At 62.5% G+C, this 57,671-nt stretch carries 49 protein-coding genes; 21 read left to right on the plus strand and 28 right to left on the minus strand.

Going from position 1 to position 57,671, the window contains the following annotated elements; translation table 11 throughout:
* Positions 1-110: 110 nt before the first annotated feature.
* The 3 genes from EN885_RS27090 to EN885_RS27100 are packed head-to-tail and all read right to left on the minus strand — an operon-like array spanning position 111 to position 3,509.
* Positions 111-1,484: an MlaD family protein gene (locus EN885_RS27090; protein WP_128242530.1), complete on the minus strand. Its 1,374-nt coding sequence runs from the start codon at positions 1,482-1,484 to the stop codon at positions 111-113.
* Positions 1,485-1,498: 14 nt separating this feature from the next.
* Positions 1,499-2,320 carry an ABC transporter ATP-binding protein gene (locus EN885_RS27095; protein ID WP_128242529.1) on the minus strand — a complete coding sequence of 274 codons (822 nt, stop codon included), beginning with the start codon at positions 2,318-2,320 and terminating at the stop codon, positions 1,499-1,501.
* Position 2,321: 1 nt separating this feature from the next.
* On the minus strand, positions 2,322-3,509 hold the full coding sequence (locus tag EN885_RS27100) for an ABC transporter permease (protein WP_128242528.1): 1,188 nt from the start codon (positions 3,507-3,509) through the stop codon (positions 2,322-2,324).
* 78 nt (positions 3,510-3,587) lie between these two features.
* On the opposite strand from EN885_RS27100, the gene dgcA reads away from it, so the two are divergent.
* The gene (gene dgcA, locus EN885_RS27105) at positions 3,588-4,571 is read left to right on the plus strand and encodes an N-acetyl-D-Glu racemase DgcA (RefSeq protein WP_128242527.1); all 984 of its coding nucleotides are present in this window, start codon (positions 3,588-3,590) and stop codon (positions 4,569-4,571) included.
* Here dgcA and EN885_RS27110 read toward each other — a convergent pair.
* Together EN885_RS27110 and EN885_RS27115 are read right to left on the minus strand one after the other, a co-directional pair.
* Entirely contained in the window at positions 4,542-5,759 is a 1,218-nt protein-coding gene (locus EN885_RS27110) for an MFS transporter (protein ID WP_128242526.1), read from the minus strand. The two genes, dgcA and EN885_RS27110, sit on opposite strands and share 30 nt — an antisense overlap.
* Before the next feature lie 128 nt (positions 5,760-5,887).
* The gene (locus EN885_RS27115) at positions 5,888-6,676 is read right to left on the minus strand and encodes a UDP-2,3-diacylglucosamine diphosphatase (protein WP_164897929.1); all 789 of its coding nucleotides are present in this window, start codon (positions 6,674-6,676) and stop codon (positions 5,888-5,890) included.
* Positions 6,677-6,828: 152 nt separating this feature from the next.
* On the opposite strand from EN885_RS27115, the gene EN885_RS27120 reads away from it, so the two are divergent.
* The 3 genes from EN885_RS27120 to EN885_RS27130 all read left to right on the plus strand — a co-directional run bounded on the left by EN885_RS27120 (position 6,829) and on the right by EN885_RS27130 (position 10,626).
* The gene (locus EN885_RS27120; RefSeq protein WP_128242524.1) at positions 6,829-7,608 is read left to right on the plus strand and encodes an SDR family oxidoreductase; all 780 of its coding nucleotides are present in this window, start codon (positions 6,829-6,831) and stop codon (positions 7,606-7,608) included.
* 395 nt (positions 7,609-8,003) lie between these two features.
* Positions 8,004-8,876 (plus strand): hypothetical protein, encoded by an 873-nt coding sequence (locus EN885_RS27125; RefSeq protein WP_128242523.1) that lies wholly within the window; start codon positions 8,004-8,006, stop codon positions 8,874-8,876.
* Positions 8,877-9,336: 460 nt separating this feature from the next.
* Positions 9,337-10,626, plus strand: coding sequence for a hypothetical protein (locus EN885_RS27130; RefSeq protein WP_206616853.1), 1,290 nt, complete (start codon positions 9,337-9,339; stop codon positions 10,624-10,626).
* Positions 10,627-10,743: 117 nt separating this feature from the next.
* Here the strand turns inward: EN885_RS27130 and EN885_RS27135 are convergent, their stop codons facing one another.
* Together EN885_RS27135 and EN885_RS27140 are read right to left on the minus strand one after the other, a co-directional pair.
* Entirely contained in the window at positions 10,744-11,097 is a 354-nt protein-coding gene (locus EN885_RS27135; RefSeq protein WP_281035163.1) for an LA2681 family HEPN domain-containing protein, read from the minus strand.
* A gap of 239 nt (positions 11,098-11,336) precedes the next feature.
* Positions 11,337-12,368: an alpha/beta fold hydrolase gene (locus EN885_RS27140; protein ID WP_245493155.1), complete on the minus strand. Its 1,032-nt coding sequence runs from the start codon at positions 12,366-12,368 to the stop codon at positions 11,337-11,339.
* 189 nt (positions 12,369-12,557) lie between these two features.
* Here EN885_RS27140 and EN885_RS27145 point away from each other — a divergent pair, with 189 nt between their 5' ends.
* From EN885_RS27145 to EN885_RS27155, 3 genes are all read left to right on the plus strand, one after another.
* Positions 12,558-13,391, plus strand: coding sequence for a LysR family transcriptional regulator (locus EN885_RS27145; protein ID WP_245493156.1), 834 nt, complete (start codon positions 12,558-12,560; stop codon positions 13,389-13,391).
* A 212-nt stretch (positions 13,392-13,603) separates the two neighbouring features.
* Positions 13,604-15,928 (plus strand): NADP-dependent malic enzyme, encoded by a 2,325-nt coding sequence (locus EN885_RS27150; protein ID WP_128242521.1) that lies wholly within the window; start codon positions 13,604-13,606, stop codon positions 15,926-15,928.
* A gap of 81 nt (positions 15,929-16,009) precedes the next feature.
* Positions 16,010-17,206, plus strand: a complete 1,197-nt coding sequence (locus EN885_RS27155; protein ID WP_128242520.1) for a DUF2865 domain-containing protein — start codon at positions 16,010-16,012, stop codon at positions 17,204-17,206.
* On the opposite strand, the gene gltX is transcribed toward EN885_RS27155, so the two are convergent.
* From gltX to EN885_RS27180, 5 genes are all read right to left on the minus strand, one after another.
* Positions 17,124-18,497: a glutamate--tRNA ligase gene (gene gltX / locus EN885_RS27160; protein ID WP_127291566.1), complete on the minus strand. Its 1,374-nt coding sequence runs from the start codon at positions 18,495-18,497 to the stop codon at positions 17,124-17,126. The genes EN885_RS27155 and gltX overlap by 83 nt on opposite strands.
* 136 nt (positions 18,498-18,633) lie before the next feature.
* A complete protein-coding gene (locus tag EN885_RS27165) occupies positions 18,634-20,439 on the minus strand; it encodes an ABC transporter ATP-binding protein (RefSeq protein ID WP_126106407.1) in 1,806 nt (601 codons plus the stop codon).
* Between the two features lie 489 nt (positions 20,440-20,928).
* Complete coding sequence (locus tag EN885_RS27170; protein ID WP_127204152.1) at positions 20,929-21,342, minus strand: GNAT family N-acetyltransferase; 414 nt, start codon at positions 21,340-21,342, stop codon at positions 20,929-20,931.
* A gap of 55 nt (positions 21,343-21,397) precedes the next feature.
* Positions 21,398-23,113: an NAD+ synthase gene (locus EN885_RS27175; RefSeq protein WP_128242519.1), complete on the minus strand. Its 1,716-nt coding sequence runs from the start codon at positions 23,111-23,113 to the stop codon at positions 21,398-21,400.
* Between the two features lie 109 nt (positions 23,114-23,222).
* Positions 23,223-23,936: a DNA-3-methyladenine glycosylase I gene (locus EN885_RS27180; RefSeq protein ID WP_128242518.1), complete on the minus strand. Its 714-nt coding sequence runs from the start codon at positions 23,934-23,936 to the stop codon at positions 23,223-23,225.
* Positions 23,937-24,020: 84 nt separating this feature from the next.
* On the opposite strand from EN885_RS27180, the gene EN885_RS27185 reads away from it, so the two are divergent.
* The gene (locus EN885_RS27185; protein WP_127291556.1) at positions 24,021-24,584 is read left to right on the plus strand and encodes a DUF1003 domain-containing protein; all 564 of its coding nucleotides are present in this window, start codon (positions 24,021-24,023) and stop codon (positions 24,582-24,584) included.
* A complete protein-coding gene (locus EN885_RS27190) occupies positions 24,581-25,168 on the plus strand; it encodes a DedA family protein (RefSeq protein WP_127291554.1) in 588 nt (195 codons plus the stop codon). The genes EN885_RS27185 and EN885_RS27190 overlap by 4 nt, the downstream gene beginning before the upstream one ends.
* 3 nt (positions 25,169-25,171) lie before the next feature.
* On the opposite strand, the gene EN885_RS27195 is transcribed toward EN885_RS27190, so the two are convergent.
* The 6 genes from EN885_RS27195 to EN885_RS27220 form a co-directional block, all read right to left on the minus strand.
* Complete coding sequence (locus EN885_RS27195) at positions 25,172-25,756, minus strand: hemerythrin domain-containing protein (RefSeq protein ID WP_128242517.1); 585 nt, start codon at positions 25,754-25,756, stop codon at positions 25,172-25,174.
* Between the two features lie 40 nt (positions 25,757-25,796).
* On the minus strand, positions 25,797-26,156 hold the full coding sequence (locus EN885_RS27200; RefSeq protein WP_029352991.1) for a diacylglycerol kinase: 360 nt from the start codon (positions 26,154-26,156) through the stop codon (positions 25,797-25,799).
* Positions 26,157-26,232: 76 nt separating this feature from the next.
* Complete coding sequence (locus tag EN885_RS27205) at positions 26,233-26,652, minus strand: GFA family protein (protein WP_128242516.1); 420 nt, start codon at positions 26,650-26,652, stop codon at positions 26,233-26,235.
* A 351-nt stretch (positions 26,653-27,003) separates the two neighbouring features.
* The gene (locus tag EN885_RS27210) at positions 27,004-28,377 is read right to left on the minus strand and encodes a 3-deoxy-7-phosphoheptulonate synthase class II (RefSeq protein WP_127291546.1); all 1,374 of its coding nucleotides are present in this window, start codon (positions 28,375-28,377) and stop codon (positions 27,004-27,006) included.
* 181 nt (positions 28,378-28,558) lie between these two features.
* Positions 28,559-32,056 (minus strand): transcription-repair coupling factor, encoded by a 3,498-nt coding sequence (gene mfd, locus EN885_RS27215; protein WP_128242515.1) that lies wholly within the window; start codon positions 32,054-32,056, stop codon positions 28,559-28,561.
* Positions 32,057-32,068: 12 nt separating this feature from the next.
* Positions 32,069-32,356, minus strand: coding sequence for a succinate dehydrogenase assembly factor 2 (locus tag EN885_RS27220; RefSeq protein WP_126106397.1), 288 nt, complete (start codon positions 32,354-32,356; stop codon positions 32,069-32,071).
* Between the two features lie 92 nt (positions 32,357-32,448).
* Between EN885_RS27220 and recG the strand changes: the two genes are divergently transcribed.
* The gene (gene recG, locus EN885_RS27225; protein WP_128242514.1) at positions 32,449-34,557 is read left to right on the plus strand and encodes an ATP-dependent DNA helicase RecG; all 2,109 of its coding nucleotides are present in this window, start codon (positions 32,449-32,451) and stop codon (positions 34,555-34,557) included.
* Here recG and EN885_RS27230 read toward each other — a convergent pair.
* The 4 genes from EN885_RS27230 to EN885_RS27245 all read right to left on the minus strand — a co-directional run bounded on the left by EN885_RS27230 (position 34,509) and on the right by EN885_RS27245 (position 39,682).
* Positions 34,509-35,267, minus strand: a complete 759-nt coding sequence (locus EN885_RS27230) for a DUF502 domain-containing protein (RefSeq protein ID WP_126106395.1) — start codon at positions 35,265-35,267, stop codon at positions 34,509-34,511. The two genes, recG and EN885_RS27230, sit on opposite strands and share 49 nt — an antisense overlap.
* Positions 35,268-35,347: 80 nt before the next feature.
* Positions 35,348-37,171 (minus strand): glutamine--fructose-6-phosphate transaminase (isomerizing), encoded by a 1,824-nt coding sequence (gene glmS, locus EN885_RS27235; protein ID WP_126106394.1) that lies wholly within the window; start codon positions 37,169-37,171, stop codon positions 35,348-35,350.
* A 234-nt stretch (positions 37,172-37,405) separates the two neighbouring features.
* The gene (gene glmU / locus EN885_RS27240) at positions 37,406-38,767 is read right to left on the minus strand and encodes a bifunctional UDP-N-acetylglucosamine diphosphorylase/glucosamine-1-phosphate N-acetyltransferase GlmU (protein WP_128242513.1); all 1,362 of its coding nucleotides are present in this window, start codon (positions 38,765-38,767) and stop codon (positions 37,406-37,408) included.
* Between the two features lie 168 nt (positions 38,768-38,935).
* Complete coding sequence (locus EN885_RS27245; RefSeq protein ID WP_127291531.1) at positions 38,936-39,682, minus strand: cytochrome c biogenesis CcdA family protein; 747 nt, start codon at positions 39,680-39,682, stop codon at positions 38,936-38,938.
* 174 nt (positions 39,683-39,856) lie between these two features.
* On the opposite strand from EN885_RS27245, the gene EN885_RS27250 reads away from it, so the two are divergent.
* The 8 genes from EN885_RS27250 (at position 39,857) to rpmG (ending at position 49,100) form a co-directional block, all read left to right on the plus strand.
* A complete protein-coding gene (locus tag EN885_RS27250; protein WP_128242512.1) occupies positions 39,857-40,234 on the plus strand; it encodes a hypothetical protein in 378 nt (125 codons plus the stop codon).
* A gap of 450 nt (positions 40,235-40,684) precedes the next feature.
* On the plus strand, positions 40,685-43,312 hold the full coding sequence (topA, locus tag EN885_RS27255; protein WP_128242511.1) for a type I DNA topoisomerase: 2,628 nt from the start codon (positions 40,685-40,687) through the stop codon (positions 43,310-43,312).
* A gap of 42 nt (positions 43,313-43,354) precedes the next feature.
* On the plus strand, positions 43,355-45,625 hold the full coding sequence (rnr, locus tag EN885_RS27260) for a ribonuclease R (RefSeq protein ID WP_245493157.1): 2,271 nt from the start codon (positions 43,355-43,357) through the stop codon (positions 45,623-45,625).
* Complete coding sequence (locus EN885_RS27265; protein ID WP_126106388.1) at positions 45,625-46,077, plus strand: DUF983 domain-containing protein; 453 nt, start codon at positions 45,625-45,627, stop codon at positions 46,075-46,077. The genes rnr and EN885_RS27265 overlap by 1 nt, the downstream gene beginning before the upstream one ends.
* A 72-nt stretch (positions 46,078-46,149) precedes the next feature.
* Entirely contained in the window at positions 46,150-46,884 is a 735-nt protein-coding gene (locus EN885_RS27270) for an NUDIX domain-containing protein (RefSeq protein ID WP_128242509.1), read from the plus strand.
* Between the two features lie 20 nt (positions 46,885-46,904).
* Positions 46,905-48,080: an MFS transporter gene (locus EN885_RS27275; RefSeq protein ID WP_128242508.1), complete on the plus strand. Its 1,176-nt coding sequence runs from the start codon at positions 46,905-46,907 to the stop codon at positions 48,078-48,080.
* A 104-nt stretch (positions 48,081-48,184) separates the two neighbouring features.
* Positions 48,185-48,643 carry a hypothetical protein gene (locus EN885_RS27280; protein WP_128242507.1) on the plus strand — a complete coding sequence of 153 codons (459 nt, stop codon included), beginning with the start codon at positions 48,185-48,187 and terminating at the stop codon, positions 48,641-48,643.
* 289 nt (positions 48,644-48,932) lie between these two features.
* On the plus strand, positions 48,933-49,100 hold the full coding sequence (rpmG, locus tag EN885_RS27290) for a 50S ribosomal protein L33 (RefSeq protein ID WP_006201775.1): 168 nt from the start codon (positions 48,933-48,935) through the stop codon (positions 49,098-49,100).
* A gap of 390 nt (positions 49,101-49,490) precedes the next feature.
* Here the strand turns inward: rpmG and EN885_RS27300 are convergent, their stop codons facing one another.
* Entirely contained in the window at positions 49,491-50,864 is a 1,374-nt protein-coding gene (locus tag EN885_RS27300) for a PleD family two-component system response regulator (RefSeq protein ID WP_128242744.1), read from the minus strand.
* Positions 50,865-50,897: 33 nt separating this feature from the next.
* On the minus strand, positions 50,898-51,254 hold the full coding sequence (locus EN885_RS27305) for a response regulator (protein WP_287247952.1): 357 nt from the start codon (positions 51,252-51,254) through the stop codon (positions 50,898-50,900).
* Between the two features lie 250 nt (positions 51,255-51,504).
* Between EN885_RS27305 and EN885_RS27310 the strand changes: the two genes are divergently transcribed.
* Positions 51,505-51,804: a DUF3572 domain-containing protein gene (locus EN885_RS27310; protein WP_128242743.1), complete on the plus strand. Its 300-nt coding sequence runs from the start codon at positions 51,505-51,507 to the stop codon at positions 51,802-51,804.
* Between the two features lie 102 nt (positions 51,805-51,906).
* Here the strand turns inward: EN885_RS27310 and EN885_RS27315 are convergent, their stop codons facing one another.
* Positions 51,907-53,400 carry a hypothetical protein gene (locus EN885_RS27315; RefSeq protein WP_128242742.1) on the minus strand — a complete coding sequence of 498 codons (1,494 nt, stop codon included), beginning with the start codon at positions 53,398-53,400 and terminating at the stop codon, positions 51,907-51,909.
* 101 nt (positions 53,401-53,501) lie between these two features.
* Entirely contained in the window at positions 53,502-54,947 is a 1,446-nt protein-coding gene (locus tag EN885_RS27320) for a S8 family serine peptidase (protein ID WP_245329857.1), read from the minus strand.
* 119 nt (positions 54,948-55,066) lie between these two features.
* Here EN885_RS27320 and EN885_RS27325 point away from each other — a divergent pair, with 119 nt between their 5' ends.
* Both EN885_RS27325 and EN885_RS27330 read left to right on the plus strand, forming a co-directional pair.
* Complete coding sequence (locus EN885_RS27325) at positions 55,067-55,609, plus strand: RNA polymerase sigma factor (RefSeq protein WP_095485373.1); 543 nt, start codon at positions 55,067-55,069, stop codon at positions 55,607-55,609.
* Entirely contained in the window at positions 55,606-56,388 is a 783-nt protein-coding gene (locus EN885_RS27330; RefSeq protein ID WP_095485374.1) for an anti-sigma factor, read from the plus strand. Before EN885_RS27325 ends, EN885_RS27330 begins: the two co-directional genes overlap by 4 nt.
* Before the next feature lie 50 nt (positions 56,389-56,438).
* Here the strand turns inward: EN885_RS27330 and EN885_RS27335 are convergent, their stop codons facing one another.
* Together EN885_RS27335 and EN885_RS27340 are read right to left on the minus strand one after the other, a co-directional pair.
* A complete protein-coding gene (locus tag EN885_RS27335; RefSeq protein WP_164759138.1) occupies positions 56,439-56,786 on the minus strand; it encodes a hypothetical protein in 348 nt (115 codons plus the stop codon).
* A 171-nt stretch (positions 56,787-56,957) separates the two neighbouring features.
* A complete protein-coding gene (locus EN885_RS27340) occupies positions 56,958-57,668 on the minus strand; it encodes a DUF6065 family protein (RefSeq protein ID WP_095485376.1) in 711 nt (236 codons plus the stop codon).
* Between the last annotated feature and the right edge of the window lie 3 nt (positions 57,669-57,671).

Below are 57,671 nucleotides of genomic sequence, written 5' to 3' on the forward strand. Positions count from 1 at the left end.
ATTTAAGCACGACCGACTTCACACGCGATCCCCGTTGTCCCCGAATCGTATGAGCAATCCGCATCCGTAGCGCACTCGCCTGCTGTTCTTGGGGCGGGCGAAAGCCGAAGTCAACGCCGCACCCTGCCGTCGAATTGCCGGACCTCGCCTTCGCCGCCTGACAGGATCCGCTGCGGATTGCGGCTGAGATCCGTCACCGCCTCTTCGATGCGGGTGATCGAACGGCGGCTGTCCTGGACCAGCGCTTCGACATTCTGCAGGCCTTGACCTGAGAATCGCGCCAGATTGTCGGTGATGGTGCCGAGGCGGGCGTTCAGCGTGTCGGCGACCTGCTTGAACGATCTCAGCGTATTCCTGGCATCGGCTATCATCCCGTCGGCCTGGCCCGAGCCGAGCAATGTATCGACCCTGGCGAGGATGCCGTCGACGCGCACCGAAGCGTCGTTGAGGCGCTCCGCGAGCTGCTGCGCGTCCTTGATCGTCTGGTCGATATCGTCGGCCCGGTTGGCGAATTTGTTGGTCACCTTGGCGATGTCGGCGGCAGCCTCGTTGGCGTTTTCGCTGGCCTTCTGGATGTTGGCCAGCGCGGTGCGAACCTGTGCCGGATCGATGCCGTCGAGAACGCCGTCGACCTTGGCCAGCGTGCCTTGCGTCCTTTGGGCGAAATCGTTGATCGACCCCACCGCGGTGTCGACATTCCTGACGACCCTGTCGAACTGCTTCGAGGTTTCCTTCAGGTTCGTGGTCACCGTATCGACGTTGGCGACGATGCTCTTGATCTGGTCCTTGTCGACGGCGTTGAGCAGCCCTTCCGCCGCCTTCAGCGTGCCGTCGAGCTTGCCTGAGACGCCCCTCAACTCGTCCGACAGCGAACTGACGCTGGCGAGGAATTTGTCGATGCCGTCGGAATTCTTGGCCAACGCATCGGAGAAGGTCTGCACGTTGTTGACCGTCTGCGTCAGCGGCCCGCGAACGTCCTTGGTGAAGCCTTCGAGCTGGGTGAGAACCGTATCGGCGCGGGTGAAGATGTTCTGCGCCGTCTGCAACAGGTTGGTGACCGCCGACGGATTGGCGACGATCTCGGCGACCTTGCCCTCCGCTTCCGCCTGGTCGAGAAGCTTCGCTTCCTTGGGGTCGGCGCCCTTGAGTTCGATATTGGCCTGGCCAGTGAGGCCGGCAAGGCCGATATCGGCCTGCGTCGATTTGGTGATCGGCGTCATCCGGTCTATCTCGGTATCGGCGATGGCGGCGGTCGGATTGTCGACGTCGATATAGACGCGCCTGACATCTCCAACCCTGACGCCGTTGAACAGCACGAAACTGCCGCGGCCGAGGCCGGAAGCCGATCCCGGAATGCGCACCCGCAGCATCGCCGTCTCACCCCTGTCGCCGATCGCGGCCGTCCAATAGACGAACGCGAATGCCGCCAGGATCGCGGCTAGCGTGAAAATGCCGACAATGACGTAGTTGGCTCTGGTTTCCATTTACCCACTTATGGCTATGCGCGCGCCGCAAGATCAAGTTGCCGCGCACGTTTTCCGCGAAAATAGGATTTCACCCAGGGTTCTTCGCTTCTGAGCATGTCGTCGATCGTGCCTTCGACCAGCACTTTCTTGTTGCCGAGCACGGCCACCCGGTCGCAAGCGGTGAACAGCGTGTCGAGATCGTGCGTGACCATGTACACGGTCAGATCCATGGTATCGCGCAGCTTGACGACCAGTTCGTCGAACTCAGCCGCGCTGATCGGGTCGAGGCCGGATGTCGGTTCGTCCAGGAACACGATGTCGGGGTCGAGCGCCAGCGCGCGCGCCAGCGCCGCACGCTTGATCATGCCGCCGGAAAGCTCGGACGGGAATTTCTGTGCCGCATCCGGCGGCAACCCGACCAGTTCGACCTTGAGCATCGCCAGCTCGTCCATCAGCTTTCTGGGCAGATCGAGATATTCGCGCATCGGCACCTGCACGTTTTCGAGAACCGTGAGCGCCGAAAACAGCGCGCCGTGCTGAAAGAGGACGCCAAGGCGCATGTCGATGCGAAGACGCTCCCTCTCGCTCGCCTTTTCGACATCGACGCCGAACAGCTTGATCGTTCCCGACTGCTTGTGCACCAGGCCGAGGATGGTGCGCAGGAGAACCGATTTGCCGGCACCGGAGGCGCCGACAAAGCCAAGGATCTCGCCGCGCCTGATATCGAGCGACAATCTGTCGAGAATGACCTTGTCGCCGAACGACACGGTGATGTCGTGCGCGGAAAGCACGATCTCGTCTTCGTCGGCCCCTTCCGCAACCCCAGTCGCCTTTGTGCTGCCTTGCGCCGCCATGTCAGAACTCGATCGCCGCGTAGAACATGGCGAAAAGCCCATCGAGGATGATGACCACGAAGATCGACTTCACCACCGAAGCGGTCACATGTTGCCCCAGCGATTCGGCGCTGCCGCCAACCTTCATGCCTTCGACTGAGGCGATCGTGCCGATGATCATGGCCATGAACGGCGCCTTGATCAGCCCGGCAAAGATGGTGCTGAGGTCGATGGCGACACGCAGCCGGTCGATGAACGCGGCCGGTGCGATGTCGGAATAGAGCCACGCCGCCGCGATGCCGCCGCCAAGTGCGGCGAAATTGGCGATGATCGTCAGGCAAGGCAGCGCGATCACCAGCGCGACCAGCCGCGGAAATACCAGCACGCCGATCGGATTGAGCCCGATGACCTTCAGCGCGTCGACCTCCTCGCGCATTTTCATCGAGCCGATTTCAGCCGTGATGGCGCTGCCCGAACGGCCGGCGATCATGATCGCGGTCATCAGCACGCCGAGTTCGCGCAGGATCAGCACGCCGACCAGATCGACGACGAAGATATCGGCGCCGAAATAGCTGAGCTGGTAGGCGCCTTGCTGGGCGACGATCGCGCCGACGATGGCCGACATCAGCACGACCACCGGGATGGCGCCGACGCCCATGCGATCGATCTGGTTGAAGATCGCCGCCGGATTGACCGCATGGCCGCGGCCGAGCTTCATCTGCGAGCCGCGTATCGTGGCGCCCAATATATTCATCGAGGCCAGGAAATCGTCGCGCATTTCATAGACGCGCCGGCCAACCGCCTCGAGCGCGCGAATGATGATGTTGGGCGGCTTTGCGCCGCCGGAATCGGGTTCGCGCCGAACAGCATCGCCAACGGCGCCGAGCAGGATCGAGGCAATCTCGCTTTGCCCTTGCAGCCTGATCTCGACGCCTTTCTTTTCGAAGGCGCTGACCAGGCGGTCGATCAGCCAGGCCCCGGCGGTATCCATCTTCTCGATATGTGAGAGGTCGAGCGCCAGCGTCTGGAAACCGCTGCGCTTCTCGATCTTGCGCATCTCGGCGTCGACCAGCGTCACGGTGCGCGTCGTCCAGTTTCCGGAGAAGGCGCAGCCCAGAACGCCGCCCTCCTCACCCACCGCGACGCGCGGCTGATGGTCGGCCTCCCTGGCGGTCTTGCCGCTTGCGAAGCGTTTGCGGATGGTCAACATGGCGTCCTGTTTAGCCTGACGGAACCCACCTGTCGATTTGCCGACAAGCTCGTTGTCGCACAGCCGGAGCAGAAAAATATGGCGCGTGTCATTTCGGTCGAGTCCGAGCGCTTTCCCATCGCCGGAACCTTCACCATTTCGCGCGGCTCGAAGACCGAAGCCAAGGTGATCGCATGCACGATCAGCCAAGCCAACCATAGCGGGCGCGGCGAATGCGTCCCCTACAAGCGCTATGGCGAGACCATGGACGGTGTTCGCGATGTGATAGAGGCGATGCGGGAGCAGATTGAAGGCGGCATCAGTCGGGCCGCGCTGCTCGACGCCATGCCGGCAGGTGCGGCGCGCAACGCCATCGACTGCGCGCTGTGGGACCTGGAGGCGAAGATCACAGGCAAGCCGGTCGCCTCCAGCATCTGCGCGGCTCCGCCGAGGGCGATCGAGACGGCCTACACGCTGTCGCTCGGCGAGCCCGAAGCGATGGCCGCACAGGCCCGCGCCAATGCCGCGCGGCCGCTGCTCAAGGTCAAGATCGGCGGCGACAACGATATGGCCCGCATCCGCGCGGTAAGAGAGGCAGCACCGGCGAGCCGCATCATCCTGGACGCCAACGAGGGCTGGACGGACGACAATGTCATTGCAAACCTGGCCTTTGCCGCCGAGCACGGCATCGCGCTGATCGAACAGCCGCTGCCGGCGGGCCGTGACGGCATCCTTCGCCACATCGCGCATCCGGTGCCGATCTGCGCCGATGAAAGCGTGCATGAGGCAGAGGGCCTTGCCTCGCTTGTCGGCCTCTACGACGCCGTCAACATCAAGCTCGACAAGTCTGGCGGCTTGACCGCAGCCCTCGTTCTTCGCGATCGCGCCCGCGAATTGGGTTTTGGCGTCATGGTCGGCTGCATGGTCGGCACGTCGCTTGCCATGGCGCCGGCCGTGCTGTTGGCGCAGGATGCCGATTTCGTCGATCTCGACGGTCCGCTGCTGCTTGCCCGCGACCGTGTTCCCGGTCTCGTCTACCAAGGTTCGCTGGTGTCACCGCCCGATACGGCGCTGTGGGGCTGAACGCGCCGCAAGTCCGATCAGCGCCAAGCCGATCAGAGCGATCGGGATCATGGCAAAAAACCCATCCACGCCGAGGCGGTCATAAAGAGGGCCGGACATGAGCGTCACCACGGCCGTGAAAAAGCCGTTGGAGAAATAGGCGATGCCTTGAGCGGCCCCGGTGCGTTCCTCCGCGACCGTCTCGCCGATCATTTTTTGCAAGCCGATCAGCACCAGCGCCACGGAAACCGCGTGCAGCGTCTGGACTGCGAAAAATCCGGCAACCCCAAGGCCGAGCGGCCAGACCAAGGGGAAGGCAATCCAGCGCACGATCGCGCCTATTCCGGCCATTACCATGATCGACACGACCGAGAAGGAGCCGAAAACCCGGGTAAAGATCATGAACATGCCGATCTCGGCCACCACACCCCAACCCCAAAGCAGCCCGACAACCTGATCGCCGATGCCGATCGATTTCCAATAGATCGACACGAAGCCGTAGAGGAATGCATGGCTGGCGGTGATGACGCCAACGCCGATGGAGAAATACAGGAAATAGGCATTGAGGAGTTTTGGTGCCGACTGCTGGATGTCGGTCGCCGAAAGCGGCGAGGCACGGCGGGGACGGCCGAGCCGCGGCGCGATCAGTCCGACGACAAGTGCGGCGCCAAACGCCACGAAGATGATCATCGGAACAGCCTGGGCGCCGGTCGCCGACAGGATGAAACCGCCCGCAAGGTTTGCGCACAGATAGGAGATCGATCCCCATTTGCGCATGCTTGCATAGTTGGAGCCGAAGCGGCGCACCCCCGATAGCGCCAGCGAATCGGCGATCGGCGAATGCGGCGTCCAGACGACAGCGAGCGCTAGCGAGACGGCCAGCACGATGGCGTAGGTCGGCGTCAGGAAATAACCCGCGGACAGCGCCAGCGATGCGGCCATCAGCGCGATGTAGACATGGGCGCGGTCGCTCGCCCTATCGGCCAGTGCCGTAAGCAGTGGCGTCGTCACCACGCGCAGGAACATTGGTGCTGCGAGAATGACCGCTATCTGCTCGGCATCAAAACCCTTCGCCTGCAGCCACAGCGGAAAATATGGCAAATGCGTCCCCAGCGGCACGAAAAGCGTGAAGAAAATCAGGCCCATGCGCAGTTCGAAATGACGCGGCTTGACGAGCTGTTCGGGCGAAAGCGGTGGCAGGGAGGACATCAGCAGGCAATCCGGCGGCGCGGCGTTCGGCTGAGTCGGCTTGCAGCGCACGCAATCTCATAACATGCTGAAAAAGTCGGCGGAACCGCGTGGACTAATCGATTAGAGCGAGTTGAGGTCGGGTTTGGTCACGCCGCCTGGACTGCCCTGCCCTTGATGTCGATCGGCACCAGCACCTCGCCGCCGACCGGCGCCTCCGGCAGGACATGCGCCCAGTGCAGGATCTCCATCTGGCCGTCGAAATGCTCGACCACCGCGGTGCAGCTCTCCACCCAGTCGCCGGTGTTGATGTATTGCACATCCTCATAGTTTTCGATCGCGGCATGGTGGATGTGACCGCAGATCACGCCGTCGACGTGCGAGCGGCGCGCCTCCTCGGTCAGCATGGTCTGGAACGATCCGATGAAATTCACCGCCTTTTTGACGTTGACCTTAGCCCAGGACGAAAACGACCAATAAGGCAGGCCAAGCAGTTGGCGAAGCCGCGTCACCACGCGGTTGACGAGCATGGCCGCGTCATAGGCGTAGTCGCCAAGATAGGCGAGCCAGCGCGCATTGTGGACGACGGTATCGAACTGGTCGCCATGAATGACCAGCAAGCGCCTGCCGTCTGCGGTCTCGTGGATGGCGCGGTCGGCGACGACGATGCCGCCGAAATGCACGCCCTGGAACTGGCGCGCGAATTCGTCGTGATTGCCGGCGATGTAGGTGATGCTGGCGCCCTTGCGCGCCTTGCGCAGCAACTTCTGGACAACGTCATTGTGGCTCTGCGGCCAGTGCCAGTTCCGTCTCAGCCGCCAGCCGTCGACGATGTCGCCGACGAGATAGATGATATCGGCGTCGTGATGGCGCAGGAAATCGATCAGGAACTCGGCCTTCGCCGCCTTCGATCCGAGATGGACGTCGGAGATGAACATGCTGCGGAAAGTGCGGGGCTCTGCGCCAGGCATTGGATTCTCACCGTTGCTCTCGCGCTGGCTATGCCCCGATTCATGCAACAACCGTATGACGGTTGCGATTGGTCCAGCCAAAGGGCTAGTTTGCCGCGCCAATCAGAGGAGAAATCGCCATGGATCTCGGTATACGCGGAAAAAAGGCCATCGTCTGTGCTTCGAGCAAGGGCCTTGGGCGCGGCTGCGCCATGGCGCTGGCCGAGGCCGGCTGTGATCTGGTCGTCAACGGGCGCAACGCCGACCAACTGGCGAAGACCGCCGCCGAACTGCGCGAAAGATTTGGCGTCAAGGTGACCGAGATCGTCGGCGACGTGTCGAAGCGCGAAGTGCAGAAGGCGCTGCTTGCCGCCTGTCCAGATCCCGATATCCTCGTCAACAACAATGGCGGACCGCCATTTCGCGATTTCCGCGAGCTCGACCGCGAAAAGATCCTCGAAGGCGTCACCCAGAACATGGTGACCCCGGTCGAACTGGTTCAGGCCGTGATCGACGGCATGGCCGAGCGCGGCTTCGGCCGCATCGTCAACATCACCTCGCTGTCGGTCTATGTTCCCATTCCCGGCCTCGATCTGTCGTCCGGCGCGCGCGCCGGCCTGACTTCATTTCTTGCCGGCGTCGCGCGGACGGTGATCGACCGCAATGTGACGATCAACAACATGCTGCCGGGCAAGCTCGACACCGACCGGCTGCGCCCCCCGCACGAAGCCGGCACTCCCGAAGATCCGGCTGCCGCCGCCGCGCGCAAGACCCAGGCCGCAGCCAACGTTCCGGCCAAGCGGCTCGGCACGCCGGAGGAATTCGGCCAGATCTGCGCCTTCCTGTGCTCGGTTCATGCCGGCTACCTGACTGGGCAGAACATACCGGTCGACGGCGGCGCCTATGTCAGCGCGTTCTAGGGTAAAATCCAACGCTTGGTACCGGCCGGGAACGGTGGGAAAACGACCGTTTGCGGTCGTTTAGTTGCGAGCGTCGCGCGACGCAAGTTGACCCGAAGGCGACGCCCACACGTCAGATTCTGAATGGCAGCTCTGCGCCTAAATCTCGGTCATTCAGCTGACCCCTGCCGTGCCCCTGAATGCAGACATAGCTTGCGGCAACGTCCGTCAGAAACCGGCGGGCTAAGCCTGGCGTAACCCTTCTGTCCATTAAGGGCGGACGAGCACGAACGTGACCTCGTCGAGACCTCGAAGTGGGACAGCTCTGCGCTAAAATCCGCTGGTGTACTGACCAGAAACAGTAGCTTTTCGATCATATGTTGTGCTTGATCACTCAGGTGACATGGGGGATCGCAATGGCTTTCGACAGGTATGTTCCGCTTCGATCGAGAAGCATCGCGATCAACGAATTCAATGACCGCCAGACCGAGCTAAACGAGCATTTCTGGTCGTTTGTTGTGATGACGGATAATGCACGGTATCTCGCCCGGGAGGCGGAGAAGGCTGACGCAAAGACTTCGACTGCGACCCTTTTCCACGCCCGTGGCCCGAACGTCTCTCGAATCCCTCAGACTGTTGGCCTGTGGTTAATGGCCAACGACGCCTTAGGAAACTGGCTTCGTCTATCGGCGCTGATCTCGGCAGTGGCCTTCCACGAAGCCTACATTAGTCGGATCGTTCGAACCGCGCTGATGTCCGATCCTCTATGTCGATTTGGGGCGTCACGAGATCTCGATGGGACAGTCCTTCTTAAGCGCGGGATCGAGATCGACTACGAAGCCGACCAGAAATTGCTCACTCGAAATGTATGGAGCACACGAGCCGCTAACTTTAGGCGCATCTTTGGTGCGACAGACACCTCCGTCATGTTTCCGATCGCGAAGCTCGAGAAGATGAGGGAGCTTCGAAACGAGTTCGCCCACGGTTTCGGTCGATCCCTCGACGTACCCGAGCCTTCCGATTTAGTAGATCGTCTTTCTGGCAAGATCTCTCAGCCCACACTTCTCAGCTACTTGGCGGTCCTTTCGAAGTCAGCGAGCGCCATCGATCGTTACCTGATGGCGAAATGCATAGGGTCGTTCGAGATTCTTCATCTGTACCATGTCTGGAAGGCCGCTAACCCGGCTAAGACGGCCCAGGATTTTAAGAAGCACCTGATCGGTAACGGCTTCCCAAACGCGAACGTGCCATACTGTAAAGGACTGATATCTTACTACGAAAATGTATGAAGAGCCGCCATCTGCAATGCGCCTAATGTCGGACGCTGAGATCAGCTTTGCCGCGTCCTAGAAGCCGACATCAGGGCGCACTTATGGGTCGAGGGTAATCCGCCCGGAAACGTCGATCAGCGTATCAGTGCACCTTTCCTTGATTCGCGACGTAGTCCTAGCCATTAAGGATTTCATTGCAGTGTGGGTGACCCTGCGCTCTTGACGCGCGGCATCAGGATTCTCGCCGATGCCACTGGCGTGAGGCCAGGGCGTTGCGGCTCAGGCACCTATGACAGGATGAGGCTCGACTTCGCCCACCAAAAAAGACAAGTCTATCACTCCAACGCCAGCCTGCCTTTTTGAGATGAAGCCGCTAACACTCCTTCGATTCGATGCTCTGGCCTCTTACGCCCGCGCGCCCAGGGCTCGCCTCATCGGCGATGAAATTGCTTGGTATGAGCATAGTGACGAGCGTGTCTTGGGGACGATCGTTCGCGACAAAGCGGATGGCGATTTCGGTGGCATGGTGTTTGGCCGAGATCGGCGTGGTCGGTTTCGTTGGATATCGGCCACTCCGGGCTGGCATGACAGCATTCATCGGTGCCGCGTCGACTTGAGGCGCGAAATGGAGCGCCAAGCCCATTTGCCCGACGAAGAGTATTTCCAGGCTGACGAGACGGGCGCTCCCGTGGATTTCTTCACGCCCGTCGTGCACGTCAATTCCCTCAACCCCGCCTTCGTTTCCTTGAGTGATGCGCTGGGTTACTCCTCTGCCCGAGGCATCATCGAACCAATGATGCGCTGGTACGACGACGCGGATGGCAACTTCATCGAGCAATTCCAGACGACCGGATTCGACGCACGCGTCTGGGAATTGTACCTGTTCGCCGCGTTCACAGAGCTCGGCTACGAGATCGGCCGCATCCATGCCGTTCCCGACTTCTGCTGCGCGAGTCCGTTTGGCGAATTCAACGTGGAGGCAGTCACCGCCAATCCGACTCGCGACAAGCAAGGTAATGTCCTTCCCGAGCCGCCGCTGGAAACAGCTGAGCAACAGATCGCCCATCTGAAGGATTACATGCCGATCAAGTTCGCTGGCCCGCTGACCGGCAAGCTCAAGAAGAAGTACTGGGAGAAGGAGCACGTAGCAGACCGGCCGTTGCTCTTCGCGATTCAGGACTTTTCGTCTCCGGCTTCTATGACCAGGACCAGCAGTGCGCTCCAGCGCTACCTCTACGGTTACGACTACGAATGGACCCACGACGCCGACGGAAAACTTGTAGTGACCCCGCAACTCCTGGACTGGCATGTGTGGGGCGAGAAGAAGGTGGAGTCAGGTTTCTTCAGGTTGCCGGATGCCGAACAGGTCTCAGCCGTGCTCTTCTCCAACAGCGGCACCATTTCCAAGTTCGCTCGAATGGGCGCGCTGGCTGGATTCGGTTCCGACCTGGTGCAAATCGTGCGTATGGGGATGTGGATGGAGCCAGCCCCCAATGCAACAGAGCCTCAACGGCTGCGCCAAAACGTACGTGATCCTAAGTACCGGGAAAGTTGGGCGGAGGGCATCTCGATCTTCCACAACCCGAGTGCGCTGAAACCTCTTGACCTACGGCTGCTACCGGGTGTCGCGCATCATTGGCTTGCGGAGGATGGGACGCTTCACTCCCAGATACCCCCCAATTTCCCATTGGGGTCGTTTACCCAACTTCTTGTGCCGGAGGGGGCAGACACCTCAGTACCGGGCGCCGAACCGTTCCACGCCACTTAGTTCTTGCATGGGACGCCGAAGGCTGACTGCCTGGTACCGGCGACCGAAAGCTGCCGTTCGTTCATCTTTACTAAGCGACTTATGCAAGTCGCGCTACGGCACGGGGAATGAGCCGACTTAGAATGGATCGCGCCGCTTCCGCCCGTCGTCGAGGCCATAGAGCGGCATCGGGCCTATGAGCTGGCCGGGATTCGCAAGTTGCTTCTTCCGCTCTTCGACGCCGATCGCGAAGGATACGTAGAATAGTGCGGATCGCGCCATCTGCATGACGCGGATCGCTTTGGCTTCGAGTTCGTCACTGCCGATGGCGATACCGAAGCCATTGTTGCTCGTCCCGTTGATCATGAATGGCTTGGCCCAGCCTTCGCTCACACGCAGATAGGTGTGCTCCAGCGCATTGCGGATACCCCACGCCCAATGGCGGCTATTAGCTGAATGCGCGCTATAGCTGACAGGCAGGTTACGGCCCAATCAAGACGTTTGGCACATTGGCGCCAAGCGTCCGCTCCTGGCGAACCAAGTCGTGCCGACGGCCACGCGCCATAGGGCAACATTCCGCGCTTAGCAGACATTCGAACTGGGCGGCGTAGCTCCGCCGCAGACGGCGGCGCCTATGTCAGCGCGTTCTGATCGCGCGGCGCAGGGAGCGGCCAGCATGACACTGTTGGTGCGGCTGCTGCTCCCGCAGCACATGAACTTCCCTTCATGGTTCATCCCTCCGGGCGACCGAGAAACCGCTTCACAGCGTCGAGGAACACACCGCGCCCTGCGGCCTCGCGATCGAGATGGACGAAGTGCGTGGCGTCCGGAATGTCCAGACGTTCTGCTTTTGGTGCTTCGTCGACGATTGTCTTCGCATCCTCCGGCCGGCTCCAGAAATCTCGTCCGGAGCGGATGACGAGCACTGGCATGGTGAGTGCCGCGGCCGACCATTGCCGGCGATCGAACGCCAGTTCGAAGCTGTCGGCCATGGCGCCGCTCGGTGACCGGAAACTCGGCGGCTGGCGCGTCGACGCCGTCTCGTCAGAGGCGAGTGCTGCATCACCATAGGCCGCAGTGACCGCGGGATCGCGCCACTCAGCCTTGTCCGCGACCGGGATGCTGTCGTCCCAGGCGGTGAACAGGCTCGCACGTGTATTCAGCCGATAACCGCCGAACGCACGGACATTGAACGTCCCGGGCCGGTCGGGATTTTCAAGCGGCGAGCCGGTGCCAAGGGTGGGATGCCGGTCTGAGCCGCCATACAGGGTGTTGTAGAGGATGAGCCGATCAACCGTCTGCGGAAACCGGCTGGCATAGGCGCCGGCCCAATGCCCGCCGGTGGCCCAGCCGACGAGGCTGACCCTCGAAACGTCGCTCCATTTGGCGATGGCGTCGACCGTTGCGGAAATATCCGCCACGACGTCTTCGGTGCGGATCAGGGGAGCGGACTGGTCCGGCGGCCTGTTCATGGCCGCAGGACGGCTCGATGCGCCGTAGCCGCGAATATCCAGGACATAGACAAGGTGCCCGTCCGCCGCGAGGTCGGCGGCAAGCGACCCGCCCGCAACGGGCAGATCGAAGGACGCAACGCCGGGCACGCGTGCGCCATGGATGAGGAGGACGGCGGAGTTGGCTTCGGACGCTGCGCCAGAACGGCGCACCTCCCGGACGAAGAGGCGCTCGCCCGTCTGAAGTTCGACGAACCTGTCGACCCGGACGAGATCCGGCTCTCCTGCCGATGCTGGAGCGGCGGCCATCATCGCTGCTGTGAGCACGAGGGGGAAGACGGTGAAGTGGGACATCATGATATCTCCGGTCGCAATTGCGTTCCGGAAAGACTGTCAGCTATTCGATATCCTATCGATGACGTGTTTCATGATTTTTGATATCGTCAAGATATGGAACTTCGGCATTTGCGACATTTCCTCGCTGTTGCGGAGGAATTGCATATGGGGCGTGCCGCACTGCGGCTGGCCATGGCGCAGCCTCCGCTTAGCCAATCGATCGGACGTCTGGAGAAGGAACTCGGCGTCAAGTTGTTCGAGCGGGCCAACCGCCGCCTAACCCTGACGCGCGCGGGCTCGGCCTTCGTAGACGAGGCTCGGGCATCAGTACGGTACGCCGATTCGGCGCTTCACATCGCCCGCGCAGCGCATGGCGGCGAAGCTGGCGAGATCAGGATCGGCTTCGTTTCGGCGGCTCTCTACGAGCATCTGCCGCATCTCCTGTCTCGGCTTCGCGAGAAATATCCGGACATCCGTCCAAAGCTCATCGAGGTGTCCACCAATGAGCAGATTGCGGCGTTGTCGCGCAGCGAGATCGACGTCGGTTTCGTGCATCCACCGCTCGGGACTGACGAACGTCTCGACGTCCATGATTATCCTGCTGAAGATCTCGTCGCCGTTCTGCCAGATGACCGGCAGACACACGGGGTGACGCTGGCGGACATCGCCCACCAAGGGCTCATCATGTTTCCGGCTGCCCAAGGCCCGGCGCTCCATGCCCGCATCATGGACACGTTTACCAAGGCCGGCCTCGACGTGCGGATCGTCCAGGAGGCAACGCGGGCACTAACCATGCTCTCGCTCGTGTCCGCCGGCTTGGGCGCGGCCCTGCTTCCACGATCGACACAGCGCCTTTTGTTTCGGGGCGTCCGCTATGCACCGATCACCGGCGTCTCGCTGCCCGCGTGGCCACTTGCCGTGATCGCGAAACGGCGACCACGGCCGAGCATTGTCGATAGCGTCTGGAAACTGCTTGAGGGCCATCGAGACGTGAGTTGACCGCCCGCGATCGGAACCGCGCGGTCGCGCGATGCATTCGATGACAGCCGCACCGACCGCGACAAAGCAGGTGAGAATTTCATTGCAACAATCTGACATAGATGAGTTTTTGATGATTCTTCCGCCTATTTTTCGGTTGCGTCATTTGGCATCGTGAAAAACCAACGCTGCATGCTAAAAGGGCGTCAAGGCAGGATCGCAGGGAGGCCCGTATGGAAGGCGAAAGCAAAAAAGCAGCCCGGTCGGACCTCGACGAAGCCGCACTTTACTTCCACAAGCATCCAAGGCCTGGAAAGCTTGAAATCCAGGCGACCAAGCCGCTCGGCAACCAGCGCGACCTGGCGCTTGCCTATTCGCCGGGCGTCGCTGCGCCCTGTCTGGAAATCCGCGACAATCCGGCAACCGCCGCCGACTACACGGCGCGGGCCAATCTGGTTGGCGTCGTCTCCAACGGTTCGGCGGTGCTCGGTCTCGGCAATATCGGTCCGCTCGCCTCCAAGCCGGTGATGGAAGGCAAGGCGGTGCTGTTCAAGAAGTTCGCCGGCATCGACGTCTTCGACATCGAGATCGACGCGCCTGATATCGAGCGCATGGTCGAGACGATCTCGGCGCTGGAGCCGACCTTCGGCGGTATCAACCTCGAAGACATCAAGGCGCCCGAATGCTTCGAGGTCGAGGAACGGCTGAAGGCCCGCATGGCCATACCGGTCTTCCACGACGACCAGCACGGCACCGCGATCATCGTCGCCGCCGCCGTGCTCAACGGGCTGGAATTTGCCGGCAAGACGATCTCCGACATCAAGATCGTCACCTCCGGCGCCGGGGCAGCTGCCCTCGCCTGCCTCAACTTGCTGGTTTTGCTCGGCGCGCGCGTCGAGAACATCTGGGTCACCGACCGTTTCGGCGTCGCTTACAAGGGTCGCGTCGACGAGATGGACCGTTGGAAGGACCCTTATGTGAAAGATACCGAGGCGCGCACGCTGGCCGATGTGCTGCCGGGCGCCGACGTGTTTCTGGGGCTTTCGGCCGCCGGCGTGCTGAAACCGGAATTGCTCCAGCATATGGCGCCAAAACCGCTGATCCTGGCGCTGGCCAACCCCAACCCCGAGATCATGCCGGAAGCGGCACGGGCGGCGCGACCCGACGCGATGATCTGCACCGGCCGCTCCGATTTCCCCAATCAAGTCAACAACGTACTCTGTTTTCCTTACATTTTCCGTGGTGCGCTGGACTGCGGTGCCAGCGCCATCAACGAAGAGATGAAAATGGCCGCGGTGCGGGCGATCGCAGCCCTTGCCCGCGAAGAGCCGTCCGATGTCGCCGCCCGCGCCTATTCCGGCGAAACGCCGATCTTTGGGCCTGATTTCCTGATCCCCTCGCCCTTTGATCCCAGGCTGATCCTGCGCATCGCTCCGGCGGTGGCCAAGGCCGCTTGCGACACCGGCGTCGCGACACGGCCGATCACCGACATGACGGTCTATATCGACACGCTGAACCGCTTCGTCTTCCGCTCCGGCCTGGTCATGAAGCCGGTGTTCACGATGGCCAAGACCTCGAGCGCCAAGCGCGTCATCTATGCCGACGGTGAGGACGAGCGTGTGCTGCGAGCCGCCCAGGTGGTGCTGGAGGAAGGCATCGCCGAGCCGATCCTGATCGGCCGCCCGCATGTCATCGAGGTGCGGTTGAAACGCTACGGATTGCGCATCAAGCCGGGCGTCGATTTCGGCCTGATCAATCCCGAGGACGATCCGCGTTATCGCCACTATGTCGACCTTTTGATCGAGCTCGCCGGCCGGCGCGGCGTGACGACGGAAGCCGCGCGCACCATGGTGCGCACCGACAACACGGTGATCGCAGCACTTGCCCTCAAGCGTGGCGACGCCGACGCCATGGTCTGCGGCCTGGAAGGACGTTTCGAGCGGCATCTGCGCAATGTCACCCTGATCATTGGCCCGCGCGCCGGTATCAGGGATCACGACCTGTCGACGCTTTCCATGCTGATCTCGCAGCGCGGCATCATTTTCCTCACCGACACCCATGTCACCGTCGATCCGACGGCCGAGGAAATCGCCGAGATGACGGTGTTGGCGGCGGAAGAAATCCAGCGCTTCGGCATCGAGCCCAAGGCCGCCCTGCTGTCGCATTCGGATTTCGGCTCGCGCGATTCGCCGAGCGCGCTCAAGATGCGGCAGGCAGCGGCGATCCTGGCGCGCATCGCGCCCGACCTGCAATGCGACGGCGAGATGCATGCCGATTCGGCTCTGTCGGAGGAGCTGCGCCAGCGCGTCTATCCGCATTCGCGGCTGAAGGGCGAAGCCAATCTGCTGGTGTTCCCCAATCTCGATTCGGCGAACATCACGCTTACCGCGCTGCGCACGATGATGGACGCGCTGCATGTCGGGCCGATCCTGCTCGGTACCGACAGACCGGCGCATATATTGACACCGTCGGTGACGTCGCGCGGCGTCGTCAATATGACGGCACTCGCCGTGGTCGAAGCCGCCCACAAGGCGCAGGCGGTCGTAAATCTGGGCTAAAGCGGGCTTTCGCGGTAAGCTAAATATACAACCGCAAAGCGGTAGCTTTCGCGACGGCCTGTTAAACGGAGTTCACGGCGAATGACGGGCGGAGGGTGGAATCTGACGCGTGCCGCCGTACTGCTCGGTGCCTTGACGTTAACAAGCTTTGCCGTCACCGAGCCGCATGCCGCCTCCCGTGTTTGCCGCCAGTTGGAGACCGATCTCGCGGCCGCTGCGCGTGGCGGCGGTGGCAAGCCGGCCCTGCTCAGGAAGTACGACGACGCGATCGTGCGGCAGCGCGAGCAGATTTCAAAGGCAAGCCGCCAGTTCGACAGCGCCGGCTGCGGCTTTTCGCTGGTCGGCCGCAATCGCAACGCATGCGCTGCACTCGAGGCCACGCTCGACCGCATGAACGCCAATCTCGATGCCCTGCAGGTCAAGCGCGCGCAGCTCGCCGGCGGCGGCTCGCGACGTGATCGAGCACGCATACTGGCCTCGCTCGACGCCAATGGCTGTCATGATAGCGCCGTGCCTTCGAAGCGTGTGCCTGTCCCCGAAGCGAACCGTGAAAACGGCAAAGGAAATCTGCTCGATCGGCTTTTGGGCGACGCCAGAAGTCAGCCCGATGCGCTGGATGAGCCGAGCGATCCCGATGAACAACGCGGTATCCGCGCCATGATCAATCGGCCAGACGGCATGGACCTGCCACGTCTTGGCGGCGAATTCCGCACAATGTGCGTGCGCACCTGCGACGGCTATTTCTTCCCGATGTCGAACGCCGCCTCGCTGGGCGATTTCGAGCGCGACCAGAAGAACTGCGATTCGAGCTGCCCCGGCACCGAGATGCAGGTGTTCTATACGCGCGGCATTGGCGACGATTCGGCCTCGATGACGTCCTCGATAACCGGCAGGCCCTACAGCGAACTGCCGACCGCCTATCTCTACAAGCAGCCCGAAACATCGCGGCCGTCGGCCTGCGGCTGCAACGCCTCGCGGAATTTCGAGATCATCGCCGGCAATCCGCCAAGCCCGGAGCAGTCCGAGGCCGACGTGGAGACCACGCCGTCCGTTCCGGTGCCTGCCGCCAGACCCGATCCAGGCGCCGACCCGGAGACTTTGGCCAATGTCGAAGGCGGGCTCGATCGCGAAGCCATCAAGCGCCTCGCCGTCAAACCCTCGCCGACGACCTTGCTGCCGCCGGAACGGCGCAAGGTCAGGGCCGTCGGGCCAGCGTTCCTTCCCGACCCAGCAGCGGCAACAGGTCTGCAAGCTCCGGCCCTGAAGGCTGTCCAGTAAGCGCCAGCCTGAGCGGCATGAACAGCGCCTTGCCCTTGCGGCCGGTCGCTTCCCTGATCCTGCCCGTCCACTCCTTCCAGACCGACCCGTTCCAGGGATCTTCCGGCAAAAGATCGAACGCCTGGCGAAGGAAATCGCGGTCGATATCGGAAAAGTCCGGCTGCTCCTGCGGGCCGTCGCGAAGTGTGCGCCACCAGATCGCTGCATCGGCCAGCCTGTCGAGATTGCCGCGCACCGCCAGCCAGAAGGGCTCGGCCTGTTCGCCGGAGATGCCGAGCACGATCAGTCGGTCACGCGCCTCGGAAAACGGCATATGGTGCAGCAGTGTGCGATTGAGCACGAAGAGCTCGTCCGGATCGAACTTGGCGGCAGATTTCGACGTCGCGGCCGGATCGAAGCGCCGGGCAAGCTCGGCCATGTCAGGCACCGCCACGACATTTTCCGAGGTGCCGACAAGCACGGCCAGCGAGGCGACGGCCATCGGCTCGATGCCGGTCTCGCGCAGGCTCTCGATCGAGAGCGCGCCGCTCCGCTTCGACAGGCCCTCGCCCGATGCGGTGGTCAAGAGATTATGGTGGCCGAACACCGGCGGCTCGGCACCAAGCGCCTGGAACAGGGCGATTTGCACGCCGGTATTGGTGACGTGGTCGTCGCCGCGGATCACGTGGCTGACGCCCATCTCGATGTCGTCGACTACCGAAGGCAAAGTGTAGAGATAGGTGCCGTCCTCGCGCAGCAGAACCGGATCGGAAAGCGAGGCAAGATCGACGGTTTCCTCGCCGCGCACCAGATCGTTCCAGTGGATTTCGGTGCGCTCCGGCGCTAAGGGATCACTGGTGAAATTGGGCAGGAGAAAGCGCCAGTGCGGCCGGCGGCCATCTGCCTGGTATTCGGCGACCTGCTCAGGCGTCAGCGTCAGCGCCTCCCGACCATAGACCGGCGGCAGGCCGCGCGTGCGGCGCACCTTGCGCCTGAGATCGAGCTCTTCCGGGGTTTCGTAGCAGGCATAGAGAAGGCGCGCCGCCTTCAATTTCTCCACCATCGCATCGTAGATCTCGAAGCGCCGTGACTGGTATTCCGTGGCGTCCGGAAAGATGCCCAGCCAATGCAGGTCGTAGAGGATGGCGTCGGAGAATTCCTGCGTCGAGCGCGCGACGTCGGTGTCGTCGAAACGCTGGATGAAGCGGCCCTTGTTGTTCATGGCGAACAGCCAGTTGAACAGCGCGGTGCGCGCATTGCCGATATGAATGCGGCCGGTCGGTGATGGGGCGAAACGGACGGTGACTGTCATGGGCGGGGCGTACCGGATGGTTTTCGTATTGACAAGACACGCCCCCGCGCCTGGCGGCAGACATAGAACATGACGAAGGCGATGAAAAGGCGGCAGCGCCGCGCGTCCATTAACACGCGCGCGGCGCTGTAACCCGTCAGATCACCAGCCCCTTCGTCAATTCGAGCGCCTGGCGCTCGAACAGCCGGCGGTAGATGCCACCCTGCAGCCGGATCAACTGGTCATGCGAACCCTCTTCGACGATGCGGCCGCGATCGAACACCAGAAGCCTGTCCAGCGCCCGCACCGTTGAAAGCCGGTGCGCGATGACCAGCGTCGTGCGGCCGACCATCAAGCGCTCCATCGCCTGTTGGATCAGCACCTCCGATTCCGAATCGAGGCTCGACGTCGCCTCGTCCAGGATGAGGATCCGCGCATCGGCGAGGAAAGCGCGCGCGATCGCCACGCGCTGGCGCTCGCCGCCCGATAGTTTCACGCCGCGCTCGCCGACCAGCGTGCCATAGCCTTTGGGCAGATCGACGATGAAGTCGTGCGCGCTGGCCAGCCGCGCGGCGTGCTCGATCTCGGCTTGCGTGGCGCTCGGCCGGGCATAGGCGATGTTTTCGGCCAGCGACCGGTGGAACAGGATGGGCTCCTGCTGGACGATGGCGATCTGCCCGCGCAGCGACGCCTGCGCCACCCCGGCAATATCCTGGCCGTCGATCAGGATGCTTCCCGCGTTCACGTCGTAAAGGCGCTGGATCAGCTTGACGAAGGTCGTCTTGCCCGAGCCCGAATGGCCGACCAGCCCGACGCGCTCGCCAGGCGCGATGTCCACCGAAAAGTCGCGATAGAGCGGCAGGCGGTGGCTGCCATAGTGGAAGGTGACATCGTCGAAGCTGATGCGGCCGTCGGTGATGCGGATCGGCTTGGCGCCGGGCACATCCTCGATGCCGAGCGGCTCGGACTGGAAGTCGACCAGTTCCTCCATGTCGTTGATCGAGCGCTGCAAATTGCGGATATGCGTGCCGATGTCGCGCAAATAGCCTTGCAGCACGAAGAACGAGGTCAGCACGAAGGTGACATCGCCGGCGCTCGCCTGCCCCCACGCCCACAAAAGCAGCGAAAATCCGATCACCGCGGTTCTCAGAAGCAGCAGCATCGCCCCTTGCGTGGTGCCGTTGACGGTGCCGCGCACCCAGGTGCGGCGCGTGCGAGCGCGCCATCTGGCAACCACCTTGGCAAGGCGCGTTTCCTCACGTTCCTCGGCGCCAAAGCCCTTGACCACCGCATTGCAGCTCACCGCATCGGCCAGCGAGCCGCCAAGGCGCGTGTCCCATGCGTTGGCAAGCCTTGCCGCAGGCGCGACATAGCCAAGCGACAGCAGCGCCGTCACCGCGATGAACAGCACCGAGCCTGCAGCGACTACGGCACCCATCAGCGGCCAGAACCAGCCGAGCAGCAGCGTCGAGCCGACAAGCATGACGACGGACGGCAGCAGCGCGATCAGGATCGTGTCGTTGAGCAGATCGAGCGCCCACATGCCGCGCGTTATCTTGCGCACGGTCGACCCGGCGAAGCTGTTGGCATGCCAGTCGGTGGAGAAGCGCTGGACGCGGTGGAAGGCGTCGGCGGCGATATCCGCCATCATCTTCAGGGTCAGCTCCACGATGGCCATGAAGGCGAGGTTGCGCAGCACGACACCGGTGAGCGCCAGAGCCACCAGCATGGAAAACGCCGCCATCGCCGCATTCCACGCGACATCGTCGGCCGCAGCGCTGCTGGCAACGGCGTCGACCAGCCGGCCCGAATAGAGCGGCGTCAGCACGTCGGCCAAGGTCGACAGCAGGAACGTGCCCATGATGAGCGTAAGCCGCCACGGCTGGCGCCGCCAATGGCTAAGCGTGAAGCCAAGGACGCTGCGAAAGGCGCCCGCGCGCAAATCTATCTGAAAACGAGCCATGATGTCATTCGGGCGCAAGCGAGCCCGGTCCCGGTAAGGTCGAAAATTGAAAAAACCCGCGTTGGGCGAATTAGCGCCCGGGAATGCGGAGGTTCGGCATATTTGGCGGCTCGCCCGAAGACGGGCGGCGACCGGCATCGACGAACGCCTGATGTCAGATGGGCTTGGGCGTGAAGGTGAAAACCTTCTGGCGCGCCTTCTGAGACCTAGGCTTCGCGGCCTCGCATAACGATGTCAAATCCTGCCATTCGGTCCTCCCGTTAGAGCGACATGCGTCCATTCGGACGCACAAAGTACGCTCTAACTTTGAATCTGCGCATCGTGCTTTCCGAAAATCGATGCCGATTTTCGGGCCGATGCGTAGGAATCGCGGAAAGGCGTTTATAGAGATGCCTCACCGCCACGCCAAGCCAGCGAGCGACCGAAAGCGCATCTGGTCCAACCAGTGAGACGTTTTTGCAACAATCGCGGGTTGTGCAATTTCCTCGTTCAGGCGGTCGAAATGCGGTCGAGACGCATATAGCGGCCATCGGTGGACGGCCTGAAACCAAGCTTCTCGTAGACCGCATGGGCATCATTCGTCGACAGGCTCCAATGGGTGACTGTCTTGCAATCCGGATGATCGATAAGCGCCTGGACAAGCCGCGTGCCGATGCCTCGCCCGCGATATTCCGGCCAGATGATGATATCGGCCAGATAGGCAAACACCGTGCGGTCGGTGATCGCCCGGCCAAAGCCGATCTGCTTACCGTCGGCATAAGCACCAACGCAAAGCGAGTTGGCAAAGGCGCGGCGGTGAAGTTCGTCGCTGCGCCCGCTGCCCCAATAGCTTGCCATCAACAGGTCGGAGGTCGCCCGGAAGTCAATCCGCGACACGTCGAAGCTGATTTCACAATCAGGCATGGCTATCCCATTGAGCATCCGGCCCCAGCCATTTCACAGGGGCGAGAAACGGCGCCTATCCGCCATCCCTGAACCGGTTGGTGATGGGATAACGGCGGTCGCGGCCGAAATTCTTCTTGGTGATCTTCACGCCGGGCGCTGCCTGCCGGCGCTTATATTCCGCGATGTAGAGCAGGTGCTCGACGCGCGTCACCGTCGCCCGGTCGTGGCCGCGGGCAACGATCTCGTCGACACCCATCTCGTTCTCGACCAGACACTCCAAGATGTCGTCCAGCACCGGATAGGGCGGCAGCGAATCCTGATCCGTCTGGTTCTCGCGCAGTTCCGCCGACGGCGCCTTGTCGATGATATTGTTCGGGATCACCTCGCCGGAAGGGCCTAGCGCGCCAGGCGGCACGTGCGTATTGCGCCAGCGCGACAGCGCATAGACCTGCATCTTGTAGAGGTCCTTGATCGGGTTGAAGCCGCCATTCATATCGCCGTAGAGCGTGGCGTAGCCAACCGACATCTCGCTCTTGTTGCCGGTGGTGACCACCATCGAGCCGAACTTGTTGGAGATCGCCATCAAAATGGTGCCGCGCGCGCGGCTCTGCAGGTTTTCCTCGGTGATGCCTTCCTTGGTGCCCTCGAAAAGCTGCGTCAGCGTATGCAGGAATCCCTCGACCGGCTCGAAGATCGGCACGATATCGTAGCGGCACCCAAGCGCACGGGCGCAATCTTCAGCGTCCTTGAGCGAGTCCTTCGAAGTGTAGCGGTAAGGCATCATCACGGCGCGCAGCCGTTCCTCGCCGAGCGCATCGACGGCAAGTGCGGCGCAGATCGCCGAATCGATCCCGCCGGAAAGCCCGAGCACCACGTTCTTGAAGCCGTTTTTGTTGACGTAGTCGCGCAGGCCCAGCATGCAGGCGCGGTAATCGGCCTCCTCCTTCTCCGGGATTTTCGACATCGGCCCTTCGGAGCAGATCCAGCCCTCGGAATGATTTCCACTTTGCACACCTGCGGCGGAGCGGTTTCGCTTCCAGGTGGTGACGTTGACCGTCTCCTCGAACTGGCTCATCTGGAAGGCGAGCGTCTTGTCGGCGCCGATGGCAAACGACGCGCCGTCGAAGATCAGCTCGTCCTGGCCGCCAAGCTGGTTGGCATAGATGATCGGCAATCCGCATTCGATGACCTGGCGAATGACGATCTGGTGGCGAACGTCGACCTTGCCGCGATAATAGGGCGAGCCATTCGGCACCAGCAGGATTTCCGCACCGCTTTCGGCCAGCGTCTCGCAGATGCCGACATCGCCCCATATGTCTTCGCAGATCGGAATCCCCAGGCGCACGCCGCGGAAATTGACCGGTCCCTGGATTTCAGGGCCAGCCTGGAAGACGCGCTTCTCGTCGAATTCGCCGTAGTTCGGCAGATCGAGCTTGTAGCGCTCGGCAAGGATCTTGCCGCCATCGGCAACGATGATCGAATTGTGCGTGCCGCTCTTGCGCTTCAGCGGCGTGCCGATGATGACGCCCGGCCCGCCATCGGCGGTATCGCCAGAAAAATCCTTCGCCGCTCGTTCGCAGGCCTTCAGGAATGCAGGCTTCAGCACCAGGTCCTCGGGTGGATAGCCGGCGAGGAAAAGCTCGGTGAACAGCACGAGGTCTGCGCCCTGGCGAGCGGCATCCGCCCTCGCCTCGCGCGCCTTGGCGAGATTGCCGGCGACGTCGCCAACCGTCGGATTGAGCTGGGCGACGGCGATGCGCAATATCTCGGAAGCGGTATTGTCGGTCATGCCTGCTGACTTAGCGCGACAGAATTCGCCGGGCAATGGCGTTCATTTGGACCACTGACAGAGTGACATATGTCATTCGTGTCAAACCGATCGACATATCGATCGTGTCCTATTCGCCCATATATTCGCGCAGTGCCTCCGGCGAGTGGTTCTCGCCGATCGACATCGCCAGAATGCGCGAAATATGCCGGCGCGGCAGCCCGGTTTGCGCCGCCCAGGCATTGATCTGGTTCTGGATCTTGTCGAGATCCCTCTTCGAGGTCGGGCTTTCGGCGATGTCCAGGCCGGCGTCGCGCAGCGCCGCCGCCATGTCGGCCGAGACGATGAAGGCGTCCCAGTCCAGCCATCTCAGAAAATACTGGCCGGTGTGGCCGCCGAGCCGGCTGCCATGCTTGCCGAGATAGGCCATCAGCCCGATCTGATCATCCGCCGGCCAATCGGCGAGGAATTTGCCGAAGCCGCCATGCTCCTTCGACACCCGGTCGACAAAGGCCGCGTTGTCACGAACGGATTTGATCTTCTGCGGGTTGCGCACGATGCGTTGATCGGCCGTCAGCTCGTGCCAGAAATCATCGGGCTGGAACAGCAGCCGCTTCGGCTCGAAGCGCAGGAACGCTTCTTCGAAACCAGGCCATTTCTGCTCGATGACGCGCCAAACGAATCCGGCCGCGAAAACACGCTCGGCCATGATCGAGAGGATGCGGTCGTCGGCAACGTCAGCCACCGCGGCATTGTCGGGCATAGGCCCCAGCAGCGATGCCAGCGCCGCTTCCCCGCCCTTGCGTTTGGCCGCGCGGGCGCGGATTTTCTGAAAATCCATCATTGTTTCCTCACCTTATCGCGTCAATCTACCACTTCCCGTGCGAACCAGTAGCCTCTACCTCTATCGCTGACGACGGAGGCGACGATGAACAAGACGATCGAGGAACTGGCGAACCGTTGGCTGAAGCGAAAGCCGGACGGCCTCAGCGCACCTGAAAACCGGGTGCTGCAATCAACGATCGAGCGCACCACGATCTCCAAGGATACCAACAAGGCTGTCGCCTTTCACCAGACGTTTGGCGACCGCCTCGCCGACACCATCGCCCGGATCGGCGGCTCGTGGTCCTTCATCCTGACATTCATTGCCTTCCTGATCCTGTGGACGGCAGGCAATGTCTGGCTTTTGACGCGCGACGCCTTTGATCCCTATCCCTTCATCTTCCTCAACCTCGTGCTTTCCATGGTCGCGGCCCTGCAGGCGCCGGTGATCATGATGGCGCAGAACCGCCAGACCGAGCGCGATCGTATCGATGCCGCGCACGACTACGAGGTCAATCTCAAGGCCGAGATCGAGATCATGGCGCTGCATGAGAAGCTGGACGAACTGCGCCACAGCCAGATCGTCGGCATGCGCGACGAGATCGCGCAGCTGGCCGAACAGGTGAAGCGGATCGACGAGATTCTGTCGAAGCAGCGGACGCGTCCATGACGGATGCCATCCATAATCTCATCGAGCAATATGGGCTGATTGCCGTCTTTCTGGGCTGTATCGCCGAGGGCGAAAGTGCCGCCCTCCTTGGCGGTTTTTTCGCGCATCAGCATGTCTTCGTCCTGTGGCAGGCCTTTCTCGCGGCTGCCATCGGCGCCTTTGTCGGCGACATTTTCTTTTTCACCCTCGGCCGAAGCTTCGCCGACCATCCGCTCGTGATTAAATTGAGGGGTCGGCCAGGCTTCAGTCACGCCTATCGTCTCGTCTCCAGCCATCCCGACATTTTCGTGCTGTCGAACCGCTTTATCTATGGCCTGCGCCTGGTCGGCGGCATCGCCGCCGGATTGTCCGGCATTGGCGTGGCGCGCTTTGTCATCCTCAACGCCATTTCATCAATCATCTGGGCCGCATTGTTCGCCGCCCTCGGCTATGTTTTCGGATTGGGCGCCGAGCGCATCGTCGGCCAGGCGCTGGCCCGTCACGAGCGATTGCTGATCGCCCTGGCGATTGGCCTGGGCGTGGCCGTCCTTGCCTGGTTCGTTGCCCACCAAGTTGCCGGCAAGGAGCGCGCCAAGGAAATGTAAGGATCAGTCGATACCGAGCGCGCGGCCACGATCGAGGATCAGCGGAATGATCAAATCTTCCTCATCGGCAAGGTGCCGGGTCAGCATCGCGATCAGCCGGCTGTTCTCGTCGGCATAGGCATCGGCGGCGAAGCGCTGCTTGTCCTCGCTGTCCTGAAGCGTGCGGATGAAGGCGTTCGCCGTCTCGGCATTGCGCTCCAGCCCCTCATGGATCGTGTGATGATCGGCATCGAGAATCTCGAAGCCGCGTTTCAGCCTTGTCTCCGCCTTGGCGAAGACCGGAAAATAATGATGGTCCTCGACATTGTGGTGGCCGTCGAGATGGCCGAGAAAATCGTTGAGGCGCGGCGCGAACCAGCGCGCGAACTCCGGCGCCGTCAGCCTGCCCTCGCGATAGTCGCCGATACCGTTGGTCAGCATGCCGCCGAGTTCGCGGAACATGTCGTGCCGCTGCAGCCACATAGTGGCGATGCCGTGAATGTTGGAATGTGCGTGCCAGACCTCGCGCGGGTATTTTTCGGCCAGCCAGCGCAGATCGTCCGGCAGGCCTGCTCGCTCGAGCAGAAGAAAATCGGCACCTTCACCCATGACGGTCTCCTTTGGTAACCGTCATATAAGAGCTGAACTACTAGATCGGTAACCCCAAGATTCGCTCGATGATGGCGATGCCCCAGACGCCGGCAACGATCACCACCGAAATCAGCACCGCCAGCGAGCCGCAGTCCTTGGCGAGCTGGATATCGACGTTGAATTCCCGGCTGAATGCATCGCATGCCGCCTCGATGCCGGTGTTCAGCACTTCGACCATGATCAGAAGCAGCACCGCGCCGATCAGCAGCGCATAGCCGCGCCACGACACTGAAACAAACCAGCCGAGCGGCAGCGCCAGCACGAGCAGCATCAGCTCCTGCTGGAAGGCTTTTTCGCTGGAAGCCAATTTGCGAAACGCCCGCACTGAATTGAAGAAAGCATCGATCAGCCGCTGCATGCCAAACCTTTTCCGAATCACCGGCAGGGGATAGCGCAACGGCCGGATCAAGGGAATAAGGCGATTGCTGCAAAAATCATTCGTCGGCGACCTTGATCGACGGGTCCGACCTTTCGAACTGCGGCAGCGTATCGTCGATCGAATAATAATCTCCCTTGTCGCCGACAAAGATATGGCTTTGGCCGGAAAGGCCGGATGGCCTGTCGAAGGAGCCGGCCATGATCGAAATTGAGTCCAGTTCGCCATGCTTCCAGAACAGCAGCGAGCCGCAGGTCCTGCAGAACCCGCGCTTGGCCACATCGGAAGCACCATACCAGGCGAGCGCATCCTTCCCTTCGATATCGATGTCGGCGTCCTTGGCAGCGGTTGCGGCAACGAAATGCCCGGTCTGCTTCCGGCACTGTGAACAATGGCAATAGACGACACCGCGCAGCGGACCCCGCGTCCTGAAGCGCACGGCTCCGCACAGGCATGATCCGCTGTGATTGTCATCCATCTCGGCCTCCAACGAAATCGCCATCCATGGCATCGGCATCGTTGTCAGGATTCCAGTTTTGCAGCGACTGTGCCCAAGCAAATGCGACATTCGGCGGGCATGTTCCGCACAGCACGGTTTGTACAAAGCGGTTGGGAGCGCGGGCGCTGACCGGTTTGGGCCATCGGCGCCTCCGTTCTGTTCCTCGCGCAAGGTGCATAACCAATTGCATTTCGCAATCAGTTTATCGCAAGGCGCCTGGAATTCAATGCGGAACTTCGCGGGACCGGCACAACGAGACCCGCCGGCTGAATCAGGGAGCGCCGGATTTCTCCGGCGCTTCGTTGATCGTGAATTTCGACGCCGCTGAAATCAGCCGTTGACGGCCTGCTTGTGCTGGACCGGGTGGCTCTTTTTGAGCAGATCCGAGACCAGGAATGCCAGCTCGATGGCCTGGTCGGCGTTGAGGCGCGGGTCGCAATGGGTGTGGTAGCGATCCTGCAGCTCTTCGGCGGTGATGGCGCGGGCGCCACCGGTGCATTCGGTGACGTTCTTGCCGGTCATCTCGATATGGATGCCGCCCGGATGCGTGCCTTCGGCGCGATGCACCTCGAAGAAGGTCTGCACTTCCTTCAGGATGCGGTCGAACGGCCGCGTTTTGTAGCCGGCGGCCTCGATGGTGTTGCCATGCATCGGGTCCGACGACCACACCACGCTGCGGCCTTCTTTTTTTACCGCGCGCAGCAGCTTCGGCAGGTGGTCGGCGACCTTGTCGGAGCCGAAGCGCGCGATCAGCGTCAGCCGGCCGGGCTCGTTCTCCGGATTGAGCAGGTCGATGAGCTGCAACAGGCCGTCCGGCGTCAGCGACGGGCCGCATTTCAGGCCCAGCGGGTTCTTGATGCCACGGCAGTATTCGACATGGGCATGGTCGGGCTGGCGCGTGCGATCGCCGATCCAGATCATGTGTCCGGAAGTGGCGTACCAATCGCCTGACGTCGAATCGACGCGGGTCAGCGCCTCCTCGTAGCCGAGCAGCAGCGCTTCGTGGCTGGTGTAGAAATCGGTCTCGCGCAGCGCGTAATTGGTCTCCGAGGTGATGCCGACAGCCTTCATGAAGTCCATCGTCTCGGTGATGCGGTTGGCGAGCGACTCGTATTTCTCGCCCTGAGGGCTGTCGGACACGAAGCCCAGCATCCATTGATGCACATTTTCCAGGCTGGCGTAGCCGCCCTGGGCGAAGGCGCGCAACAGGTTGAGCGTCGCCGCCGACTGGCGGTAGGCCATCTCCTGGCGCGCAGGATCGGGAATGCGCGACTTGGCGTCGAACTCGATGCCGTTGATGATGTCGCCGCGATAGCTGGGCAGCGTCACGCCACCCTTGGTCTCGTTGTCGGACGAGCGCGGCTTGGCGAACTGGCCAGCGACACGACCGACCTTCACCACCGGCTGCGCGCCGGCGAAAGTCAGCACCACGGACATCTGCAGGAAGACGCGGAAGAAGTCGCGGATGTTGTCCGCGCCATGCTCGGCAAAACTCTCGGCGCAATCGCCGCCCTGCAGAAGGAATGCGTCACCGGCAGCGACGGTCGCAAGCTGCTTCTTCAGCTTGCGTGCCTCACCTGCAAAAACCAGCGGCGGGAAGGTGGCGAGCTGGGCTTCCGTGTTCCTCAGATTGGCAAGATCCGGATAGGCAGGAATCTGCTGGATCGGCTTTGCTCTCCACGAATTCGGCGACCATTTCGTCATCGTTGCACCCAACGTTCTTTCCAGCGGGCGCTATCGCCCGCCATTTCGCCCCAATATGGGGATCGCGGCTCCATACACGAAGCCGATTTCCTATTCTAGACCGGATTTGGACGTGTGGCGAATGGCGTGGCGCGGCGAAACTACCGGCGTAGTCATCGGCCAAAGCACCAGCAACGCCTTGCTACGCAGCCTTTTCCACCAGCCGAGCCAATTGCGTCATGACGACGGCGGACCCAGCCAGCCGCTTTTCAGGTGTTGGCCAGTCGCGGACGAAAACGACGCTGTGATCCGGCCGGATCTTGGCCAGCGAGCCCTGCTCGCCGATGAACGTGACCAGCCCGACAGGATTGGAAAACTCGCGCTTGCGGAAATGTATGACGACGCCCTTTGGCCCGGCATCGAGCTTTTCGACATTGGCCTTGCGGCAGAGCGCCTTGATGAAGACGATCTTCAAGAGATGCTTCACCTCCTCCGGCAGCGGGCCGAAGCGGTCGATCAGCTCGGCGCCGAAAGCATCGATCTCCTCGGTGTTTTCGAGATCGCCGAGGCGGCGATAGAGCGCCAGCCGCAGCTGCAGATCCGGAACATAGCTTTCCGGGATCATCACCGCTGTGCCGACGGCGATCTGTGGCGACCAGCCGCTATCCTGCACCTCGCCGGAATCCTTCACCTCGGCGACCGCTTCTTCCAGCATCTGCTGGTAAAGCTCGAAGCCGACCTCCTTGATGTGGCCGGATTGCTCTTCGCCGAGAAGATTGCCGGCGCCTCTGATATCGAGATCGTGACTGGCGAGCTGGAAGCCGGCGCCCAGCGTGTCGAGCGACTGCAGCACCTTCAGCCGGCGCTCGGCGGTGTCGGTCAGCTTGCGATTGGCCGGCAGCGTGAACAGCGCATAGGCGCGCACCTTCGAGCGGCCGACGCGGCCGCGCAACTGGTACAGCTGCGACAGGCCGAACATGTCGGCGCGATGCACGATCAGCGTGTTGGCGGTCGGGATATCGAGGCCGGATTCGACAATGGTTGTCGACAGCAACACATCGTACTGGCCGTCGTAGAAGGCGTTCATGATGTCGTCGAGCTCGCCGGGCGGCATCTGGCCGTGAGCGACGGACACTTTCAGCTCGGGCACAGATTCCCGAAGGAAATCATGGATTTCCGCCAAATCGCTGATGCGCGGCACGACATAAAAGGAATGACCACCTCGGTAGCGTTCCCTGAGCAGGGTCTCGCGGATGACCAGCGGGTCGAAGGGCGAGATGAAGGTGCGCACCGCCAGGCGGTCGACCGGCGGCGTGGCGATCAGCGACAGTTCGCGCACCCCGGTCAACGCCAGTTGCAGCGTGCGCGGGATCGGCGTCGCCGACAGTGTCAGCACATGCACGTCGCTCTTCAAATCCTTCAGCCGTTCCTTGTGCTTGACGCCAAAATGCTGCTCCTCGTCAATGATTAGGAGGCCGAGATTCTTGAACGAGATCGACGAGCCGAGCAGCGCATGGGTGCCGACGACGATGTCGACCGTGCCTTCGGCGATACCCTTCTTGGCCTCGGCCAGATCCTTGGCTCCAACCAGGCGCGATGCCTGGGCGACGCGGATCGGCAGGCCGGAAAAGCGCTGCGAAAAGGTCTTGAAATGCTGGCGTGACAACAGCGTCGTAGGCACCACCACCGCGACCTGAAACCCTTCCATCGCCGCGATGAAGGCGGCACGAAGGGCGACTTCGGTCTTGCCGAAGCCGACGTCGCCGCAGATCAGCCGGTCCATCGGCTTTCCCGCGCCCAGATCGCCCATGACCGAATCGATCGCCGTCTGCTGGTCGTCGGTTTCCTCGTAGGGGAAACGCGCGGAGAATTCGCCATAGAGACCATCTGCCGGCACCAGCGAAGGAGCGGCGCGCATCTGCCGCTCGGCGGCAATGCGGATCAACTGTCCGGCCATGTCGAGCAGGCGTTTCTTCAGCCGCGCCTTGCGCGACTGCCAGGCGCCGCCGCCAAGCTTGTCCAACGTCGCTTCGGCCGAATCCGAGCCATAGCGCGACAGAAGCTCGATGTTCTCCACCGGCAGGAACAGTCGGTCGTCGCCGGCATAATGGATCTCGAGGCAATCATGCGGCGCACCAACCGCCTCGATGGTGCGCAGCCCCATGAAGCGGCCAATGCCGTGGTCGGTATGGACGACGATATCGCCGGAGGACAACGCCGAGGCCTCGGCGATGAAGTCGGAAGGACGCTTCTTGCGCTTCGAGCGACGGATCAGCCGGTCGCCCAAAATGTCCTGCTCGGCGACGACGACCAGTTTCTCGGTCTCGAAGCCGGATTCGAGCGGCAGAACGGCAAGTGCCGCCTGCCCCGTCTCGAGTTTTTCCGCCTCGGCCAGCGTGGCAACCGGCTTGAGATTGCCGAGATGATGCTCCGCCAGGATCTGGCCGAGCCGGTCGAGCGAACCTTCGGTCCAGCCGGCGATGACGACGCGGCGGCGGGCGGCCCGCTCATCGGCAATGTGTTTTACGACGACGTCGAAGACGTTGACGTTGGGGTCGGCGCGTTCCTCGACGAAGCTGCGGCCATGCCGCGAGCCGGCATGGAAGATTTTCCTCGCGCCGGCGTCGGGCGCATCGAACGGCGTGAAGTCGATCGCTTCGCGCGGGCCAAGCGAGGCGATGAGGTTTTCGGGCGACAAATAAAGCAGGTCGGGCGGCACCGGCTTATATGGCACGGCATCCTTCAGTGCGCCGTCGGCCTGCTTCCTGCGCGCCTCGTAATGGTCGAGGATCAGCGCATGGCGCTCAGTCAGCGCCTCATGCGCCAGATGGTCGAACACAACAGGCGTGTCCGGCAGATAGTCGAACACCGTCTCCAGCCGCTCGTAGAAGAACGGCAGCCAGTGCTCCATGCCGGCGAAACGCCGTCCCTCGCTGACCGCCGCATAGAGCCCATCGTCGCGCGAGGGCGCGCCAAAGGCTTCGATGTAGCTGCGGCGGAAACGGCTGATGGTCTCCGGCGTCAGCGCCACTTCACTCATCGCCTGCAGCGCCATCGACTTGCGTTGGCCGATGGTGCGCTGCGTGGCGGCGTCGAAGACGCGGATCGATTCCAGCGTGTCGCCGAAGAAATCGAGGCGCAGCGCTTCCGTCCAGCCCGGCGCGAACAGGTCCAGAATGCCGCCGCGCACGGCAAACTCGCCGACGCCGCGCACTGTAGGCACCCGCTCGAAGCCTGATATCTCCAGCCGCGACACCAGCCCATTCATGTCAATCTGGTTGCCGGGTTTTGCGTGAAATGTCTGTGCCTCGACGAGGCTTGCCGGCGGAATGCGCTGCAGCAGCGCATTGGCGGTGGTCAGGATGACGGCGCGGTGCGGTTTTTTCACCAGCGCGATCATCGCGGTGAGCGCGTCCAGACGCCGCGCGGCAGCATCCGCTCCAGGCGAGACGCGGTCGTAAGGTAGACAATCCCAGGCCGGCAGCTCGAGCACGGGCAGGCCTGGCGCTGCGAATGAAAGCGCCTCGATGATCGAAGGCAGGCGCTGGCCGTCGCGCGCCACGAACAGCACCGGCTTGTCGGGCGCAATCTCGTGCGCGGCCTGCACCAGCGCAAAGGCTTCGTAACCATCGGCGACACCGTCGACGATGAACTGGCCGGCGCGGCCTTTCGGCAGGCCGATGGTGGGGATCAAGCTCATGAAATCACGTATTCAGAATGTCATCGCCTGGCGCGACGCCAGGATCTTTTGCAGGACGGCACAGTCGATATTTGCGGGAACCGGGCGCTCGCCGGTGATCACGGGCAGGAATTCGGTATCGGGAACGTCGAGGAGCCTTTCATATTGGTCGAGTTCGTCGCCGGTCAAGACGCCGATCTCGGCGTCCGCGAAACTGCCGAGAATGAGGTCCATCTCACGCATGCCGCGATGCCAGGAGCGAAACAGAAGCTTGCGGCGGCGGGCGTCGAGCCCCTCGCTTGATCGTCTCGTTCCGGTCATTGTCCTGCTTCCTTGCCTGAAGCGGCGCATATAGCGTGGATAGAGGGCGGTGTCAGCCTTGCGCTACGACCGTCGCGACATAAGCTGACATCATGCGCCCTTCCCTCCTCGATCCGCTGTTTGTCCCGATCACCTCGCTTGCCGGCGTCGGGCCGAAGGTCGGCGCGCTGATCGAGAAAATCGTGCCGGCCGATCTCGGCGATCGTGCGGCGCGCGCCGGCGATCTTTTGTTCGTGCTGCCCCACACGGTGATCGACCGCCGCAACCGGCCGGGTATCGCCGGTTCGGCCGAAGGCGCGATCGTCACCCTTGATGTGCGGATCGATCGCCACCAGCCGCCGCCGCGCGGCAACAGATCGGTGCCGTACCGGGTCTACGCCCATGACGACACTGGCGAGATCGCGCTGACCTTCTTCCATGCGCACGCCGCCTATCTCGAAAAAGCGATGCCGGAAGGCGAGCATGTCGTGGTCTCGGGTCGAATGGAATGGTTCAACGGCCGCCCGACCATGGTTCACCCCGACCACATCGCGCTGGCCAGCGAAGCGGAAAACCTGCCGCTGGTCGAGCCGGTCTATCCGCTCACCGCCGGGCTCTCGGGAAAAGTGCTGCGCCGGGCAATCGGCCAGGCGCTCGCTCGCTTGCCGGTGCTGCCGGAATGGCAGGATGGCGAGTTTCTGCGCCGCCAGACCTTTCCTGCCTTCGGCGATGCGCTCGCCCGCATCCACAATCCCGCCGACCCGATCGACGTGTCCGTCGACGGCGCAGCCTGGCGGCGTCTCGCCTATGACGAGTTTCTGGCAGGCCAGGTGTCGCTGGCACTGGTGCGGGCAAAAGTCCGCCGCTTGTCCGGACGACCATTGGTCGGTGACGGCCGCATCGTCGAAAAGCTGCGCGCCGCCCTTCCCTATTCGCTGACCACCTCGCAGGAAATGGCGCTTGCCGAAATCAACGCCGATCTCGGTGATCCCGAACGCATGCTGCGCCTGCTGCAGGGCGATGTCGGCTCCGGCAAGACGGTTGTCGCGCTGCTCGCCATGGGGCGCGCCGTCGAGGCAGGCGGCCAGGCGGCATTGATGGCGCCAACCGAAATCCTGGCGCGCCAGCATCTTGCGACGATTGCACCGTTGGCAGAACAGGCGGGCCTGCGCGTTGCCATCCTCACCGGCCGCGAAAAGGGCCGCGAGCGCACCGAGACGCTGGCCGGCCTGGCCAGTGGCGAGATCGACATCGTCGTCGGCACCCACGCCCTGTTCCAGGAAACGGTAACGTTCCACGACCTCGTCTTCGCTGTCATCGACGAACAGCACCGTTTTGGCGTCCATCAGCGGCTTGCCATCACCGCCAAGGGCGACGCGCCCGACATGCTGGTGATGACGGCGACGCCGATCCCACGCACGCTGGTGCTGACCGCCTTCGGCGACATGGATGTTTCGAAGCTCACCGAAAAGCCGGCCGGGCGCCAGCCGGTCCGCACCGTCACCCTGCCGCTCGAACGGCTCGACGAACTGGTCGGCCGCATGCGCGACGCCGTCGCCGACGGCCAGAAGATCTACTGGATCTGTCCGCTGGTGGAGGAATCCGAAGAGATCAAGCTGATGTCGGCGGAGGACCGTTTTGCCTCGCTAAAGCCGCTGTTCGGCGACTGGATCGGCCTGGTGCACGGGCGCATGAAGGGCGCCGACAAGGACGAGGCGATGCGCGCCTTCAAGGCCGGCGAGACACGCATCCTGATCGCCACCACGGTCATCGAGGTCGGCGTCGATGTGCCGGATGCCACGATCATGGTCATCGAGCATGCCGAGCGCTTCGGCCTCGCCCAGCTGCACCAGTTGCGCGGCCGGGTCGGGCGCGGCGAAAAACCGTCGTCCTGCGTGCTGCTCTACAAGGATCCGCTCGGTGAAACGGCAACGCGCCGGCTGTCGGTGATGCGCGAGACCGAGGACGGCTTCCGCATCGCCGAGGAGGACCTGAAGCTGCGTGGCGAAGGCGAGCTGCTGGGCACCCGCCAGTCCGGCACGCCGGGCTTCCAGGTGGCGCGCATCGAGGCGCATGCCGACCTGCTCGAAGCCGCCCGCGACGACGCACGGCTGATCCTGTCGCGCGATCCCGAGCTGCAATCCGAACGCGGCGCCGCCCTTCGCATGCTGCTCTATTTGTTCGGCCGCGACGAGGCAGTGCGGCTCTTACGCGCCGGCTGAGGCTCGGCACCGACCGGCGGATTGGCGATCTGAACGCCGATCGGCTTGCCGTTCAGCGTCACCATTTTCGTCTTGACCTCCGGCGCCACCAGCCCGGCCGAGACAATCAGCTTGGCGCCGTCCTCGATCGTCATGTCGAGCAGCACGACATCGGATTTCGGCACATACATCAGGAAGCCGGTGGTCGGGTTGGGCGTGCACGGCATGAACACCGCGATCAGCGGGTTGCCTTCCTGGTCGAGCTTCTGGTTGATCTCGGTTTCCTTCTCGCTGGCGACGAAGACCAGCGACCAGACGCCCTTGCGCGGGTATTCGACCAGCCCGACCTGGCGGAACATGTTTCCCTTGTTCGACAGCACGGTCTCGAAGATCTGCTTCAGCGAGCCGTAGACGCCGCGCACCAGGGGCATGCGGCCGAGCAGCCGCTCGCCGAACAAGACGATGGCGCGGCCAACGATATTGGCGGTCAGGAAACCGATCAGAGTGATCAGGATCAAGGCGACGATCAGGCCAAATCCCGGAACCGGCGCCGGCAGATAGCTATCGGGGTTGTAGCGCGCCGGAATGTAGGGTTTCACCCAGGAATCGACCCAGCCGATGAAAGACCAGGCGATGTAGGCGGTGATCGCCAGCGGCGCGCAGACGACGAAGCCTGTCAGGAAATAATTCCGCAGCCGGGTCATGCCTGAGGTCTTGGGAGCATCGGACATGGTTCACCGCAGCACTGATTGCGGCGCAACATTAGTGAACCGCATTCGGCTTTGGAACTGCGAAATTTTTAAACCACGCCTTACTCCACAGTCACCGATTTCGCCAGATTACGCGGCTGGTCGACGTCGGTGCCCATGAACACCGCGGTGAAATAGGCCAGCATCTGGATCGGCAGCGCGTAGATGATCGGCGAGATGATTTCCGGCACGTCCGGCAGCACGATCGTCTCCATCGTCTTCACCGTGGCGTGTGCGGCACCCTTGCTGTCGGTGATCAGGATGATCTTGCCGCCGCGCGCCGCTACTTCCTGCATGTTCGACACGGTCTTTTCAAAGATGCGGTCATGCGGGGCAATGACGATCACCGGCATGTTCTCGTCGATCAGCGCGATCGGCCCGTGCTTCAGTTCGCCGGCGGCATAGCCCTCGGCATGGATATAGGAGATTTCCTTGAGCTTCAGCGCGCCTTCCATGGCCAGCGGAAAATTGGTATCGCGGCCGAGATAGAGCACGTTTTTGTAGTGAGAAAGGTCGCGCGCGACCTTTTCGATCTGCCCATCGAGCTTCAGGACCTGATTGGCATAGCGCGGCGCTTCCGACAGTTGGCGGACCAGCGTCGTTTCCTGCTCGCGCGAAATCGTTCCGCGCGCCACGCCCGCCCGCACGGCAAGCGACGCCAGCACCGACAATTGACAGGTGAAGGCCTTGGTCGAGGCGACGCCGATCTCCGGCCCGGCCAGCGTCGGCAGGATAACGTCGGATTCACGCGCCATCGTCGATTCTCGGACATTGACGACCGCGCCGATCTTCATGCCCGCCTTGCGGCAATAGCGCAGCGAGGCCAGTGTGTCGGCGGTCTCGCCCGACTGCGAGATGAAAAAGGCGGCGTCTGTCTTCGACAGCGGCATCTCGCGATAGCGGAATTCCGAAGCGACATCGATGTCGACCGGCAGCCGCGCATAGCGCTCGAACCAGTATTTGCTGATCAGGCCGGCCAGATAGGCGGTGCCGCAGGCCGAAATCGCCAACCGGTCAATTTTGGCGAAATCGAACGGCAGGTCGAGCGGCTTCGAGACGCCGCCGACAAAATCCACATAATGCGCCAGCGTGTGCGAGATCACTTCGGGCTGTTCATGGATTTCCTTCTCCATGAAATGGCGCCGATTGCCCTTGTCGACCATGAAGCTGGTGCTGAGCGACTGCTGGCGCTTACGGTCGACCTTGTTGCCGTCCATGTCGAAGATGGCGACCTCGTTGCGGCGCACAACCGCCCAGTCGCCGTCCTCCAGATAGGTGATCGAATTGGTGAACGGGGCGAGCGCGATGGCGTCGGAGCCCAGGAACATCTCGCCGTCGCCATGGCCGACGGCCAGCGGCGGGCCGTTTCGCGCGCCGACGATGAGGTCCTCATCGCCCTTGAACATGATGGCCAGCGCAAAGGCGCCTTCCAGCCGCTTCAGCGCCTGGTGCGCGGCCTCGACCGGCTTCAGGCCCCTGGCCAGTTCACGCGCCACCAGATGGGCGACGACCTCGGTGTCCGTCTGCGATGAAAATGTGTAGCCGTCGCGCATCAGCTCGTCGCGCAATTCGGCGAAATTCTCGATGATGCCATTGTGGACGATCGCGACGCCGTCGGAAAAATGCGGATGCGCATTGGTTTCGTTCGGCACGCCATGCGTTGCCCAGCGCGTGTGGCCGATGCCGATCATGCCGTCGAGTGGTTCGTCCTTCAGCCGGCGCTCGAGATTGATCAGCTTGCCCTCGGCGCGGCGGCGCCCAAGCTTGCCATGCTCGATTGTAGCGACACCGGCCGAATCATAGCCGCGATATTCGAGCCTTTTTAGCGCATCGACGATGAGTGGCGCGACCGGCGAGTGACCGACAATTCCGACAATACCGCACATAGACGTTTGCCCCCGATTCCGGCATAAACCCGGCGCCATTTAGGGACGGCCGGGCTGCCGCGAAAATCACATTGCGTTTCGTTCCGTATCAGCCGGAACTGTTCTTGCACAGATGCACCATGACAGGGCGCACTTGCAATCCGGTTACCGCGATCGCTCGGTTTCTCCGTACGGGCATCCTATCGCGCCCAACAGTTCCTGAAATCCGTCAAAGACATGATGCAGTCGTCGCGGCTAGGCTTTTTTCCGGGCCGCCGCGGCCGAAGCAAAACGCTCGCGCAATTCCTTGCCCTTGCCGGCCAGCGTCCTCTGGCGGGCGCGGCCGAAGGCCAGCGCATCGTCGGGCACGTTTTCGGTGATCACGCTGCCCGAAGCGATGTAGCCGCCCTTGCCGATTGTAACCGGCGCCACCAGCGAGGAATTTGAGCCGATGAAAGCACCTTCGCCGATGTCGGTGAAGAACTTCGAATAGCCGTCATAGTTGCAGGTGATGGTTCCAGCGCCGATGTTGGCGCCGGCGCCGACGCGGGCATCGCCGATATAGGTCAGGTGGTTGACCTTGGCGCCTTCCTCGATCGTCGCCCCTTTGACCTCGCAGAAATTGCCGACCTTGGCTTTTTGCCGGAGATCGGCGCCCGGCCGCAGCCGCGCATACGGACCGACATCGCAGTTCGAGGCGATCGTGGCGCCTTCGATATGGCTGAAAGCATGGATCTTGGCGCCCGTGGCGATCGTCACGCCCGGCCCGAACCAGACATTGGGTTCGACAATCGTGTCCGCGCCGATCTCGGTATCGTGCGAAAAGAACACGGTTTCCGGCGCGATCAATGTGACGCCAGAGAGCATGGCCTCGCGCCGCCGGCGCGTCTGCCAGATGCCTTCCGCCGCGGCGAGTTCGGCGCGGTTGTTGATGCCGAGCGCATTTTCGAAGCTGGCTTCTGCGGCAACGACATCAAAACCCTGCCCGCCGGCGATCTCGACGATGTCGGTGAGATAATATTCGCCCTTGGCGTTGTTGTTGCCGACTTGGTCGAGCAGCTGCAGCGCGTGCTTGCCCGCAACCGCCATCAGCCCGCCATTGCAGAAGGTGATTTTCTTCTCCTCGTCGGTGCAGTCCTTTTCCTCCCGGATGGCGATGAGTTTGCCGCCCTTTTCGATCAGCCGGCCATAGCCGGAAGGATTTGACGTGCGGAAGCCGACCACAACGACGGCAGCGCCTTCGGCCAGCTTCAGGCGCGCAGCGGTCAGCACCTCCGGATCGATCAGCGGCGTGTCGCCGAACATCACCAGGATGTCGTCGTAACCCTTTGATATCGCGTCGCGAGCAGCCAGAACGGCATGCGCCGTGCCGAGCCGCTTATCCTGGACGAAGGTCTCCGCCTTCAGCGCGAACTTTTGCGTGGCCTTGCGCATCTCTTCCGCGCCATGGCCGATCACCAGCGCCTGGTCGCCCGCTCCGGCGGCCTCGGCAGCTCTCACGACATGGGCGACCATCGGCAGGCCGGCGATCGGGTGCAGCACTTTCGGCACGGCGCTTTTCATGCGCGTGCCTTCGCCGGCGGCGAGGATGACGGACAGGCAGGTTCTCTGGCTCATGGAATGGCAACCATATGAAAAGGGTTGGGAATCAAGGCATGTCTAGCATTGGCGCCATGCTGCACCAATGCGGTTAAATTCCGGTGAGATGGTCGAGCAACTGACTTTTAATCAGTAGGTGTAGAGGGTCAATCCAATGCGCCAGCATGGGCTCGTATCTGGTCAAGCCTATCCCAACTGCCCCAGCACAGGGAAATTCTCCAGCAGCCAATAAGACATGGCCTGCACGCCTCCCGTCAGGAAAAAGACGCCGGCGACGACCAGCAGCGCGCCCATCGCTTTTTCGACCCGGCCGAGATGGACGCGAAATTTTGAGAGAAAGCGCATGAAGGCGCCGGAAAACAGCGCCGCGATCAGGAACGGGATGCCGAGGCCGAGCGAATAGGCGGCAAGCAGAGCCGCACCCTCGCCCACCGTCTCGCGGCCGCCGGCCAGCGTCAGGATTGGTCCCAGCACCGGTCCGATGCAGGGTGTCCAGCCGAAGGCGAAGGCAAGTCCCATGACATAGGCGGCAACGATACTGGCCGGCTTGCCCTGCGACTGGAAGCGCGCCTCACGCGACAGCAGCGGGATGCGCAATATGCCGAGGAAGTTCAACCCCATCAGGATGATCAGCACGCCGGCGGCCATCGCCAGCGGCTCCTGCCAGACGCGCAGCAGCCGGCCAATGGTCGAGGCGCCGGCGCCCAACGCCACGAAGACGGTCGAGAAGCCGAGAACGAAAGCGATCGAGGCATAAAGCAGCGCGCTGCGCGCGTCGGCCTTGGCCGTGACGCCGGCATTGCCGCGGAAATCATCGACCGACACGCCGGCCATGTAGCAGAGATAGGGCGGCACCAGCGGCAGCACGCAAGGCGACAGGAACGAGATCGCCCCCGCCCCGACCGCGCTGACATAGCCGATATCCAATGCCATTCCCGAAACTCCAACTGTATCGGCGCCGATATAGCGGCGCACGGACTTGTCCGCCAATCACCATTGCGTGGCAAGTTGCCGCCCTGCATCGAGGAAGAAACGATACGCCAAGCGCGTTGATGCAACGGGGCCGCGACTTTCCGCGCGCTTCTCGATCATATCAGGGAGAACCTCATGAAATCGATCACAGTTGGGCTGGCGGTGCTTTTGCTCGGCACCGCCGCCTCATATGCCGCCGAAGCGTGGAAGGAAGCCGATGTCGGCGGCACCAAGATCTACACCGATGCCAATGGCATGACCCTTTACACCTACGACAAGGACGAGACGGGCAAGTCGAACTGCTACGACAAATGCGCCACCAATTGGCCGCCGCTGAAGGCTGAGGCCGACGCCAAGGCCGAGGGCGAATGGACGGTCGTCGACCGCACCGACGGCACCAAGATGTGGGCCTATGAGGGCAAGCCGCTCTACACGTTCATCAAGGACAAGAAGGCCGGCGATGTGACCGGCGACGGCGTCGGCGGCGTCTGGCATATAGCCAAGGCCGACTAAGCTCGGACCGAGATCCCCGCCTTGACCGGCGGGGAATCGCCGGCTGCCGTGTATCACTGCAGGCCTTCCGGCTGCCAGCTTCTTGCACTGTCCTGCTGGGCATTCCAGCCCACTCGCGGCGCCAGTATCGCCCGCCCGACCGAGCATCATGCCGGTGTCTCTCCGGCTGGGGCTGGCGCATGATCGATGTTTCTCTTATATCCGCGGAAGATTTTGTCCCGTTCTCCCGGATTCATTGCCGGCTTGTCCAACGATAGGCAGCCCGCTCCCTTATCCGAGATTGCGGATATCACATGACTCGCTCTTGGGTTGTGCACTCAATGCAGGACTGCATTTTGGGCGCTTCCCCTTGACCGGATGCAAAAGCCCGGCCATGTGAGCGACAATTGTACGAGATTTCGTCGCGCGCAGCGGAATTCTTCTGCCGCACCACAGCTGATATGAGACCTCATGGACGTCGTCGTCGTCGAATCGCCGGCCAAAGCGAAGACAATCAACAAGTACCTCGGAAAGAACTACAAGGTCCTGGCCTCGTTCGGCCACGTCCGCGATCTGCCGGCCAAGGATGGCTCGGTGCGTCCGGACGAGGACTTTGCCATGTCCTGGGCTGTCGATACCGCCTCGAGCAAACGTCTTGCCGACATCGCCAAGGCGGTCAAGGACGCCGACGGCCTGATCCTCGCCACCGACCCGGATCGCGAGGGCGAAGCCATTTCCTGGCATGTTCTGGAAGTGCTGAAGCAGAAGCGCGCGCTGAAGGACAAGCCGGTCAGCCGCGTCGTCTTCAACGCCATCACCAAGTCATCGGTGCTGGAAGCGATGGCCAATCCGCGCCAGATCGATGCGCCGCTGGTCGACGCCTATCTCGCCCGCCGCGCGCTCGACTATCTCGTCGGCTTCACGCTGTCGCCTGTCCTGTGGCGCAAGCTGCCGGGCGCCCGTTCCGCTGGCCGCGTGCAGTCGGTGGCACTGCGCCTCGTCTGCGACCGCGAATTGGAGATCGAGCGCTTCATCCGCGAGGAGTACTGGCAGGTATCAGCTCTCCTCGGCACACCGCGCAAGGAAAACTTCGAGGCGCGGCTGACCGCCTTCGACCGCAAGAAGCTGCAAAAGCTCGACATTTCGAACAAGGCGCAGGCCGATGACATCAAGGCGATGCTGGAAGGTGCGACCTTCAAGGCGCTATCGGTCGAAGCCAAGCCGACCAAGCGCAATCCAGGTCCGCCCTTCACCACCTCGACGCTGCAGCAGGCTGCCTCCTCGCGTCTCGGTTTTTCGGCAAGCCGCACCATGCAGGTGGCGCAGCGGCTCTATGAAGGCATGGACATCGGCGGCGAGACCACCGGCCTGATCACCTATATGCGAACCGACGGCGTGCAGATGGCGCCCGAGGCGATATCAGCTGCGCGCGATGCGATCGCCAAGGAGTTCGGCCCAAAATACCTGCCCGAGAAGCCGCGCCAATACACGACCAAGGCCAAGAACGCCCAGGAAGCGCACGAAGCGATCCGCCCGACCGATTTCATGCGCACCCCCGCTTCTGTCAGACAATATCTCGATGCCGACCAGGCACGGCTCTACGAGATAGTGTGGAAACGTGCCATCGCCAGCCAGATGCAGCCGGCCGAGATCGAGCGCACCACGGCCGAGATCGAGGCAGTCAACGGCGCTCGCACCGCGGAACTCCGCGCCATCGGTTCGGTCGTTCGCTTCGACGGCTTCATTGCCGCCTATACCGACCAGAAGGACGAGGATTCGGAAGACGAGGAAGACCGCCGTCTGCCCGAGATCCGTGCTGGCGAACAGCTCGACCGCGAGGCGATCAACGCCACCCAGCACACCACCGAGCCACCGCCGCGCTATTCGGAAGCCTCGCTGATCAAGAAGCTGGAAGAACTCGGCATCGGCCGGCCGTCGACCTACACGGCGATCCTGAAGACGCTCGAGGATCGCGACTACGTCAGCATGGACAAGCGCAAGCTGTTGCCGCAGGCCAAGGGTCGGCTGCTGTCGGCCTTCCTCGAAAGCTTCTTCGAGCGCTATGTCGAATATGACTTCACCGCCTCACTCGAGGAAAAGCTCGACGAGATTTCCGACGGCAAGCTCGCCTGGAAGGATGTGCTGCGCGATTTCTGGAAGGATTTTTCGGGCGCCGTCGCCGACATCAAGGAATTGCGCGTCACCGACGTGCTCGACGCGCTCAACGAGGAACTGGCGCCGCTGGTCTTCCCAACGCGGGAAGACGGTTCCAATCCGCGCATCTGCCCGAAATGCGGCACCGGCAACCTGTCGCTGAAGCTCGGCAAGTTCGGCGCCTTCGTCGGCTGCTCCAACTATCCCGAGTGCTCCTTCACCCGCCAGCTCGGCGACGCCGCCAACCCCAATGGCGAAAACGCCAATGGCGAGGACGGCACCAAGGTGCTTGGCAAGGACCCCTACACGGCGGAGGAAATTACGCTGCGTAGCGGTCGTTTCGGCCCCTATATCCAGCGCGGCGACGGCAAAGAAGCCAAGCGCTCCAGCCTGCCCAAAGGCTGGACGGTCGATTCCATCGACCACGAAAAGGCCCTCGCCTTGCTGTCGCTGCCGCGCGATGTCGGCAAGCATCCGGAATCCGGCAAGATGATCTCGGCCGGACTGGGGCGCTACGGTCCGTTCGTGCTGCATGACGGCACCTACGCCAATCTCGACAGCATCGAGGACGTGTTCTCGATCGGTCTCAACCGCGCCGTGTCGGTGATCGCCGAGAAGAAGTTGAAGGGCCCCGGCGGCCGCAATGGCGGCACGCCCGCCGCCTTGAAGGAACTTGGCGAGCATCCGGCGGGCGGCGGCAAGATCGTCGTGCGTGATGGCAAATACGGACCCTATGTCAATTTCGGCAAGGTCAATGCGACGCTGCCGAAGGGCAAGGACCCGCAGTCGGTGACGGTCGAGGACGCGGTGGCGCTGATTGCCGAGAAGGAAGCCAAGGGCGGCAATGGCGGCAGAAAGCCCTTCCGCAAAGCGGCCGCACCTGCCAAAAAGCCTGCGGCAGCCAAAAAACCGGCGGCCAAGAAGGCGGCCAAGAAAAAGGGATAAAGCATCGTGGCGCGCAGGGTATCCGGAAGAAGCCATGGTGATCTGCGCACCGCCGACACGAGGGCCAAGGTCAGGGACAACTACCGGCCGTCCCGCGACGAAATCCTGCGCTACATCGCCGAAAACCCGGATCGCTCCGGCAAACGCGACATCGCCAAGGCGTTTGCGCTGCGCGGCGAGGACCGTATCTGGCTGAAGGACATCTTGCGCGACCTGCAGGATGAGGGCCTGCTGACCAAGGAGCGCAAGCGGCTGGCCCGCGTCGGCGCCCTGGCCCATGTCGCCGTGCTCGACATCTTTGGCCGCGACGCCGACGGCGTGCTGCTGGCACACCCAACCGAAGCCGTGGGCAACGGCGAACCGCCTGTCATAGCGATCCGCGTGTCGCGTGGCGGCGGCGGCCCGACACCGGGCATCGGCGACCGTGTGCTGGCCAAGACCTTTCCAACCGATGACGCGACAGGCCCCGCCTACACCGGGCGGGTGATGAAGATCTTCGAGAAGCGCACCGATGCCGTTCTCGGCGTCTTCCGTGTGCTGCAGGACGGTACCTTTCGCATCGAGCCTGTCGAAAGACGCCAGCCGGAGCTGGTCGTCGACAAGGAATTCCAGAACGGCGCCAAGAACGGCGATCTGGTCGAGGTCGAGCCTGCGCGGGCCTCCCGCTATGGGCTGCCCAGAGCCAAGGTGCTGGCGGTGCTGGGTTCGCTGACCAGCGAAAAGGCGGTCTCGATGATCGCCATCCACGCGCACGATATTCCGCATATTTTCCCGGCAGACGTCATCGCCGAGGCAGAGGCGGTCAAACCGGCGACGCTGGCCGACCGCGAGGACTGGCGCGACTTGCCACTGGTCACCATCGATCCGGCCGACGCCAAGGACCATGACGACGCGGTATTCGCCACGCCGGACACGGATGAGAAGAACCCTGGTGGCGTGGTCGTCACCGTGGCGATTGCAGATGTCGCCGCCTATATCCGCTATGGCACTGCGCTCGATCGCGAGGCGCTGAAGCGCGGCAATTCGGTCTATTTCCCGGATCGCGTCGTGCCGATGCTGCCGGAACGCATCTCGAACGACCTTTGTTCGCTGCGCGAAGGCCAGGATCGTCCGGCGCTGGCAGTCCGCATGACCTTCGCGGCCGACGGCCGCAAGCTCAGGCATTCGTTCCACCGCGTCATGATGAAATCGGCGGCGAAACTCGCCTATCCCCAAGCGCAGGCCGCGATCGACGGCGTGCGGGACGACAAAACCGGCCCGATCCTCGACACGGTGCTGAAGCCGCTCTGGGATGCCTACGCCGTCGTGAAGCGCGGCCGTGACACGCGCCAGCCGCTCGAACTCGACCTGCCGGAGCGGAAAATTCTGCTCAAGGAGGACGGCACCGTCGATCGGGTCGTCGTGCCGGAGCGGCTCGACGCGCACAAGCTGATCGAAGAGTTCATGATCCAGGCCAATGTCGCGGCCGCCGAAACACTGGAGGCAAAACGGCAGGCGCTGGTCTATCGCATCCACGACGCGCCTTCTCTCGCCAAGCAGGAATCGCTGCGCGAATTCCTGCAAACGCTGGGCCTGTCGCTGGCGCGCGGCGCGCAGATGCGGCCGAACCAGTTCAATGGCATCCTGGATCGCGTCCGCGGCGCCGACCATGAGGGGCTGGTCAACGAGGTGGTGCTGCGCACGCAGATGCAGGCCGAATATTCGCCCAGCAACATCGGCCATTTCGGCCTCAATCTGAAGCGCTACGCGCATTTCACCTCGCCGATCCGCAGATATGCCGACCTGATCGTGCATCGTGGGCTGATTGCCGCGCTCGGCTTCGGCGCGGGCGGACTGACGCAGGACGAGGCGGAGCGGCTGGAAGAGGTTTCTGCGCTGATCTCGGCCACCGAGCGCCGTGCCATGGCCGCCGAGCGTGACACGGTCGACCGGCTGATCGCCGCCTATCTGGCCGAGCGTGTCGACGAGCGTTTCGATGCACGCATTTCGGGCGTCACCAAATCGGGACTATTTGTCCAATTGCCGCAGTATGGCGCAGATGGTTTCATCCCGGTGTCAAGTCTGGACGGCGATTACTATATATACGACGAAACTGCCCGATCGCTTTTCGGAGAACGCACCGGCAAGGGCTATCAGCTTGCCGACCGCGTCGAGGTTCGCCTGATCGAGGTGGCGCCTATGGCCGGCGCGATGCGTTTCGAGATGCTGACCGACCCAAAGCCGCTGCCCGGCTCCAAACGGTCGTTTCACAAGACCAAAGGCCGCGCCCGCGCGTCGCAATCGCGTCCAGGCTCACGCGGCAGGAGACGGTAATGCCAAGCGATCTGAAAATGAACCAACAGGTTTTCGGCGGCGAACATCACTCGGGCCGGGTCGCCCGTCCGCTATGGACGGCGATGAAGCGCGGCGCGCTTGGCCGCTGCCCGCATTGCGGCGAGGGAAAGCTGTTCCGCGCTTTCGTCAAGACTGTCGACAAGTGCAATCATTGCGGCGAGGAGCTTCATCACCATCGCGCCGACGACCTGCCGGCCTATCTGGTGGTGGTCATCGTCGGCCACATCGTGCTCGGCGCCTTCATGGGCGTCGAAGCGACCTCCACCTTGTCCACCTGGCAGCACATCGCCATCTGGGTGCCGCTGACCATCCTCATGGCGGTCGTCCTACTGCAGCCGGTCAAGGGCGCCGTCATCGGCCTGCAATGGGCGTTCTATATGCATGGCTTCGGCGGGGAAGAAGATCTGATCGAGTCGCATCCCGAGGCTTGAAACCGAGGCTGGCGCAATCGGCATGGCTGGACGCCACTTTCGCATCGGAGAAGATTCCGCTAGGTCGTGCGCATGGACGGCATGACCACGGTGGAAGTCGACAAGGTCGAGCGGATCGCGCTCGACGCCAAGCCTATACGCCCGCGCGACGCCGCGACGTTGATCCTGCTCGACCGCAAGGGCGGCGAGTTTCTGGTGCTGATGGGCCGGCGCCACGCCCGTCACGCCTTCATGCCTGGGAAATTCGTCTTTCCCGGCGGCCGTACCGATCCGGCCGACAGCCGAATTCCCGTCGCCACCGCGCTGCACCCTGAGGAACAGGCGAGGCTGACCGCCGGCGTTGGCCGCATCAGCCCGGCCCGCGCCCGCGCCATCGCGCTGTCCGCAATCCGCGAGACCTATGAGGAGGCCGGCCTGCTGATCGGTCGGAAAGGCGCCTTCGCGACGAGCAGGCGCGATTGGCAGGGTTTTGCCGAGCACGGCGTAAAACCGTCGCTGGCAGAGCTGCGTTTCATCGCGCGTGCCATCACTCCGCCAAACAGGGTGCGGCGCTTCGATACGCGCTTCTTCAGCGCCTGGCGCGAAGATGTCGCCGTGGAGCTGCCGGACGGCGGTCCGACCAACGAGTTGGAGGAGCTGGTCTGGCTGCCGCTCGCCAAGGCCAGACAGGCCGATATTCCCGACATCACCAGGGCTATCCTGGAGGAGCTGGAAAAGCGGCTCGTCGATGATCCGCTGCTGCGCCCCGGTGGTTCCGTCCCGTTCTACCGGCTTGTCCGCAATCGCTTCGCCCGCGAAATTCTGTAAAGCATAGAGCATTCAAATCCATGACGGTCGATACCCAGCAAGAGGTCGAAGAACGCGTACATTGGCTGCCGATGATCGCGGCGATCTCGTCGATCAGCGTCGTCGGCATTGCCATCGGCCTCGGCATGCCGCTGCTCAGCGTCATCCTCGAAACGCGCGGCCATTCGGCGTCGATGATCGGCTTCAACACCGCTGTCGCCGGGTTCGCCTCGATCGCTGGCGCACCGCTCGCCACCCCGCTCGCCATGCGATTCGGCGTCGCCTGGACGATGCTGGCCATGATCGCCACGGGAGTGCTGGCCTTTGTCGGCTTCCATTTCGCGCCGGACTTCTGGATGTGGTTCCCGCTGCGCATCCTGCTGCACATTGCGCTGACGGTGCTGTTCATCCTGTCGGAATTCTGGATCAGCACATCGGCGCCGCCGCACCGGCGCGGCCTGGTCCTCGGCATCTACGCCACGGTATTGTCGCTCGGCTTTGCCGCCGGGCCGTGGCTGTTCTCCCATCTCGGCAGCACCGGCTTCCTGCCCTTCGGCGTCATCATGGCGCTGGTGACGCTGGCCGCCATCCCAGTCCTGGCGGCACGCAACGAGAGCCCGACGATCGTTTCCAATGGCGAAACCAGCAACTTCCTGCGCTATATCTGGCTGGTGCCGACGGCGACAGCAGCGGTGCTGGTGTTCGGCGCGGTCGAGACCGGCGGCTTTGCGCTGTTCCCGATCTATGGCAGCCGCATCGGCTACTCCGAGGCCGACGCCGCCCTCCTGCTCACCATGATCGGTCTCGGCAACGTACTGTTGCAGATCCCGCTCGGCATGATCAGCGACCGTGTCAGCGACCGCCGTTACCTGCTTCTGGCTTGCGCAACCATCGGGCTTGCCGGCACCATCTTCATGCCCCACTTTGCGCAGAACTGGCACCTGATGGCTGCCCTTCTGTTCGTCTGGGGCGGCGTCGTCGCGGCGATGTACACGATCGGCCTGGCCCATCTCGGCTCGCAGCTTTCCGGTCACGAACTGGCCTCCGCCAACGCCGCCTTTGTGCTTTGCTACGGCGTCGGCATGGTGCTTGGCCCACAGGCGATCGGAATCGGCATGGATATTTTCGGCCCCTCCGGCTTCGGCTGGGCGCTCGGCATGTTCTTCGCCTTCTATATCGCGCTGGTCGGCATCAGGCTCGTCCGAAAAATCCTTTAGAAAGACCGATCGATGCCTCGTGTGGCGCGAGGCTGCTGACATAACCGTGTCAGCAGCACCTGGATAGATTGTCAGCAACACGCCACCAGATTGAGGATGCCATCATGATCGACTCCGGGTTTGAAACGACATCGGTACGGATGGAATTGCTGCTGCTTGTGACCTTTCAATCGCCGGCCTCCGATGTCGACCGCATCATGGAAGCGGTGGTCGCGATCGCGCCGCTCACCATGGGAAAATACGACAGCAATTCCTACCAGTCGGCGCACGGCATCGAGCGCTACCGGCCGCTCGAAGGCGCGGCCGCCGGCGCCGAGACGGAATTACGCCGACGGCCGGGCACGGTGGAAGTGTCGTTCGAACTGCCCGACGACCAGGCGTTGGCCGCCCGCATTGTCGAAGCGATTTTCCAGGTCCACAGCTATCAGGAGCCGGTGATCCGCATTCAGCCGATCCTTGCCAGCCGTTCCAAGGGGTTGGACGACCGCTCCAACCCGAACCGCTGGTGGAACACCACGGGAGACTGGAAGAAGGTGGCTCCGCCGGTTAGGGAAGACGCATAGGAACGGACCGCGGCCTTCCCTTCTCCCCTTGTGGGAGAAGGTGGCCGAGCGAAGCTCGGTCGGATGAGGGGTGCTCCAGCTTGGCGCTGCCGGCACTCCGTCCAGCACCCCTCAACCGTCTTGGCGCTGCGCGCCAATCCACCTTCTCCCACAAGGGGAGAAGGAAGAGGCGCTCTCGCGGGGTTGACTTTCCGGGCGCGTTCTTTATGTGTCGCGCCAAGTTTCCCGCGTCCGGGTGTTTCCCCGTGCTCCAGCGGCTAGAACTCCACGAACATAACGGACGAACAACATGGCCAAAGCCGCAAACATCAAGATCAAGCTTCTGTCGACCGCCGACACCGGTTTCTTCTACGTGACCAGCAAGAACAGCCGCACCAAGACGGACAAGCTGTCGTTCCGCAAATACGATCCTGTCGCCAAGAAGCATGTCGAGTTCAAGGAAACCAAGATCAAGTAATCTGGTTTCTTGCTCTAAAGCCAAAACGCCGCCCCTGTGGGCGGCGTTTTTGTTTCAAGGCTTCGAAAAGTCCGATATTTCCAAGGCTTAGCGCAGAGTCTCGATGTCTTTTCGGAAAGAGGGGGCCGGTCGGCGTTTGGCAGCGGTACGAGGAGGCCACTATGTGCCAGCGCCGGCCGGCCGACCCCACGGACCCAGGAGATGCGGCGGACCTGAGAATCATGGGGTATTCTTCGGATTGACCCGGCGACTACCCTCGCGCCGGTTCCGTCATTGGTCTGCACATTTGCGCAACAGCTTACGAAAATCAACAATTTCTTAACCAAGCGCTGCGAATCGCTTGCGTTAAGGTAAATTCGTAACCCTGTCGCACCGACTGGATAATCGGCGCTACGCCGCCTTGGCGACGACGCGATTACGGCCGGCGCTCTTGGCTTCGTAGAGCGCGAGGTCGGCGCGTTTCATCAGCCCGGCAACCGAGTCCACGCCCTTCAGCACCGACGACACGCCGACGCTGACGGTAACCTCGATCGTCTTGCCATCGAGACCGACGGCAAACGGCATCTGGGCGATTTCGGCGCGAATGCGCTCTGCGACCTTTTCGGCGACCGCGCCGTCCGTGTCCGGCATCACCACGACGAATTCCTCGCCACCGAAGCGGCAGGCGAGATCGATGCCGCGCACATTCTTGCGCAGCCGCCGCGCGAATTCGCGCAGCACCTCGTCGCCGCCGTCATGGCCGTGCGCGTCGTTGATGGTCTTGAAGCGGTCGAGATCGGTGATCATCACCGACAGCGGCCGCCGCCGCGCCACGGCACGATCGAACAATGTCTGCAGATGGCTGTCGAGGTAACGGCGATTGTGCAATCCGGTCAGGGCGTCGGTCACCGCCATCTCGATAGTCTGGGTGACGCTGGCGCGGAGCTGGTCGTTGTAGCGCTTGCGGCGCACTTGCGTGCGCAGCCGAGCGGTCAGCTCCTGCTGGTCGATCGGCCGCATCAGATAGTCGTTGATGCCGAGTTCGAGGCCGCGGATGATGCGCTCTTCCTCACCCTCCTGCGCCAGAAGGATGATCGGCAGGAAACGGGTGCGATCGAGCGAACGCAGTTGCGAGCAGAGCCTGAGCGGATCGAAATCGGCAAAGGCCGTCGAGATCATCACGCATTCATAGGGCGTCTCAGCGGCCTGGAAGAAGCCGGCATGCGGATCGGTGGCAATGTCGAGGTCGGCGCTGCCGCGCAGCATTTTCTGGACGCGCTCGAAGGAAGATTTGCGCTCGTCGATCAGCAGAACTTTCGGCGTTGTGTCCGCGGAAGCGAAGTTGCAGCTCAACAGCTCCTCGATGCCGATATTGCGCGTGGTCGAGGCGCGCAGTCGCAGCTCGTCAGTCAACGTCTTCAGCCTGACCAGGCTTTTGACGCGCGTCATCAATTGCAGATCATTGACCGGCTTGGTCAGAAAATCGTCGGCGCCGGCCTCGAGGCCGCGCACCCGGTCCGAAACCTGGTCGAGCGCGGTGATCATGACGACGGGTATGTGCGACGTCGCCGGATCGCTCTTCAGCCGCCGGCAGACCTCGAACCCGTCCATATCGGGCATCATCACGTCGAGCAGAACGACATCGACCTTGCCGTTTTCGCAGGTCTCGATCGCGTCCAGCCCGTTGGTGGCGGTCAGCACCTCGAAATATTCGGCAAGCAGCCGGACCTCGAGCAGCCTCACATTGGCAGGGATGTCGTCGACGACGAGGATCCGTGCAGTCATCTCACAAAGCTCCGGCTCGGCTGGAAAGGCGCATCAGGCATCGCCCAGGTAGGATTTGATGGTTTCGATGAAACGCGGCACCGAGATCGGCTTGGAAATATAGGCTTCGCAGCCACCCTGGCGGATGCGTTCCTCATCGCCCTTCATCGCGAATGCAGTGACAGCAATGACGGGTATAACATGGAGGTCGTCGTCCTCCTTCAGCCATTTGGTCACTTCCAGCCCCGACACTTCGGGCAGCTGGATGTCCATCAAAATGAGATCCGGCTTGTGCAGTCGCGCCAGATCCAGCGCTTCCAGGCCGTTGCGCGTGCGTACCGTCTCGTAACCGCTCGCTTCGATGAGGTCCCGAAAGAGCTTCATGTTGAGCTCATTGTCCTCGACGATCATGACCTTCTTAGGCATCAAATTCCCGTCCCGGCCTGCCTTCCACTCGAAGGATGCCGCCATGCGCCCTCGCCGGCACGCATCAAACCCTGCTCGACTCTACGGCAATATAATTGACGAAACGGAAACCGGCTGCCGGAAAAGCTTCGGATTTCGCCTCGAGCACCGCATTGCCGAGGTAGATGGCTTGCCGCAGGCGACGCTTGCGATTACTGCCAAAAAGAGACTCATTCCACCGCGCAAGAAGGTAGCGATGGCAAACGCAGCGTCAATGCGCGAGGAAGCGGAAACCATTGCCGTGAAGGCATTGGGCTTTGTCGCCGCCGATCCGGAACTTCTGCCCCGCTTCCTGGCGATCACCGGCATCGAGGCGCATTCCATCCGCCAGGCAGCCGGCGAGCCGGGATTTTTGGCCGGCGTGCTGCAGTTCATCCTCGCCCACGAGCCGACCCTCATGCGGTTCGCGGAGGAAACCGGCACGCCGCCGGCTTCCGTCGGCAAGGCGTTGCGGGCGCTGCCGCTTGGCGACGACAATCATGAGCATTCCATATGAGCGACGATCCCGAAGCAGCGCGGCAGATCGAGGAACTGGCCGCCGACGACTGCGTTTCCAAGCGCCCCGGCAGAACCGCTTAGCCGGGGCTCGCGAAAGCGCCTACGGCGTCGTTTCTTCTTCGCTCTCGTCTGCTTCATCATTAGCAACCGGATCGGCCGGCTTCAGCATGGCGCCGTTGACCATCACCGAACCGTCGGCCTTGGTGTTAATGATCCATTCCAACCGGCCGTCCGGCAGCGTCTTGCCAAACCCTTTGATCGCCAGCACTACCGGGAAATACTGCGCGGCTTCCGGCTCCGACTTCGCCGCCGCCTGCAGGCTTTCCACGATCTTGTCGTAGCCGGCTATATCGATCGTCACATTTGCCTCGGGCTTCATGCCGGGGAACGTCATCTCGCCTTCCAGTGCAATTTCCACGTCGCGGTTCTTCACCGTGCTGTGGCCGATGACCATCTTCGGCGCTTTGGCCATGAAATCGGCGGTCAGCGTTTCGCCGAAGCCGGCCGCCAGCGGAGGATTCTGATTGAGATCAAAGGCTTCGATCGCCTTTTTCGCCATGCTGTCGAGATCGATGTTGGCGCCGCCGAAATTCAGATCGATGTCGGTGGGCAACAGCGCTGTGCTCCAGCCGGGCACAAGATGCTGAGGGATCGTCAATCCCGCCGCCTTGATCGAATAGTTGATCGCTCCGTTCTGGGCGATGCCGTCGGACCCGAAGCTAGTGCCCAGCTCCGTCGCACCGAAATGCCCCACCGGGCTCTCGACAGTGAAATCCTTGAACCCGTAGTTTCCGTCGATCCGCTCCCACAGCGGCAGCGCGGCGAGCAAAAGGGATTTGAGCTGCGCCTGGTTGGCCTTCAGCTTGGCCTCGTCTTCATTGGCGACCGCAAATGCCAGCAGATCGAGAAACGGCTTTGTCCTCAAGCCTTTGCCGGTCGCATTCACCGACAATTCTGGCGATTTGATCGTAAGCGGGAATTTCAGCCCGCTTTTTGGGTCGTCAACGTCGATCGCTTCAACAAAGCCGGCCATCGTCTGTGTCATGGTGAAATCGACACCGCCATTCGCGGCCTTGGTTGCGTTCATGGAGGCCGTACCCGCGCCGGTCCTTATTTCCATGTGTTGCACGGCATCCCGTGAGATCATGGTCATACCGGTCATCAATGTCGTAGCATTGGCGAAAGTTGCCAGCTCGGGATCATAGACCCCGGCAAACTTGCCGCCTTCGACCGAGAACTGCGTGCTCTGTGGCCCCTGCGGTCCGTTGATCTCGAAGGAAGCTCTCGTCGTGAAATCCCCCGAGATATCCCATGTCGCGTCGCTGCGCGGTTTGGCCAGCAGGACATAGGGCGCAAAATCGAACTTCAGCAAATCCTGCTTCGGCAGCATTCCGGCAAGCGCCTTGAAGTCGAAGGCGATCTTGTATGCATCACCTTCCACCGAGACCTTCAGGACGCCTTTGTCGATCGCCTGGCTACCGACGTAGCGCGACAGATTTTCGGAAAGCTGCTTCGCACCCTCGCCATCGACGGCCTGGGCGAAAGCGGGCGCGCTAAGCGCGAGAACGAAGACGGCCGGCAGAACACGGGTCACGCAGAATCTCCGTTGCTATTCTTGTAGTAGAAAACTCCAACCGCAACCGTAAGCCGAAACGGGCGAGGCGCAATCCCTCCCAGGCGTTGGATTGAGGAGCTTCACGTCGCCTTCTTCGGTGTGACGACGCAAGCGGCCCGGGCATTGAGCAGGCCCCAGCCGAAGACGGCGTCCTTGCCCGGCGCACCGAGATCTTCCGCCGACTTGCCGAGTGCGTCGTGAATGTCGGCTGCGGTGGCGTTGCTGTTTGCCGATTTCATCAACGCCGCTGCGGCGGTAACAAACGGCGCCGCGAAGGAGGTGCCGGTCTTTGGCCGGGCGCCGCTGACCGAAGCGGCCGTCCACACTTCGACACCGGGAGCGGCCAGATCGATATGCTCGCCGCGCCCGGCACGCCTGTAGGGACGTTTCATGCGGTCCACCGCCGTCACCGCGATCACATCCGCGTAGGCCGCTGGAAAGGAAGGTCCGGCCTTTGGGCCGCCATTGCCGGCGGCGGCGACGATCACCATGCCGCGGTCGGCAAGCCTTCGGACAAACTGCTCTAGAAGCGCATTCGCAGGACCCGACAGGCTCATATTCGTCACCTGCACGCCGCGCACGGAAAGAAGATCGAGCGCGCGAAGAAGATCATAGACGTCCGAGCGGTCATCCTGGCGATCGCCCCGGTGAAACGCATCGACCGCGATCAGCCTAGCGTGCGGCAGGAGGCCCGGGGCACGGCTGTCGACGCCGCCGACGAGCAGGGCCGCGACGGCGGTGCCGTGCTGGCGGCCGGACTCGGGAAAGCCGTCGTCCGACAGGCGAAGAACTTCGACCCGGCCTTTCGCGAAGGCGGCATGCGCAGGATTGATCGCCGTGTCGATGAGGCCGATCGTGACATTGCCACCGCAGCCGGCGGGAAGGCCTATATCGGCCGGCCAGCCGATCAGGCCCGCGGCGGCGCAGTGGGGTCCGGCACATTCGGCTTCTTGTCCGGGCCGGTAGTAATGCACGAAATCTGCTGTCGACTGCGGACCGGCGTCGATGACAAGCTCGCGTGCAGCCTCCAGCGGCGTATTGGGTGGTATGCGCAGCCGGACCAGCTCCGTTCCCAGAAGCTGGATGTCGGCGCGGTCCAGGACGGTGAAGCCCGTTGCCTGAAGCCGACCGATCTCAGCCGAACTCAGCCCGGTCGCGACGATCTGGTCCGGCGCCCGGGACGGCAAAGGGACGGCCGGCCGTTGCGCGCGCCTGCCGCCGCCTCGTCTTGGCGGCCGCGGAAGAAACCGATCCGTCAGCGAGAGAAACAGATTAGGTCCGGTCGACCGCCGGGGAGCCGTTCCCGACCCACCAGACGACGGGCCGGATCGACCGCCGTCATCACCACCGCCACCATCGTCGCCGCCACCGTCATCACCACCACCATCATCATCGGCGAACGCCGATCTTGGTCCGAACTCTGCGGGCGCCATCTGGCCGCTCGGCGCTTGGGGATCGACCAGCAACGCGACAGCTACCCAGAACGGCAGCAGAGCCTTTGGTCTCAGCCATGAGGTGGCGTCCATAGTTTCCCTTCCGGCCGTTGCCGATTTTCAACATCGCGAGGCTAGCGGACCTATCCGGCAATAAGCTAGCGTTGCGAGGAACGGGCGCGGGGCCGCTTTATTCCAGAACTTGGAGCAACATGCCGGAAAAAACCGACCGCGTCCAAGATCAGCTAGTCGCTTTTCTCCCGAATCTGCGCCGCTTCGCGATTGCGCTCTGCCGGTCCCGCGATATGGCGGACGATCTGGTTCAGCGAGCCTGCGAACGGGCGCTCGCCAACGAGCAGCGTTTCGAACAAGGGACGCGCTTCGACGCGTGGATGTTCAAGATTCTCCGAAATCTGTGGATCGATGACATCCGCAAGCGCAAGGTCGCCGGCCCGCAGGACGATATCGACGAGCGCCATGACATCGCCGGCGTTTCCGGTGAGCGCGAGATGGAGGCGCGGCTGGCGCTGAGCGGCGTCGCGCAAGCCATCGGCGAGCTCCCCGGCGACCAGCGCGACGTGCTGCTTCTGGTCTGCGTCGAAGAGCTTTCCTACAAGGAAGCCGCCGAAATCCTTGCCGTGCCGATCGGGACGGTGATGAGCCGGCTGGCCCGGGCGAGGAAGAATCTGGCGGAGGCTACTGGAATATCCACGGCGCCCACCCGTTCTGCGGTCACAAAAGGGGCTACGAAATGACCGAAGAGACTTTTTCGGACGAGATCCTGATGCGGTTCGCCGATGGTGAGCTTGATCCGGAGACTGTCGCCAGGATCGAGCAGGCGATGGAGATCGACGACCGTCTGGTTACCAGGGTCGCTATGTTCATCGAAACCAGAGCGCAGGCGCAGGCCGCGCTGAAGCCGCTGCTCGATGAGCCGGTTCCCGAAAAGCTTGTCGCGGCCGTCGAGCAAATGGTCGAGGCCAAGCGTGCCAGCGAGAAGGCGGCATCGGTATTGCCATTCGGCGGCGGGCGTATGGCGGGACCTCCATCCAGATCCCAATGGCTGCTGCCGATTGCCGCCTCTCTCGCGGCCGTCGTCGGCGCGCTCGCCGGGTATTGGGCTGCAGGCACCAACGAACGCGCACAGGGCGGGCTGTGGGTTGCCGGCGTCATCAGGCCAGCCCTCGGCCAAGCCCTTGAAACGGTCGAATCCGGGAAGGAAATCAAGCTCGCCGGGATCAGCGATCGGTTCCGGGCTATCGCCACCTTCCGCAACAATTCGCAGGATTTGTGTCGCGAATTCGAGGTCGACTCGCAGGACCGCTCCACGGTGATGTCGGTCGCCTGCCGTTCCGGCGACGAATGGCGCGTCAGCTTCGCGGTCGTGGCGCCGGGCGACGCCGGAGGCTATGCCCCGGCCTCGTCGGCCGAAGCCCTCGACGCCTATCTTTCGGCGATCGAAGCGGGCGCGCCAATGTCAGCCGAGGAGGAAGTTAAAGCGCTGACCGAGGTCCGCCAGAAGGATCAGAAGTAAAGCTGCGGCGGCCGGCTTCTCTTGAATGGAATAAAGCCGGCGATCGCCCGTTACTCCGCCGGACCGCAACTGCCGGTCCAGTCTGAAAAAGGAGTAACCACCATGACAAGACACTGGAAACTCAAGTCGACACTGGTCGCAGGAATGGCAGCCCTCGCAAGCACCGCGGCGCAGGCGAAGGAGTATCCCGCGGCGCCCCTGGAAACCGAGCGTCCGCCGGCCGCAATGACCAGCCAAAGCGACGGTGCCTTCATCGTCGCGGGCAACAGTTCGTCAAATTCGAGCTCCAATTCGTCGAGCAATTCGAGTTCGAACTCATCGTCCAACAGTTCGTCGAATTCCAGCTCCAATTCGTCGAGCAACTCCAATTCGAACTCATCGTCGAACAGCTCCTCCAACTTGAGCTCGAATAGTTCGGATCGCGGGCCGCGCCACTGGCGGTCCCGCTAGAGCATCGGGCCCAGAGATAGAGCGGCGGTACGCTTCGACTTGAAAGTCCGCCGCTCTATCGATCCACAAAGAAACGGGGGCCCAGCGGCCCCCGTTTCGCATTCTTCTCCGGGAAAGAGTTAGCGGGCCGCGCGGGCCCATTTGCGATACCAGCCTTCGCTCGCAATCGTGTTGCGATAGACCGTTTCGCGTTCCGTCGCCTCGGCTCCGGTCTCCGCCCGGATCTCCGCCTTGAGCGCCGCACCTTCGCGGCGAACCGGTATGACCTGGACGAGCGGCGTGCCCTTTTCAATGACGTAGAGTCCATCAGGCGCAGTCGCGAAGAATGGAAAATGGATGTCGGCTGCATAAGTGTCGGTATCGACGATACCGGCGACGCATTCGAAAGGCTGAGCCGGTCTGTTGAGCGGCGGCAGGAACAAGGAACTCCAGCCCGGCGGGGTACGTATCGACCAGTAGTTGTGAAACTTGCACGGCGGGCCCGGCTCCTTCGGGTTGCCGGCGACCTGATGGGCGCCATGATTGCTCACCATAGTCCTGTCGAACTCCCAGCCGGCATCGACGGTGCGGCCGCCATTCTTGATCTCAAGGCGGACGGTTGCCGCGAGCGGCAGGATCCAGCCGGTTGTCATCGCATCGAGAAACGGCATGCAGCGCTTGACGGTCAGACCGTTGTTGTTGGCCGACGCATGCTGCGAATCGACCGCCGGCAATTTGCGGAACCAGTCCGGCAGGACCGTCTTGGCCGCCACTGGCGGGGCGATGACGCCATGGTCTTCCGGCCGACAGAGAAACCGGATCGAGCGAGAGGTCTGGGGAAAATGGAACATCGA

It is taken from the genome of Mesorhizobium sp. M6A.T.Cr.TU.014.01.1.1, from assembly GCF_004022765.1.
GTDB classification, from domain to species: domain Bacteria; phylum Pseudomonadota; class Alphaproteobacteria; order Rhizobiales; family Rhizobiaceae; genus Mesorhizobium; species Mesorhizobium mediterraneum.

Coding starts and splice junctions, on each gene's coding strand:
- glmS (WP_126106394.1), bottom strand. CDS start 37,171: ATGTGCGGTATTGTCGGAATTGTCGGTCACTCGCCGGTCGCGCCACTC.
- EN885_RS27200 (WP_029352991.1), bottom strand. CDS start 26,156: ATGCAGCGGCTGATCGATGCTTTCTTCAATTCAGTGCGGGCGTTTCGC.
- EN885_RS27275 (WP_128242508.1), top strand. CDS start 46,905: ATGACGGTCGATACCCAGCAAGAGGTCGAAGAACGCGTACATTGGCTG.
- EN885_RS27330 (WP_095485374.1), top strand. CDS start 55,606: ATGACCGAAGAGACTTTTTCGGACGAGATCCTGATGCGGTTCGCCGAT.
- EN885_RS27115 (WP_164897929.1), bottom strand. CDS start 6,676: ATGTTCATCTCCGACGTCCATCTCGGATCGAAGGCGGCGAAGGCCGAG.
- EN885_RS27125 (WP_128242523.1), top strand. CDS start 8,004: ATGGCTTTCGACAGGTATGTTCCGCTTCGATCGAGAAGCATCGCGATC.
- EN885_RS27210 (WP_127291546.1), bottom strand. CDS start 28,377: ATGACGAAATGGTCGCCGAATTCGTGGAGAGCAAAGCCGATCCAGCAG.
- topA (WP_128242511.1), top strand. CDS start 40,685: ATGGACGTCGTCGTCGTCGAATCGCCGGCCAAAGCGAAGACAATCAAC.
- EN885_RS27180 (WP_128242518.1), bottom strand. CDS start 23,936: ATGATGGATTTTCAGAAAATCCGCGCCCGCGCGGCCAAACGCAAGGGC.
- recG (WP_128242514.1), top strand. CDS start 32,449: ATGCGCCCTTCCCTCCTCGATCCGCTGTTTGTCCCGATCACCTCGCTT.
- EN885_RS27145 (WP_245493156.1), top strand. CDS start 12,558: ATGGGGCGTGCCGCACTGCGGCTGGCCATGGCGCAGCCTCCGCTTAGC.
- EN885_RS27170 (WP_127204152.1), bottom strand. CDS start 21,342: ATGCCTGATTGTGAAATCAGCTTCGACGTGTCGCGGATTGACTTCCGG.
- EN885_RS27270 (WP_128242509.1), top strand. CDS start 46,150: ATGGACGGCATGACCACGGTGGAAGTCGACAAGGTCGAGCGGATCGCG.
- EN885_RS27230 (WP_126106395.1), bottom strand. CDS start 35,267: ATGTCCGATGCTCCCAAGACCTCAGGCATGACCCGGCTGCGGAATTAT.
- EN885_RS27120 (WP_128242524.1), top strand. CDS start 6,829: ATGGATCTCGGTATACGCGGAAAAAAGGCCATCGTCTGTGCTTCGAGC.
- EN885_RS27320 (WP_245329857.1), bottom strand. CDS start 54,947: ATGGACGCCACCTCATGGCTGAGACCAAAGGCTCTGCTGCCGTTCTGG.
- EN885_RS27220 (WP_126106397.1), bottom strand. CDS start 32,356: ATGACCGGAACGAGACGATCAAGCGAGGGGCTCGACGCCCGCCGCCGC.
- rpmG (WP_006201775.1), top strand. CDS start 48,933: ATGGCCAAAGCCGCAAACATCAAGATCAAGCTTCTGTCGACCGCCGAC.
- dgcA (WP_128242527.1), top strand. CDS start 3,588: ATGGCGCGTGTCATTTCGGTCGAGTCCGAGCGCTTTCCCATCGCCGGA.
- gltX (WP_127291566.1), bottom strand. CDS start 18,497: ATGACAGTCACCGTCCGTTTCGCCCCATCACCGACCGGCCGCATTCAT.
- EN885_RS27150 (WP_128242521.1), top strand. CDS start 13,604: ATGGAAGGCGAAAGCAAAAAAGCAGCCCGGTCGGACCTCGACGAAGCC.
- EN885_RS27090 (WP_128242530.1), bottom strand. CDS start 1,484: ATGGAAACCAGAGCCAACTACGTCATTGTCGGCATTTTCACGCTAGCC.
- EN885_RS27190 (WP_127291554.1), top strand. CDS start 24,581: ATGACGGATGCCATCCATAATCTCATCGAGCAATATGGGCTGATTGCC.
- EN885_RS27280 (WP_128242507.1), top strand. CDS start 48,185: ATGATCGACTCCGGGTTTGAAACGACATCGGTACGGATGGAATTGCTG.
- EN885_RS27155 (WP_128242520.1), top strand. CDS start 16,010: ATGACGGGCGGAGGGTGGAATCTGACGCGTGCCGCCGTACTGCTCGGT.
- EN885_RS27140 (WP_245493155.1), bottom strand. CDS start 12,368: ATGATGGCCGCCGCTCCAGCATCGGCAGGAGAGCCGGATCTCGTCCGG.
- EN885_RS27195 (WP_128242517.1), bottom strand. CDS start 25,756: ATGGGTGAAGGTGCCGATTTTCTTCTGCTCGAGCGAGCAGGCCTGCCG.
- EN885_RS27310 (WP_128242743.1), top strand. CDS start 51,505: ATGGCAAACGCAGCGTCAATGCGCGAGGAAGCGGAAACCATTGCCGTG.
- EN885_RS27205 (WP_128242516.1), bottom strand. CDS start 26,652: ATGGATGACAATCACAGCGGATCATGCCTGTGCGGAGCCGTGCGCTTC.
- EN885_RS27095 (WP_128242529.1), bottom strand. CDS start 2,320: ATGGCGGCGCAAGGCAGCACAAAGGCGACTGGGGTTGCGGAAGGGGCC.
- glmU (WP_128242513.1), bottom strand. CDS start 38,767: ATGAGCCAGAGAACCTGCCTGTCCGTCATCCTCGCCGCCGGCGAAGGC.
- EN885_RS27300 (WP_128242744.1), bottom strand. CDS start 50,864: ATGACTGCACGGATCCTCGTCGTCGACGACATCCCTGCCAATGTGAGG.
- EN885_RS27245 (WP_127291531.1), bottom strand. CDS start 39,682: ATGGCATTGGATATCGGCTATGTCAGCGCGGTCGGGGCGGGGGCGATC.
- EN885_RS27250 (WP_128242512.1), top strand. CDS start 39,857: ATGAAATCGATCACAGTTGGGCTGGCGGTGCTTTTGCTCGGCACCGCC.
- EN885_RS27305 (WP_287247952.1), bottom strand. CDS start 51,254: ATGATCGTCGAGGACAATGAGCTCAACATGAAGCTCTTTCGGGACCTC.
- EN885_RS27165 (WP_126106407.1), bottom strand. CDS start 20,439: ATGGCTCGTTTTCAGATAGATTTGCGCGCGGGCGCCTTTCGCAGCGTC.
- EN885_RS27110 (WP_128242526.1), bottom strand. CDS start 5,759: ATGTCCTCCCTGCCACCGCTTTCGCCCGAACAGCTCGTCAAGCCGCGT.
- EN885_RS27340 (WP_095485376.1), bottom strand. CDS start 57,668: ATGTTCCATTTTCCCCAGACCTCTCGCTCGATCCGGTTTCTCTGTCGG.
- EN885_RS27265 (WP_126106388.1), top strand. CDS start 45,625: ATGCCAAGCGATCTGAAAATGAACCAACAGGTTTTCGGCGGCGAACAT.
- EN885_RS27100 (WP_128242528.1), bottom strand. CDS start 3,509: ATGTTGACCATCCGCAAACGCTTCGCAAGCGGCAAGACCGCCAGGGAG.
- mfd (WP_128242515.1), bottom strand. CDS start 32,056: ATGAGCTTGATCCCCACCATCGGCCTGCCGAAAGGCCGCGCCGGCCAG.
- EN885_RS27175 (WP_128242519.1), bottom strand. CDS start 23,113: ATGACCGACAATACCGCTTCCGAGATATTGCGCATCGCCGTCGCCCAG.
- EN885_RS27185 (WP_127291556.1), top strand. CDS start 24,021: ATGAACAAGACGATCGAGGAACTGGCGAACCGTTGGCTGAAGCGAAAG.
- EN885_RS27325 (WP_095485373.1), top strand. CDS start 55,067: ATGCCGGAAAAAACCGACCGCGTCCAAGATCAGCTAGTCGCTTTTCTC.